Here is a 56,226-nt window from a genome sequence, read left to right on the forward strand (position 1 = left end):
TTCTTTTGCACGCTTGACATTTTGTTTAGTTTTCAAAGAACATTTTCATTTAGTAATTACAATCTTAAATCATCCTTGTCGAAGATGATTATTCGATTGCGGCTTTAGTATTATATCAACATCCTGTTTTGATGTCAATAACTTTTTATGTTGCAAATTTCATGTTGCTTCAAGAGCAACGAAATTTAATATAACACACATATTTTCATGGGTCAATCCGGGATATTTCTCTATTTTATCCTTATCTAACCATATTTCTTTCTTTATATTTTTTTGTTCTTAAATATTTGCTACATTCTCTTTTTGATGCAAACCTTTTAAAGAAATTAAATAAAACTTGATACCTTTCCTCCATACTACTTTTAATTTCAACATTAATTCGTGAATCGCCTAAATCATGTAAGATTTCGTCCATCTCTCTCTTAAGAAGATATTCAAGTTCTTTAATTTCTCTATTGTCTACTAGAAACGCTAACATCATATCACCTCTTTTTAATCTGTTTTTCTTTATATTTATCTGACTACAAAAAAATTATTCATAGTCTTGTCCAACCAAACATACATATTTAATAAGTTAAGTTGATAGGAGGAGTACTATGAGATTTTTTTACGTAGTTAATGGTAAAAAGTTAAAACAATTACTTATAATTGTTATTGCTGCTTTTTTTACAGCAAGTATTTTATATATTGGAACGATTCAACAATCCGTGTTTTCAACAGAAAATGGACCCATGGCAATTTATAAAGGAGAAAGCAATGATGATAGTATCGCCTTAACCTTCGATATAAGTTGGGGAGATGAACGTGCAGAAAAAATATTAGATGTACTAAAAAATGAAGGAATAAAAAATGCCACCTTCTTTGTTTCGGCCTCATGGGCGGAAAGACACCCTCAAATAGTTGAACGGATTATTAAAGACGGGCATGAAATCGGGAGTATGGGATACCATTATCGTAATTACTCGGATTGGGATGATAAAAAAATACGAAGAGATATTTTATTAGCGGATGGGACTTTAAAAAAGCTTGGAATTAAGGATATAAAATATTTGCGCACACCTACTGGCAATTTTAATAAAAAAATATTACAAATTGCTGATACATACGGATACACGATTGTCCATTGGAGCATTGATTCCAAGGATTACACAAATCCAGGTGTAAATTTGATTGTGAAAAATGTCATTCCAAAATTAACTGGTGGAGATATTATTTTATTACACGCTTCTGATTCAGCAACACAAACGGAAAAAGCACTACCCCTAATAATTAAAGGGATTAAAGAAAAAAAACTAAAAAATGTAACAATTACTGAATTAATTTCCAATGCTGATATCAAAAGCGAAGAAGTAAAATAGCTGATCCTAAAAAGGATCAGCTACTTTTTTGTGGTCTACGATCATTTAATTTATGTAGTATAAGTAATTGCCATGTATTACATATTAATAATGGGAAAATCATTAATAAAAGCCATGCTTGATCATCCGCTCGAAGCGCTGGTACCCATTCAATAATCGTGACTGCAACCATAAAAAATAGCGCCGGTATAAACGCACCTTTATTCGTCTCCTTCATTTTCCTATACGCTATAATAACACCATAAATAAGCAAAAGAGCAGCAGGTATAATATATTTAAAAATACCATCTTCCCCATTTGCAAATGATTGATAGCGAAAATATACTAAATCAAATAACACGAATGCAATTAAAACAATTTGAACCGGACTCCACAACGATCGAAACATCCCTAACCCGATACGGTGTACTGTTAAATAAGCAAAAAAACCAGCTTGACTAATTAAACTAAAAATAAAGCCTACTCCAAGAAGCCAAATTCCAACAGATAGAATCTCTACAATATCTACCGCAATAAATAACGGTGCATACTTGTCCCACATAACTGCAAACCCTACAAAAATGTTACTAATTCCACCAATCAATAAAGTTGTTAAAAATAAATAAACCCATTTTCGACTAGTCACAATTTTAGCCTCCACCAAAATATATACATGAGCAAATGCCCCAAAGTTAATTTTTAGAAATGAAAATGTTGCTTTGTACCAAACAAATAAAATAAGGATGTGTGAGCGTCGCTCCGGCCCTTATCCACAAAAAGTCCATTTTAATTGTATCAATCGCTACCTTAAAAAGCTAGCACAATTAGGCGTATATTTTTTTGAATTCCACTCATATTAAAATTAAGGATTTTTTACGAAAGGAGCCTTTATATATCGATGAAAAAGCTATCAACGCTCCTCCTACCTCTAATATTAGTAATAAGTGGATGTGCACCGGCCGAAAATCAAGGAAATGGCCAAGGTGATTATGAAGGAACAAAGAAAATGGTAATAGACATTCTGAAAACAGATGATGGGAAAAAAGCTATTGAAGAAATCATTACCGATGAAAAAACAAAAGCAAAGCTTGTTATGGATGATACAACTGTAAAGGAAACAATAAAAGGCTCTTTAACATCAAAAGAGGCTGAAGATTTTTGGAAAAAAACATTTGAAGATCCTAAATTTGCTGAAACCTTTGCTAAATCTATGCAAAAAGAACATGAAAAATTAATTAAGGATCTTATGAAAGACCCGGATTATCAAAAAATGATGATAGACATTTTAAAGGATCCAGAAATGGAAAAACAATTTACCGATGCACTGAAAAGTCAAAAAATTCGTGAAGAAATGAAAACGGTTATGATTGAAACTGTTGAAAGTCCTCTATTCAAGGCAAAAATGCAAGATCTTTTAATTAAAGGAGCAGAAGAGCTTCAAAAACAAGGTGGCCAACAAGGTGGAGAAAAGAAGGAAGGTGAAGGAGAGGGCGAAGGTGGCGGAGAGGGACAAGATGGTGGTCAATCGTAACTACAAAATCTTACCTTTTATAAGGTATAAAAAAACTGAACCTATCTGATCGAAAGGTTCAGTTTTTCTTTTACTATTTAAGCATGTTTGATTACTTGCTCAGCTATTTCTAAATACTTCTTACCAATTTTATGATCTTCAGCATAAATAGATGGCGCAAAATCTTTTTCATCTATATCAGGTTGACCGAGTTGGATTTGGCCGAGTAATGGCACTTTCAATTCCTCAGCAAGCTTTTGACCTCCACCTTTACCAAAGATATATTCCTTCTCTCCTGTTACCTTGCTCTCAAAATATGACATGTTTTCTACGACACCTAATATTTCATGATCTGTTTTCAATGCCATTGCTCCTGCACGCGCTGCAACAAAAGCAGCTGTTGCATGTGGTGTCGTTACAATAATCTCCTTACAATGAGGGATCATCGAATGGACATCTAATGCTACATCACCAGTCCCTGGTGGTAAGTCTAACAATAAATAATCTAAATCTCCCCAATCTACTTCAGAGAAGAATTGCGTTAACATTTTACCTAGCATTGGACCACGCCAAATGATCGGGGCATTATCCTCTACGAAAAAGCCCATCGAAATAACCTTTACACCAAAGCGATCTACAGGCATAATCTTTTCATTTTTTACTGCAGGTCGTTCGGAAATTCCCATCATATCCGGAACACTAAATCCATATATATCTGCATCAATTAACCCTACTTTTTTACCCAATCGCGCTAAAGCAACTGCTAAGTTTACAGAAACAGTAGATTTCCCCACACCACCTTTACCACTTGCAATTGCGATAAACGTTGTTTTACTTTCAGCCGAAAGCAATGTTGGTTCTTCTGGTTCAGGCTGGTATTTTTCAATTACATCCTTTGGAAGCTCCCCAAAGCGAATCCCAACAGTATTAGCTCCAGCTTCCTTGAGAGCATTTACAATTTGCATTTGCAGTTGCATTTGTTCACTAGTTCCGGTTTTTGCAATTAATACTTTTACGCTTACATGATTTTTATCTTCTTTAATACTAATTTCTGCAATACCGTTTGTTTCCGATAATGTTTTATGTAAAAATGGATCTTGCATTTTCCCTAGTATGTCTTGAACTATTTCTCTTGATATCAAGTAACTCCACCGCCTTAAAGATTTAATTATTTTTAACACTATTATTATAACATAATAATAGTAAAAACAAGAAACTGCACTCAGCTAGGCAGAGATTTTTTTATTTTATTACTCGTCCGAAAAAATATCCTTTAAAGGCTTTTCGCTATATAGTCTTAAAATCCCTTGATATACGCAGGCAGCAATCTTATCCTGATATGATTCAGTCTTAAGAAGTTCCCGTTCTCTCGGATTTGACAAAAAACCTGCCTCTACAAGGACTGATGGCATTTTTGCTTCTTTTATTACATAAACATGGTTAATCGCCTTTGCGTGTCTTACAGTATTTTCAAGATTTTGTTCCATCTCTTTTTGAATAAATTTTGCTAATTGTTTATTTACATCAAAGCGTGGATAGTAAAAGGTTTGAGCACCACTCCACTCGGAAGATGGCAATGAGTTTAAATGAATGGAAACAAGCAAATCACCATCAGAGCTATTAATTAGTTTCACTCGGCGTTTTAAATCTTGTGTTTTCCTGCGACTATAGCCCTTTAAGTCCTTATCCGCTAGGTCAAAATCATCCTCCCTCGTCATGATGACCAGCGCTCCGGCTTCTTGAAGATAATCCCTAAGTAGCACAGAAATATTAAAGGCAATATCCTTTTCAAATGCCCCTTTCGGCCCAGCGCCTGGGTCTGGAGCGCCATGACCGGGATCGATAATAATCACCTTTCCCGATAAAGGTAAGCTCCAAGAATCCCAAGTATTATTACTAGAAAACTGATATTGAAGAAGAAAAAATAATAATATCGACCCGCTAATAAAAATAAAATACTTCATTTTTCTTTTCATAAAATGTCCCTCCGCACCTATCCTACTTCACTATATGGGACAAGAGAGTACATTATGAAAAGAATTTATGGGAAAAGTTTCTATTACCTAACGCATTACCTAATGCATTCGCAGCTTATGTCTCATTTCACCTTTTAGAAAGCCCTCCCTCCACCAATAATATACAAATTGTTCACTAGCTATATACAGTGATTCATTCACTAGATCATTCCCAGAGGTAGCACCCCAATACTGTAAATATTCATATAAACTATCAGTAAGAAATTTCTCATCCTCATAGCAACGGCTACGAACTTCCTCTGCCTTTTCTCCAAAATATCCAAAACGACTCATTCTTGCTCCAAGCAAATAAGCCTCTATGGCAATATCAATACTCCCATCCTCAATTGCTGTTGAAAAGATGGAGTTTGATCGAAAAAATGGTGAAAAGAATACTTTAACCTTTTCTTTTAATTGTTTTATCGAAAGCTCACGTAAAACTTTACGTTCAAAAGTAATCTGTTTCGCTTCTCTTTTCTCCTGTAAATTAATAATCACATTGACCATACGAAAACTTACACCTCTTCCTACTTAATAAGATGAAGCAAATTTACAGACCTTTGTCATGTGGAATCAATCTTTACCTTAGTCTCTTACATGTACAATATTCTCATTCGAACATTCCGCACTGATCCTTCGCCCAATATCAGGAAATTTTAAAAGCGAAAGCAACTAAATCATCTCCCACAAAAAAGAACAAAAGCTATAGGCATCCTGTTTAGCGACGTATAAACTGGAGAGCATCGACTGAGATAAAGGAAACACGACGAGGGACGAGTCGATGTTGACTTATCGCAAAAGAGATGAGCAAAGTTTACTAGTCGCTGGGCGCTGGAGCTGGACGACTACTCTCTGTGCTATAGTATTTATCCACAGGATCAAATTTTATAATTTCCTAGAGAACAAAAAAACCCCAATCCAATTGGATTGAGGTCGTAAGTTTGCATATATAATTAACGCTTTGAGAACTGAGGTGCACGGCGTGCGCCTTTAAGACCGTATTTCTTACGTTCTTTCATACGTGCATCACGAGTTAAGAAGCCTGCACTCTTAAGAACAGCGCGATATTCAGGATCTGCTTCTAATAACGCACGAGCAATTCCGTGACGAATAGCACCGGCTTGACCAGTATAGCCTCCACCGCTTACATTTACTAATACATCATAGTTGCCTGCATTTTCAGTAGCAACTAACGGTTGCTTAGCAACTACACGTAGTGTTTCTAAATTAAAATATTCTTCAATGTCGCGTCCATTCACAACAACACGTCCGTTACCAGGAACTAGACGAACACGTGCAACTGAACTTTTACGACGTCCTGTACCGTAATATTGTACTTGTGCCAAGTTAAATACCTCCTTCTTAATTATCCGCGAAGCTCGTAAACTTCTGGTTTTTGTGCTTGATGTGGATGTTCGCTACCTTTATAAACATTAAGTTTTTTGAACATTTGACGTCCTAAGCTATTTTTTGGAAGCATTCCTTTAATAGCACCTTCAATCATCTGTTCAGGACGTGTTTCAAGCATTTCTTTAGCAGTACGTGTCTTTAATCCGCCTGGATGTTGAGAATGACGGTAATAAATTTTTCCTTCTAATTTGTTACCAGTTAAATGGATTTTTTCAGCATTAATTATAATCACATGATCACCAGTATCTACATGTGGTGTAAATGTTGGCTTATGCTTTCCGCGAAGAATTGAAGCTACTTCACTAGCAAGGCGACCTAAAGTTTGACCTTCAGCGTCTACCACATACCACTTACGTTCAACTTCTGAAGCTTTCGCCATATAAGTTTGACGCATTATATTCCCTCCTAAAATCTCTTAATCGATCTTTCATTTTCATAAGTTTATTTTCACACGATTAGTTTCGGGGCTAAAATCGTGGCGTGATCTCTGAAAATGTACCATATGTTATAATATAACTTTAAAGAACCAATGTCAAGAAAATGTTACACCTGGGGAAGTTGCTTATTCATACCAAACCTTCCATAAGTACAAACCATGTCCAGGTGCGGTTTTCCCAGATAATTTGCGATTTTTACTTTGTAATATTGTTTCAATATCACATGGAGACAATTTCCCTTGACCTAGCTTTAGTAATGTCCCAACTATAATCCGAACCATATTGTACAAGAATCCATCACCGACAAATCGAAATACTATTTCATCGGACTCTTTATATACCTCTATTTCATATATTGTACGAATCTTATCCTCTTTGTCTGTTTTTGTTGAACAAAAAGACGTAAAGTCATGCGTTCCGACTAAATATTTAGTTCCCTCAATTATTTTCTCTAGATCAATTGGAAAAGGATAATGATAGGTATAATTCCTTCTGAAGACATTTGCTTTTTTTTCATTTGATAAGAAGTATCGGTATTCCTTTTTCGCCACGTTATACCTTGCGTGAAAACTTTGTTCTACCTTCTCAACTTCTATAACAACAATATCATCAGGCAGACTAGTATTTAATGCTTGGCTCCACCCATACGTTGATACTTCAAGCTCGCTATCGAAATGAATGACTTGTCCATATGCGTGTACACCGGCATCTGTTCTCCCAGAAGCTTGAATTCGAATAACTTCTCCTTTGTGAATTTTCGCAAGAGCTTGTTCAAATTCACCTTGAACAGTTCTACCATTTGGTTGGATCTGGAATCCAGAAAAATTTGTGCCATCATATGATAATACACATTTTATTCGCTCCATGTTCATCACCTTTATGCACGCAAGATTATTAATAGTACAGTCATAGCTCCAAATAGCAAAAAGGCAACATTATCAGAACCCTTCCATACCAATTCCCTAAGCTTCGTTCGGCCTTCTCCACCTCGATAACCTCTTGCTTCCATTGCTAAAGCTAAATCCTCCGCTCTTCTAAACGCACTAATAAACAATGGGACCAATAACGGAATAATTGCCTTAAATCTGTCTTTCAAGGGACCAGTGGTAAAATCAACACCACGTGCTGATTGTGCCTTAATGATCTTTTCTGTTTCTTCCATCAGAGTAGGTATAAACCGAAGTGAAATTGACATCATCAATGCAAGCTCATGTGCTGGTAATCCAAATTTAGCAAATGGTGAAAGTAAATATTCCATTCCATCTGTAATTTCAATCGGTGTTGTCGTTAAAGTAAGTAAGCTTGTTATCATAATTAAAAAGATAAAACGTAACGATATGAAAATCCCTTGTTTAAGACCTTCCTCATAAATTGTAATCCAACCAAAATTGAATACAATTTCCCCTTCTTTTGTCATTAATAAATGCAAAATCAAAGTAAATAATACAATCCATAAAATAGGCTTTAAGCCTTTATATATAAAAGATATCGGTACCTTTGATAATAGGACACAACCTATTGTAAACAAACCAATAATTGAATATGTGATAGGATTGTTGGCTAGAAAAATAATAATCACAAATAAGAAAATGGTTAAAAGTTTCGCACGAGGATCCATTTTATGAATGAATGAATCTCCTGGAACATATTGACCAATGATTACATTCTTCATTCTTTTTGGTCCCCTTTCTTAAAAAGCTTAACAATTTCATCAGTAACCGCATCAAGTGTAAAAACTGTAGGGAATGGCTTATTAATTTGATCCGAAAGAGTTCTCATAAATTGCACAGATTCAGGTACATCAAGTCCAACTTTTGTTAGCTTTTCGGGTTGTTCAAATATTTCGAGTGGAGAGCCATCCATATAAACTGTGCCTTTATGCATCACAACGATATAGTCGGCGTAGTAAGCAGCATCCTCCATACTATGAGTAACAAGGATCGTCGTAAGCTTTGACTTGACATGCATATTTTTGAACATATCCATAATCTCTTTACGACCTTTTGGGTCTAGCCCCGCAGTTGGTTCGTCTAAAATTAATGCTTCAGGCTCCATTGCTAGTACTCCCGCAATTGCTACTCTCCTCATTTGTCCACCACTTAAATCGAATGGTGACTTACCAAGGACACTTTCGGGAAGACCTACTAATTGTAAGACTTCTCTAGCCCGTTTTTTTGCATCATTCTCAATAACGCCAAAGTTCATCGGCCCAAAGCAAATATCCTTCTCAACTGTTTCTTCAAAAAGCTGATGTTCTGGATATTGAAAAACGATTCCAACCTTTTTTCGTAATGATTTTAAATTTTGCTTTTGATTAGCATTAATTATCGTATCACCAATTGATATCTTTCCGTTGGTTGGCTTTAATAGTCCATTAATATGTTGAATCAATGTTGATTTCCCTGAGCCTGTATGTCCGATCACTGCCAGAAATGTACCTGAAGGGATATTTAAATTTACGTTATATAGTGCTCTTTTTTCAAATGGCGTATTTCGATTATATAAATGTTCTACATCTTGGAATATAATTTGCATAGCTCCATCACCAATTCTTGTTGTTTTAAATGGGATTTTGAAAGATGAACACCTTTCTTATTTAACAATTGTGAAAGCTTTACTGTGAAGGGAAGATCAAGACCTAATGATACGAGCTTATCCCCCAGTTCAAATATGTCCTCTGGTGTTCCTTCCGCAAAAACCTGACCTTGATTCATGACAATAACTCGATCAGCTTGTGTTACCTCTTCTAAATCATGAGTGATCGATAGCACGCTCATTTGACCAACCTTTTGCAAGCTTCGTACTGTTTCTATTACTTCCTTACGGCCTTGAGGATCAAGCATTGACGTTGCCTCATCAAGTATCATTAATGATGGTTCGAGTGCCAAAACACCGGCAATTGCAACGCGTTGCTTTTGACCACCAGATAAATGATGAGGTTCATGGTTCATGAACTCAGACATTCTAACTTTTTCGAGACTTTCTTGAATCCTTTTCATCATGATTTCACGCGGGATTCCATTATTCTCTAAGCCAAAAGCTACATCATCTCTTACAGTGGTTCCAACAAACTGGTTATCTGGATTTTGGAATACCATTCCTACTCTCTTTCGAATATCCCAAATGGATTCCTCTTTTAATTCTTTCCCCTCAACAAAAACAGACCCTTCTTCAGGCATCAAAAGACCATTAATTATTTTGGCTAGCGTCGATTTGCCCGACCCATTATGTCCCACAATAGCTAACCATTCTCCCTTATTAACTTGAAAAGTAACATCGTTTAAAGTCCATTCTCCGTCAGGGGTGTATCGATATTTTAAGTTTTTGACTGTGACCACTTTATTATTGTCCATTTCAGTTATAGCCCCCAGCATCCTACTCTTTTAAATAGCAAAAAAGGGCATAGAATCAGATCTTCTCAAATTAAGATTCTGTCTCGCCCTTTTAGATGAATTATGTTGAATTATGACTACACTAATTCAATGATAACAACCGGAGCACCATCACCACGGCGTTGACCAAGCTTAAGAATACGAGTATACCCGCCTTGACGTTCTTCGTAACGTTTAGCGATGTCATTAAAAAGCTTTTGTACTGCATATTCTCCAGTCTCATCGTTCGCAACTTCATTACGAATAAAAGAAGCTGCCTGACGACGAGCATGTAAGTCACCACGTTTACCTAGTGTAATCATTTTTTCAACAATCGAACGAAGCTCTTTTGCTTTAGCTTCAGTTGTTTCGATACGCTCGTTAATAATTAAATCTGTTGCAAGATCACGAAATAAAGCTTTACGTTGAGATGATGTACGACCTAATTTTGCGTAAGCCATTTGTGTCCCTCCTTTGCCTGCAGTTTAATGTTCTATCAGACCAATGAATAGGGTCTATTCATCTCTACGAAGACCTAGACCTAGCTCTTCAAGCTTCGCCTTAACCTCTTCTAAAGATTTTCTTCCAAGGTTCCGAACCTTCATCATATCTTCTTCAGTCTTATTTGCTAACTCTTGAACGGTATTAATACCTGCACGTTTTAAGCAATTGTAAGAACGAACAGATAGGTCAAGCTCCTCGATTGTCATCTCTAGAACCTTTTCTTTTTGGTCTTCTTCTTTTTCAACCATTATTTCAGCATTTTTTGCTTCATCGGTTAAACCAACAAAGATATTTAAATGCTCTGTTAATATTTTAGCTCCAAGCGAAACAGCCTCTTCAGGTCGTATACTTCCATCTGTCCAAACATCCAGCGTCAGCTTATCATAATTTGTTACTTGACCAACCCTCGTATTTTCAACTTGATACGTAACACGTGACACTGGCGTAAAAATCGAATCTATTGGAATAACTCCAATCGGTTGATCCTCACGCTTGTTTCCTTCAGCTGGTGTATAACCTCGACCACGCTTTGCTGTTAGTCTCATTCGTAAATTTCCGTTTTTCCCTAGTGATGCTATGTGAAGATCTGGATTTAGAACTTCTACATCGCTATCATGCGTAATATCAGCAGCCGTTACTTCTCGCTCACCTTGAACATCAATTTCCAAAGTTTTTTCTTCTTCAGAATAGATTTTCAGTGCTAACTTTTTTAAATTCAAGATTATAGTTGTAACATCCTCTACTACACCTTCAATGGTAGAGAATTCATGTTGAACACCCTCAACTTGGATAGATGTAACAGCAGCACCAGGGAGGGAGGATAATAGTATACGACGTAAGGAGTTTCCTAAACTGGTACCATATCCACGCTCAAGCGGTTCTACAACGAACTTACCAAAGGTAGCATCATCGCTGATTTCAACCGTTTCGATTTTTGGTTTTTCAATTTCTATCATTCAATAAACCCTCCTTCAAAACGTCGAAACCTCGGCTAGGGTAGCCCCCAACCGAAATTCCCCATTAGGCAATTCCCAAATGTGCACAACAATTTGCAAATTGATCTGTTAGAAACATTTTATCTATTTAAAAGCACTTATCATATCCCATTATAGACAGGGATTCAAAATCTATACAGATTAATTATACACGACGACGTTTTGGTGGACGGCAACCATTATGAGGTACTGGCGTAACATCACGAATAGCCGTTACTTCCAATCCAGCTGATTGAAGTGCGCGAATCGCAGCTTCACGACCAGCACCAGGACCCTTAACTGTAACTTCTAACGTTTTCATACCGTGTTCCATAGAAGCCTTTGCAGCAGTTTCAGCAGCCATCTGCGCAGCAAAAGGAGTGGATTTACGTGATCCTTTAAAACCTAATGCGCCAGCACTTGACCAAGAAACAGCGTTACCGTGAGGGTCTGTAATCGTTACGATTGTATTGTTAAATGTTGAACGAATATGCGCTACGCCTGATTCTATATTCTTTTTTACACGGCGTTTACGTGTATTAGTCTTACGAGCCATTTACGAATTACCTCCTTTTCATTATTTCTTTTTATTTGCAACAGTACGACGAGGACCTTTGCGAGTACGAGAGTTGTTTTTAGTATTTTGACCTCGAACTGGTAAACCACGACGATGGCGTAGGCCACGATAAGAACCAATTTCTATCAATCGTTTAATGTTTAGGGATACTTCACGACGAAGGTCACCTTCAACTTTATAGGTATCTATAATTTCACGAATCTTATTTAACTCATCTTCAGTTAAATCGCGAACTCGTGTATCTTCAGAAACGCCTGCTTTCGCAAGAATTTCCTGTGCAGTCGCACGACCGATACCGTAAATATACGTTAATGAGATAACTACACGCTTTTCGCGCGGAATATCTACACCTGCAATACGTGCCATTTAAAGTTGCACCTCCTTATGTTTAGCCTTGTTTTTGTTTATGCTTTGGGTTTTCACAAATAACCATTACTTTACCTTTGCGTCGAATGACTTTACATTTTTCGCAAATTGGTTTTACGGATGGTCTTACTTTCATCTTTTGAACCTCCTTATATTACGGAGTGCTAATTTATTTGTAACGATATGTGATTCGACCTCGAGTTAAATCGTATGGAGATAACTCTACAGTCACTTTATCACCTGGTAAAATTCGAATAAAATGCATCCGGATTTTACCTGAAACATGAGCTAATACATTATGACCGTTTTCAAGCTCTACTTTAAACATTGCGTTTGGTAAAGTTTCAACGATCGTACCTTCTACTTCAATTACATCCTCTTTAGCCATTAGGTTGCTCTCCCTTCTCAAAATCAGTAACTTGCTCATTGACAAACTTTGAAACAGCGAATCGTAGTTTCCCATTTGTCACACGACCAGTTTCACTAATACTGTTCTGAACTTCCGGAGAAACATAATCAAAAAATTCGAGATGATTTATGTTCTTTTTTTTAGGCCGATCAAATTTACGCTTATCACCATCAGCGATAAGTACGAAACGATCATCGAGAATCTCTACTACTACAGCAAATTGACCAGCTTCTCTTCCTTGTAGAATTCTAACCAATTGACCTATTCGCGGACTCGACTCAGGTTCGTTCACCCATATCACCTTCACTTAGGCTTTTGTTAAGATTTCAAATCCAGTTTCAGTAATCGCAATGGTATGCTCGTAGTGAGCGCACTTTTTACCATCTACTGTAACAACAGTCCAGTTATCTGAAAGTGTCTTCACATACCGTGTACCTGCGTTTACCATTGGTTCAACCGCAAGTACCATTCCAGGCTTCAAGCGCGGCCCTTTGTTAGGATGTCCATAATTTGGGATTTGCGGATCTTCATGAAGATCCTGACCAACCCCGTGCCCCACATACTCTCTAACAATGGAGAAACCGTTGGATTCTACATACGTTTGAATCGCATGAGAGATATTTGTTAATCGAACGCCTGCTTTTGCTTCGTCCAAACCCTTAAATAAAGATTCTTCCGTTACTTCAAGCAATTTCTTTGTTTCATTATCAATTTCCCCAACTGGATATGTCCAAGCTGAATCTCCATGGTAGCCATTCAATTTTGCGCCGATATCAATTGAAATGATATCACCTTCGCGAAGAATACGATCACTAGGTATACCATGTACTAACTCCTCATTCACAGATGCACAAATACTACCAGGGAATCCATTGTATCCCTTGAAAGAAGGAATTGCATTATAGAATCGTATGGCCTTTTCAGCTATATTGTCTAATTCCTTTGTCGTTATTCCTGGGCGTATATGCTTCTTTAGCTCTTGATGTGTTAGTGCAACAATTTTACCTGCTTCTCGCATTATTTCAATTTCGCGTTCAGTTTTGCAAATGATCATCCAATTAAGCCCCCAAGGAGTTTATCTATTTCTGCAAAGACAACTTCAATATCTTGATCTCCATTAATACTACGTAAGTAGCCTTTTTCACTATAAAAATCAAGTAATGGCTGTGTTTGCTTCATGTTAACTTCTAGACGATTTTCCACAGTCTCTGCATTATCATCAGCCCGTTGATAAAGCTCGCCACCACACTTGTCGCATTTCCCTTCGACTGAAGGTGGATTAAACACCATGTGATACGTTGCTCCACAATCTTTGCAAATCCGACGTCCTGTGAGGCGTTCCATCAATTTGCTTTGGTCAACCTCTACATAAATGACATAATCGATTTGTCGATCTAAATCTGTTAATAGAACTTCTAAGGCTTCCGCTTGCGGAACTGTTCTTGGAAATCCATCTAATAAAAAGCCTTTGCTACAATCATCTTTCCCAAGGCGCTCACGCACGATCCCGATCGTAACCTCATCAGGTACAAGCGCACCTTGGTCCATATAGGATTTTGCTTTAAGGCCTAATTCTGTGCCTTCTTTAATTGCGGCACGGAACATGTCACCAGTTGAAATATGAGGAATCCCATATTTCTCAACAATTCTTTCCGCTTGTGTACCTTTACCAGCCCCTGGTAATCCCATTAGTACTAACTTCATCTCTCCAGCCCCCCATTACTGTTGAGGTTTAAGGGAATGTTAATAACAATCCCTGCCTCAAAAATCCTATTTCAAAAAACCTTTATAGTGTCTCTTCACTAGCTGGCTTTCGAGTTGTTTCATTGTTTCAAGGGCAACCCCAACAACGATTAACAAACTAGTTCCGCCAATTTGGACAGATTGCGGTAACCCCGCAATGTTTATAAAGAAAACAGGAAGTACAGATATAGCTGCCAGGAATAAGGATCCAACTAGAGTCAATCTATATAAAATGCGAGTTAAATACTCTTGCGTACTTTTCCCTGGTCTGATTCCCGGAATGTATCCACCTTGTTTTTTAAGGTTTTCCGCCATTTTCTCAGGATTAACCTGAACAAATGTATAAAAATATGTGAACGCAATTATTAATGCTACATACACGACCATGCCGATTGGATGGGAGTAATTAAATGTTGTTATAATCCAATTCGTCACTGTATTATCTCCAAAAAATCCAGCAATTGTCGGTGGTGTAATTAAGAACGAGATTGCAAAGATTACCGGAATTACTCCAGCAGCATTAACCTTGATTGGAAGGTGTGTAGATTGACCACCAACTGGACTGCGATTTACCATTCTTTTTGCATATTGAATCGGAATTTTCCGTAGTGCTTGAGAAATGAAAATCGTTCCAACAACAACAGCTAATACAGCTAGTAATAATAAGACAATCGTTACAATTCGTAAGAAGAGCGCCTCACCAGCACCTTCAATTTGTTGGGCGTATATTTGATTAGCTGCATTTGGTATGGCAGCTACGATCCCTGCAAAGATTATGATTGAAATACCATTACCCACTCCGTTAGTTGTAATAAGCTCTCCTAACCATAATAGAAATGCAGTTCCCGCAGTTAATACTAATGCAATTAATAAATATGTTCCAACTCCAGGGTTTTTAATTAAGCCTGGAAATAAATTGTTAAAGCCAATTGACATACCAATAGCTTGGATGAATCCAAGCACTATTGTGCCATAGCGGGTAAACTGAGCTAATTTACGACGTCCAACCTCACCTTGCTTTGACCATTCAGTAAACTTAGGAACAACATCCATTTGTAATAATTGAATGATAATTGATGCCGTAATATAAGGCATAATTCCCATTGCAAAAATCGAGAAGTTTTGTAGTGCACCGCCACCGAAAGTGTTAAGTAAACCAAATACACTTTGATCCGAGATTTTAATAACCTCTGTATCCACATTTGGAACGGGTATAAAACTACCTAACCTAAATATAACTAGCATTAACAAAGTAAAGACAATTTTCCGTCTTATCTCACCCACACGCATAAAATTGGAGATTGTCTCAAACATTAAACCACCTCAGTTTTACCGCCAGCTGCCTCAATAGCTTCTTTTGCTGAAGCTGAGAACTTATGTGCTTTAACAGTAAGTTTCTTTTCTAGCTTACCATTTCCTAGTACTTTCACACCAGCATTCAACTTACTGATTACACCAGTTTCAAGCAATAATTCTGGGGTAACTTCGATCCCGTCTTCAAAGCTGTTTAATCTCTCTAAATTAACAATCGCATAGTCTTTACGGTTAATATTAGTAAAACCACGTTTAGGCAAACGTTGGAATAAAGGCATTTGACCTCCTTCAAAACCTGGACGAACACCACCGCCAGAACGAGCGCCTTGACCTTTATGTCCTCTACCTGAAGTTTTACCGTTACCAGAACCCATTCCACGACCTACGCGATTACGTTCTTTACGAGAACCTTCTGCTGGTTTTAACTCATGTAGTTTCATTCTTGCACCTCCTCTTTTGGAAATTTTCTACCTATACCTCTTTAACGGATACTAAATGCGCTACTTTATTAATCATTCCACGAACTGCTACGTTATCCTCGTGAACTACAGTTTGGTGTATTTTACGTAATCCTAATGTTTGTACAGTAGCTCGTTGGTCTTGCGGACGACCAATAACACTGCGTTTGAGGGTGATTTCAAGTTTTTTAGCCATAGTTTTCCCTCCTTACCCTAACAGTTCTTCTACCGTTTTGCCGCGTAACTTTGCAACTTCGTTTGCACGCTTAAGTCCTTTTAAGCCTTCCACTGTTGCACGTACCATGTTAATTGGATTATTAGATCCTAACGATTTAGAAAGGATATCACCTACACCAGCTAATTCTAATACCGCACGTACTGGGCCACCGGCGATAACTCCTGTACCTTCTGCAGCAGGCTTTAAAAGAACGTTACCAGCTCCGAAATTTCCAATAATTTCATGTGGAATTGTTGTTCCAATGATCGGTACACTAATCAAGTTTTTCTTAGCGTCCTCAATTGCTTTACGGATTGCATCAGGTACTTCTTGTGCTTTTCCAGTACCAAAACCTACATGACCATTTTTATCACCAACAACGACTAGCGCAGCAAAACGGAAGCGACGACCACCTTTAACTACCTTTGCTACACGGTTAACCGTAACTACACGCTCTTCAAGCTCTAATTTATTTGGGTCAACAAGACGCATTAATTTCCCTCCTTTATCATTAGAATTCAAGTCCAGCTTCACGAGCAGACTCTGCTAATGCTTTTATTCTTCCGTGATATAAGTAGCCACCACGATCAAATACTACTTCTTTAATCCCTTTTTCCATTCCACGTTTAGCAACCAATTCACCGATCTTTTGAGCTGCCTCAACGTTGCTAGTTGACTCAAGACCAAAATCTTTTTCAACTGTAGCCGCGCTTGCAATCGTTACTTGATTTACATCATCAATTAACTGCGCATATATATGTTGATTTGAACGGTATACATTTAAACGTGGACGTTCAGCTGTGCCGCTCACCTTTGAACGAACACGTCCATGTCTTTTCTTACGAACAGCATTTTTATCGAGCTTAGTAATCATTCGATTCACTCCTTCCTTCTACTCTAAGAAGCGTTATTTCTTCGCAGTTTTACCTTCCTTGCGACGTACATATTCGCCTTCGTAACGGATACCTTTACCTTTGTATGGTTCAGGTGGACGCACATCACGGATATTAGCTGCAACTGCGCCAACACGTTCTTTATCGATACCTTTTACAATAATTTTTGTATTTGCTGGAACTTCAATCTCGACACCTTTTTCTGGTTCAATTTCAACAGGATGAGAATATCCAACATTTAGAACAAGCTTTGAACCAGATTTAGAAGCACGGTAACCAACACCGATTAATTCAAGTCCTCTTTCATAACCCTTTGTTACACCCTCAACCATGTTAGCAAGAAGACTACGAGTTGTACCGTGTAAAGAACGATGTTCTTTATTATCAGATGGACGAGCAACCGTTAAATTATTGTCTTCCATTTTTATCGTCATATCAGGATGAAAAGCACGAGTTAATTCGCCTTTTGGTCCTTTAACAGTTACTACGTTGTTATTATTAGTAAAAGTAACACCTTGTGGTACTTCTATTATTTTCTTACCTATACGAGACATTGTTACACCTCCACTCTTTCAAAAATCTTACCAAACGTACGCTAGAATTTCTCCGCCAATTTGTTTAGCGCGAGCATCTTTGTCTGTTAGAACACCGCTAGATGTTGAGACAATAGCAATTCCTAGTCCGTTAAGCACTTTAGGTACTTCATTCGCTTTTGCATAAACACGTAATCCAGGCTTACTAATACGTTTCAATCCAGTGATTACACGCTCGTTATTTGCACCGTATTTTAGGAAAATACGGATAATTCCTTGCTTGTTGTCTTCAATATATTCAACGTCACGAATGAATCCTTCGCGCTTTAGGATTTCAGCAACATCTTTTTTAAGTTTTGATGCAGGGATTTCTAATTTTTCGTGACGAACCATATTCGCATTACGGATGCGAGTAAGCATATCTGCAATAGGATCAGTCATAACCATATTATTTACCTCCTTCCCATTTTAGGGGTTTACCAACTTGCTTTTTTAACACCAGGGATTTGACCTGCATACGCTAATTCGCGGAAACAAATACGGCAAAGCTTGAATTTGCGAATTACCGAATGCGGACGACCACAGCGTTCACAACGTGTATATTCACGTACAGCATACTTTTGCTCGCGCTTTTGCTTAGCGATCATTGATTTTTTGGCCACAAATTTCCCTCCTTTTATATTACTTATGGAACGGCATGCCCAATTGAGCTAACAGCTCACGAGCTTCTTCATCTGTATTAGCAGTAGTAACAATAACAATGTCCATACCGCGTACCTTACTTACTTTATCATAGTCAATTTCAGGAAAAATTAATTGTTCTTTCACACCTAATGTATAGTTACCGCGTCCATCAAAAGATTTCTTGGAAACTCCTCTAAAGTCACGAACACGAGGTAATGATACAGACACTAATTTATCTAAAAATTGATACATGCGTTCTCCGCGTAGGGTAACTTTCGCACCGATTGGCATACCTTCACGAAGTCTGAATCCAGCAATTGATTTTTTTGCTCTTGTTACAACTGGCTTCTGACCTGAAATTGCAGCTAACTCTTCAACTGCAGCATCCAATACTTTTGAATTTTGAACTGCATCACCAACACCCATATTAATAACAATCTTTTCGATTTTGGGTGCTTGCATAACTGATGTGTAATTAAATTTGCTCACTAAAGCCGGTACTACTTCTTTTGTATATTTTTCTTTTAGGCGATTCACGTAGAGGGACCTCCTTTCTAAACAATCTATTTATCTAAAGCTTCACCTGATTTTTTTGCAATTCGTACTTTCTTACCGTCAACAACTTTGTAACCTACACGAGTAGGATTGCCAGTCTTAGGGTCGATTGGCATTACATTTGACACATGAATAGGTGCCTCTTGGCTAATGATTCCACCTTGAGGATTCATTTGCGATGGCTTTGAATGTTTTTTGATAACATTAACGCCTTCCACAAGGACGCGATCCTTTTTCGGATATGCTTCAAGGATTACACCTTGTTTGCCCTTGTCTTTACCTGAAATTACTTGTACTTTATCACCTTTTTTTACATGCATCTTATAGACACCTCCTTCAAGGTAAAAAATAAGATCTTAGATTACTTCTGGAGCTAATGAAACAATTTTCATAAAGTTTCTCTCACGTAATTCACGAGCAACTGGTCCAAAGATACGAGTTCCACGTGGACTCTTGTCGTCACGAATAATTACGCATGCATTTTCATCAAAACGAATATAGGAGCCATCAACACGACGAGCGCCGCTCTTAGTACGAACAATTACAGCCTTTACTACGTCACCTTTTTTGACAACGCCACCTGGTGTTGCTTGCTTAACAGTACAAACAATTACATCACCAATATTAGCTGTTTTCTTGCCAGAACCACCAAGAACTTTAATTGTTAACACTTCACGTGCGCCAGAGTTGTCAGCAACTTTTAAGCGAGATTCTTGTTGAATCATCGATTAGTACCTCCTTTCGGAACACAAATAATATCCGAACTTTGTATTAAATAATAACGGCTTCTTCAACAACTTCTACTAAACGGAAACGTTTTGTTGCAGAAAGTGGGCGAGTCTCCATAATCTTTACGATATCGCCAATTTTCGCTTGGTTATTCTCATCGTGAGCCTTATACTTTTTAGAGTATTTTACACGCTTACCGTATAGCGAATGCTTTTTATAAGTTTCAACTACAACTGTGATCGTTTTGTCCATTTTATCAGAAACAACACGGCCTACATATACCTTGCGTTGGTTGCGTTCACTCATTTACGCTAACCTCCTCTCGATTATCGATTGTTAACACCAAGTTCTCTTTCGCGAATAATCGTCTTCATACGAGCGATCGACTTGCGTACCTCACGAATACGAGTAGTGTTTTCTAATTGACCAGTCGCAAGCTGGAAACGAAGGTTAAATAATTCTTCTTTTAAAGTTTTGACTTTTTGTTCAACTTCGGCAGTGGTTAAGTCACGGATTTCATTAGCCTTCATTATTTTCACCACCAATTTCTTCGCGTTTTACAAATTTACATTTAACAGGTAATTTATGAGCAGCAAGGCGTAAAGCTTCGCGCGCTACTTCTTCAGGTACACCTGCAATTTCAAACATTACTTTTCCTGGTTTAACTACCGCTACCCATCCTTCAGGCGCCCCTTTACCAGAACCCATCCGAACTTCTAAAGGTTTTGCTGTAAATGGCTTTGATGGGAAGATTTTGATCCAAACTTTTCCGCCACGTTTCATATGACGTGTCATCGCACGACGAGCAGCCTCAATTTGGCGGTTAGAAATCCAGGAAGCCTCTAGTGCTTGTAAACCAAATTCACCGAAGTGTACTTCAGTACCACCTTTAGCACGACCACGCATTTTTCCTCTGTGTTCTCTGCGGTACTTGACGCGTTTTGGTAATAACATTATTGGTTTCCTCCTTCCTCATCTTTCGCTCTTTTCTTTGTAGGAAGAACTTCACCACGATAGATCCATACTTTGACACCTAACTTACCATAAGTAGTATCCGCTTCTGCAGTACCATAATCAATGTCTGCACGTAAAGTATGAAGTGGCACAGTGCCCTCACTATAATGTTCTGAGCGAGCGATATCCGCTCCGCCTAAACGACCAGAAACCATTGTTCTGATACCTTTTGCACCGGCACGCATAGCACGTTGAATTGCTTGCTTTTGGGCACGACGGAATGAAATACGATTTTCTAATTGACGAGCAATATTTTCTGCAACTAATGTTGCGTCAATATCAGCCTTTTTAATTTCCATAATATTAATGTGAACGCGCTTCTGCGTTAACTCATTTAACGCTTTGCGTAGTGCTTCAACTTCAGTACCACCTTTACCAATAACCATTCCTGGCTTAGCAGTATGGACAGTAATATTCACACGATTAGCAGCACGTTCAATTTCAACTTTTGATACAGCCGCATCTGCTAGACGCTTATTAATGTATTCACGAATCTTAATATCTTCATGTAATAGGTTAGCGTAATCTTTTCCTGCGAACCATCTTGATTCCCAATCACGAATGATGCCAACACGAAGACCGTTAGGATTTACTTTTTGACCCACTACTATCCCTCCTTACTTTTCAGATACCACAACTGTAATGTGGCTAGTACGCTTTTTAATTTCACTAGCGCGTCCTTGTGCGCGTGGACGGAAACGTTTTAACGTTGGACCTTCGTCAACGAACGCTTGTGAAACAACTAAATTGTTTACATCCATTTCATAGTTGTGCTCAGCATTTGCAATTGCTGATTTCAACACTTTTTCAATGACAGGAGAAGCTGCCTTTTGCGTGAGACGAAGAATTGCAATTGCTTCGCCGACTTGCTTTCCTCTTATCAAATCGATTACAATTCGAGCTTTACGAGGAGCAATACGAACAGTTCTCGCAACCGATTTAGCTTGCTTAGTTTCCATTCAAGTACCTCCTCTCTAATTAACGTCTTGTTTTCTTATCGTCATCTGCATGACCTTTATAAGTGCGAGTAGGAGCAAATTCGCCTAATTTATGACCTACCATGTCTTCAGTAATAAATACTGGCACATGCTTTCGTCCATCATAAACAGCGATTGTATGCCCAATAAAGTCTGGGAAAATTGTTGAACGACGAGACCAAGTTTTAACTACTTGCTTCTTGTTTGACTCGTTTAAAACTTCAACTTTTTTCATTAAGTGATCATCGACAAATGGTCCTTTTTTTAAGCTGCGACCCATGAATGAACCTCCCTTCGCGATTGCGCTACGGTTCTACTGAACCGCAGAACAACCCCGTTATTTTTTACGACGACGAACAATAAATTTGTCTGACGCTTTATTTTTCTTCCGAGTTTTAAATCCAAGTGTTGGTTTACCCCATGGTGACATCGGTGATTTACGTCCGATCGGAGCTTTACCTTCACCACCACCATGTGGATGATCGTTCGGGTTCATTACAGATCCACGTACAGTTGGGCGTTTTCCTAACCAACGTGAACGACCTGCTTTACCAACAGTAACTAGTTCATGCTCTAAATTCCCTACTTGACCAACAGTTGCACGGCAAGTTGCTAGGATTTGACGCACTTCACCAGAAGTTAAACGTACTAATACGTATTTACCTTCTTTACCTAACACTTGAGCTTCGGAACCAGCAGAGCGAACCAATTGCCCCCCGCGCCCTGGTTTTAACTCAATATTATGAATAACTGTACCAACCGGAATATTTTGTAATGGTAATGCATTACCTATTTTAATATCCGCATCTGCACCTGAGAAAATCTCTTGGCCTACTTGTAAACCTTTTGGTGCAAGAATATACCGCTTTTCACCATCTGCATAATTAACTAGTGCAATATTAGCAGTACGGTTTGGATCGTATTCGATTGTAGCAACGCGTCCAGGTATTCCATCTTTGTCACGTTTAAAATCGACTACACGATATTGGCGCTTATGACCTCCACCTTGGTGACGAGTTGTAATTTTACCTTGGTTATTGCGACCGCCTTTTTTGTGTAACGGTGCTAATAATGATTTTTCTGGTGTATCAGTTGTGATCTCTGCGAAATCCAAAACTGACATTCCACGACGACCATTTGTCGTTGGATTATACTTTTTAATCGCCATTATGGTTTCCCTCCTTCACAATAGATTAAACTTCAAAAAACTCAAGTTCTTTACTATCGGCTGTTAATTTTACAATTGCTTTTTTACGTTTTGGTGTTGTACCAGCATAACGGCCTACACGCTTGTATCTGCCGTCATAATTTTGTACATTTACCTTTTCAACTTTAACACCAAAAATTTGTTCAATTGCTTGTTTTACTTCTGTTTTGTTAGCTCTTGTATCCACTTCGAAAGTATATTTCTTTTCACCCATTAATTCAGTAGAACGTTCTGTGATTACGGGGCGCTTAATAATATCACGAGGATCTTTCATTATGCAAGCACCTCCCCTGCTTTTTCAGCTGCTTCTTTTGTAATGACCATTTTGTCATGGTTTATTACGTCTAATACATTCACACCATTCACATTAACTACGGTAACACCTGGGATGTTACGAGCAGATAACTCGACATTTTGATCTGTATCAGCTGTTACAATTAGTACCTTTTTATCTAGCGCTAATGAGTTTAAAACCTTTACCATATCCTTTGTTTTTGGCGCATCGATCGCAAGTGCTTCAAGTACAACAACGCTATTATCTAATACTTTAGATGATAAAGCAGATTTGATCGCTAAGCGACGTACCTTTTTCGGAAGCTTGAAAGAATAACTTCTAGGCGTTGGACCAAAGACAATCCCTCCACCTCTCCATTGTGGAGAACGAATTGACCCTTGACGCGCACGACCTGTACCTTTTTGGCGCCATGGCTTTCTACCGCCACCACGAACTTCAGAACGATTTTTTACTTTATGAGTACCTTGACGTTTTGATGCTTGTTGCATAATAACAGCTTCATACAAAACGTTTTCGTTTGGTTCAATTCCAAAAACCGCATCAGAAAGTTCAACTTCACCTACTTGTGAACCTGATTGATTATAAAGTGCTACTTTAGGCATCTAATTTCCTCCTTTCTGAACAATTATTTGTTACCTTTTACCGCACTAAGAATTTTTACGTAGCTTTTCTTAGGTCCAGGAACATTTCCTTTTACTAATAGAAGATTACGCTCGACATCAACTTTAACAATTTCTAAGTTTTGAACTGTAATTTGCTCGCCGCCCATTTGTCCAGGTAGCATTTTACCTTTAAATACACGGTTTGGAGCAACTGGTCCCATTGAACCAGGACGACGGTGATAGCGAGATCCATGAGCCATCGGGCCGCGCGATTGGTTATGACGCTTAATTGCGCCTTGGAATCCTTTTCCTTTTGAAGTGCCCGTAACGTCTACGAGGTCTCCTTCTGCAAACACATTAACTTTGACTTCCTGACCAACTTCAAATTCCTCAGCGTTTACGCCGCGAATTTCACGTACGAAGCGCTTAGGAGTTGTATTAGCTTTTGTTGCATGACCTTGTTCTGGTTTGTTTTGACGAGATTGCTTCTTATCAGCAAAACCTAACTGGATTGCTTCATAGCCGTCAGTTTCAGTTGTTTTCTTTTGTAAAACCACGTTAGGCTCCGCTTGGATTACCGTAACTGGAGTTAACACACCATTTTCAGAGAAAACTTGAGTCATACCAATTTTTCTACCTAAGATTCCTTTGGTCATTAGTCACACCTCCTATTAATATCCCATTTTTATTTTAATAATTAAAGTTTGATTTCAATGTCTACACCTGATGGTAAGTCTAATCGCATTAATGAATCAACAGTTTGTGGTGTTGGATTAATAATATCGATTAAACGCTTATGAGTACGCATCTCAAATTGCTCACGAGAATCTTTATACTTGTGAACAGCACGCAAAATTGTATAGACTGATTTTTCTGTCGGTAACGGAATTGGACCAGATACATTAGCACCAGATCGCTTTGCAGTTTCCACAATTTTTTCAGCTGATTGATCAAGGATTCTGTGATCATAAGCCTTTAAACGTATACGAATTTTTTCTTTTGCCATTACTTTCCCTCCTTTTCGCCCATTTTAAAATAGACATACTCCGTGGAAATTTCCTCACATCCGCCATGGCAAAGGGGCCGGGTGTGTCAGCAACCTTCCACATCATAGCTGTAAATGACCAACATGCACTATTATATAAAAATTTACAACAAAATGCAAGATAGAAAATATATTTTATTTCTTTCGCGCACTTTTAAAATTATACATAGTTGTGCAACTGAATTCAAGGCTATCGTGAATAGATTAATAATTCAAATTAAGTTGCTTAAAATTAAAAAACAGGTAGCAAATGCTACCTGTTTTTATCAATATTTTAGTTCTTGAAATCAATTACTCAATAATAGAAGAAACTGATCCAGCGCCTACTGTCCGGCCACCTTCACGAATTGAGAACTTAGTACCTTCTTCAATCGCAACTGTAGTGATAAGTTCTACTGTCATTTCGATATTATCACCAGGCATTACCATTTCTGTTCCTTCTGGTAACTTGATGATTCCAGTTACGTCAGTAGTACGGAAATAGAATTGTGGACGGTAGTTTGAGAAGAATGGAGTATGACGTCCACCTTCTTCTTTTGATAAAACATAAACTTGTGCTTTAAAAGTTTTGTGTGGTGTAATTGAACCTGGCTTAGCAAGTACTTGACCACGTTGGATTTCCTCACGAGCAACACCGCGAAGAAGTGCACCGATGTTATCGCCAGCTTCAGCATAGTCAAGAAGCTTACGGAACATTTCTACACCAGTTACAGTTGTGCTCTTAGCTTCTTCAGCAAGACCAACGATTTCAACTACGTCACCAACTTTAACTTGGCCACGCTCTACACGACCTGTAGCAACTGTACCACGACCAGTGATTGAGAATACGTCCTCAACCGGCATCATGAATGGCTTTTCAACGTCACGTACTGGGTCTGGAATGTACTCGTCAACTGCATCCATTAATTCGACAATTTTATCTTCCCACTCAGCTTCACCTTGAAGTGCTTTAAGAGCAGAACCTTTAATTACTGGAATATCATCACCTGGGAAGTCGTATTCAGAAAGAAGGTCACGAACTTCCATTTCTACTAATTCTAATAATTCTTCATCGTCTACCATGTCACATTTGTTCATGAATACAACTAGGTAAGGTACACCTACTTGACGAGAAAGTAAGATGTGCTCACGTGTTTGTGGCATTGGACCATCAGCAGCAGAAACTACTAAGATACCGCCGTCCATTTGCGCAGCACCAGTGATCATATTTTTAACATAGTCAGCGTGTCCTGGGCAATCAACGTGTGCATAGTGACGCTTGTCAGTTTCATACTCAACGTGTGATGTTGAGATTGTGATTCCGCGCTCACGTTCTTCTGGTGCACCATCGATTTGATCATAGTTCATTGCTGTACCTTTACCAGAACGCTTGTGTAAAACATTAGTAATTGCAGCAGTTAAAGTAGTTTTACCATGGTCAACGTGTCCAATTGTACCTACATTACAGTGTGGTTTCGAACGGTCAAATTTTTCTTTACCCATCAGAGATTTCCTCCTTAAAATGTATCATTTTATAATTTTTTATATGTAAGGGGCGGGAATCTAAAGACTCCCACGACCCTACTTACAATTAGTTTTTCATTTAAGCAATCTGGTTTAATTACTCACCAGTATTTTTCTTGATGATTTCTTCAGAAATTGACTTTGGAACTTCTTCATAATGATCAAAGTGCATAGAATATACGCCACGACCTTGAGTATTAGAACGAAGTGCAGTAGCATAACCAAACATTTCTGAAAGTGGCACCATTGCTTTAACAACTTGTGCATTACCACGAGCTTCCATACCTTCTACACGTCCACGACGAGAAGTAACGTCACCCATGATGTCACCCATATACTCTTCAGGAACAACAATCTCAACTCTCATCATCGGTTCAAGTAGAACTGGGTTACATTTTGTTTTTGCGTTTTTAAGTGAAAGTGATGCAGCAACTTTAAACGCCATTTCACTTGAGTCAACATCGTGATATGATCCATCAAATAATGTTGCTTTAACATCAATTAACGGATATCCAGCTAGTACACCATTTTGCATTGCATCTTCAAGTCCTGCTTGGATTGCTGGAATATAGTCTCTTGGAACTACACCACCAACGATCCCGTTAACGAACTCGAAGCCTTTGCCTTCTTCATTTGGCTCAAACTTAATCCAAACGTGTCCATATTGTCCACGACCACCTGACTGACGTACGAATTTACCTTCGCACTCAGCTGTTTGACGGAATGTTTCACGATAAGAAACCTGTGGTGCACCCACGTTAGCTTCTACCTTAAATTCACGTCTCATCCGGTCAACGATAATATCAAGGTGGAGTTCACCCATACCTGAGATAATTGTTTGACCTGTTTCAGGATTCGTTTCAGTACGGAACGTTGGATCCTCTTCAGAAAGCTTTTGTAAAGCAATACCCATTTTATCTTGGTCCGCTTTTGACTTTGGCTCAACTGATAAAGAGATAACCGGTTCTGGGAATACCATTGACTCTAAGATTGCCGGGTTTTTTTCATCACATAGAGTATCACCAGTTGTTGTATCTTTCAAGCCTACTGCAGCAGCGATGTCGCCAGCATAAACTACAGGGATTTCTTCACGGTGATTTGCGTGCATTTGTAGGATACGTCCTACCCGCTCGCGTTTCCCTTTTGTTGAATTTAATACGTAAGAACCTGCGTTTAGGATACCTGAATATACGCGGAAAAACGTCAGTTTCCCAACATAAGGATCTGTCATAATTTTGAAAGCTAATGCAGAGAATGGCTCTTCATCACTAGAGTGACGTTCAATCTCTTCCTCACTATCAGGTAAAGTACCTTTAATAGATGGTACATCAGTTGGTGCTGGTAAATATTCTAACACCGCATCCAACATTTTTTGAACACCTTTATTTTTAAATGCAGAACCACACATAACTGGGAAGAATTCTACATTAATTGTACCTTTACGAATTGCTGCCTTAATTTCTTCGTTTGTTAATTCTTCGCCTTCTAGATATTTTTCCATTAAGGCTTCATCTATTTCAGCAACAGCTTCGATTAGCTTGCCACGATATTCTTCAGCTAAATCCTTCATATTTTCAGGAATTTCACCTTCAGTAATATCGGTGCCAAGGTCGTTTCCATATAACGTAGCATTCATTTCAATTAAATCGATAATGCCTTCAAAATTTTCTTCAGCGCCAATCGGTAATTGAATCGGATGCGCGTTTGCACCTAAACGATCATGAATAGTTTTTACAGAATACAAGAAGTCTGCACCCATTTTATCCATTTTATTAACGAATACAACGCGCGGAACTCCGTAAGTAGTAGCCTGACGCCATACAGTTTCTGTTTGTGGCTCAACACCTGATTGAGCATCTAATACTGTTACTGCACCATCTAATACACGCAGTGAACGTTCAACCTCAACAGTGAAATCTACGTGTCCTGGTGTATCGATGATATTTACGCGATGACCTTTCCATTGTGCCGTTGTTGCCGCAGAAGTGATCGTAATTCCACGCTCTTGCTCCTGCTCCATCCAGTCCATTTGTGAAGCTCCTTCGTGAGTTTCACCAATTTTATGGATACGGCCTGTATAGAAAAGGATACGTTCAGTAGTTGTAGTTTTACCAGCATCAATGTGCGCCATGATGCCGATGTTACGAGTCTTTTCTAAGGAGAACTCTCTAGCCATCTGTACTTCTCCTTCCTTTTTAGGAAATTAATTAGAGTGATTGTTTTACCAACGGTAGTGTGCAAATGCTTTATTTGCTTCTGCCATTTTATGTGTGTCTTCGCGCTTTTTAACAGATGAGCCTGTGTTATTAGCTGCGTCCATGATTTCATGAGCTAAACGCTCTTCCATCGTTTTTTCTCCACGAGAACGTGAATATTGAACTAACCAACGTAATCCTAGAGTAGTACGTCGCTCTGGACGAACCTCTACAGGAACTTGATAGTTCGCACCACCTACACGGCGAGCACGCACTTCAAGTACAGGCATAATGTTCTTAAGAGCTTGTTCGAATACTTCCTTTGGATCATTGCCAGTACGTTCTTTTATTAAATCAAACGCATTATATAAAAGAGTTTGGGCTTTCCCTCTCTTACCATCAACCATGATTTGATTGATTAAACGAGTGATTAACTTTGAATTATAAATCGGATCTGGTAATACATCTCTACGAGTAACAGGACCTTTACGTGGCATATGATACCCTCCCTTCGTCATGATTATTTATGATTGTCGATTATTTTTTTGCTGCTTTAGGTCTCTTTGTACCATATTTTGAACGACCTTGCATGCGGTTATTAACACCAGCAGTATCTAAAGCACCACGTACGATATGATAACGTACCCCTGGTAAGTCCTTTACACGTCCGCCACGAATTAATACTACGCTATGTTCTTGAAGGTTATGTCCAATCCCAGGAATATAAGCAGTAACCTCAATTCCGTTTGTTAAGCGTACACGAGCATATTTACGTAATGCTGAGTTCGGCTTTTTCGGAGTCATAGTTCCCACACGTGTACAAACACCACGCTTTTGTGGTGAAGAAAGATCAGTTTGCTCTTTCTTCATGCTGTTATAACCTTTGTTTAACGCAGGAGATTTTGACTTAACAATCTTGCTTCTACGTCCTTTACGAACTAATTGATTCATAGTAGGCATTAGTAATTCCTCCTTTCTCTTTTTTAAGTCCACATATCCAGGTGGTTCATTTTTTAGGCAAAAACAAAGTTTTTGTAGAACGGTTATACCGCTCTACAAAAACATTATACATTTTAGCCTTTTATAGCTACTGTAGCAGCTCCAACCTCAATCCCACATGCTTTCCCAAGCTTTTTCATTGAATCCACTCGGAAAATGGGTATATTGTTTTCTTTCGCTACTAGTAGTATTTTGTTAGTCACACGCCGATCAGCATCATCAGCTATTATGACTTCACTTACTTCCTTTTCTTTTATGGCTTTTAGAGTTTGCTTTGAACCAATCACAATCTCTTTCGCCTGTGACACTTTTTCATAAGACATACTGTTTTACATCCTCCAAAGCATCGGTATTAAAACACCTTTGTCATAATACCACTCCAAAGAATCATTGTCAATAAATTATTTTCAATTATTCTTTAGATACTAAGTCGTTTTGTTCTTCTAACGATGGTTCATTCAAACCATCCTTTACATAATGTACTTTGCGATATCTGTTCATACCTGTACCCGCTGGGACAAGTTTACCAATAATTACATTTTCCTTCAAACCTAGGAGTTCATCGCGCTTTCCTTTAATCGCAGAGTCCGTTAATACCCTAGTTGTTTCTTGGAACGATGCAGCTGATAGGAACGACTCCGTCTCTAGAGACGCTTTTGTAATACCTAACAATACCGGACGTGCAACTGCAGGTTGACCACCGTTAAGTAGTACTTTTTTGTTAGCTTCTTTAAATTGGTGAATATCTAGTAACGATCCTGGTAGGACGTCAGTGTCGCCAGCATCAACAACACGAACTTTACGAAGCATTTGCCTTACCATTACCTCAACGTGTTTATCACCGATTTCTACCCCTTGCATCCGGTATACTTTTTGAACTTCACGCAATAAGTACTCTTGTACTCCATCCACACCTTGAACCTTTAAAAGTTCCTTTGGATCGATCGAACCTTCGGTTAATTCTTGACCAGCAAAAACCTTTTCTCCTTCAGAAACTTTAAGTCTAGCCCCATAAGGCGCTGTATAAGTCCGACTTTCAATTTCTCCTTGGACAACTAGCTCTTGCTTATCCTTAACCTCATTTATTTGGGATACTACGCCATCAATCTCAGAAATGACAGCTTGCCCTTTTGGATTACGGGCTTCAAACAGCTCCTGAATACGCGGTAAACCTTGCGTAATATCATCTCCAGCAACTCCACCTGTATGGAATGTCCGCATTGTTAACTGTGTACCAGGTTCACCAATTGATTGTGCTGCGATTATACCAACCGCTTCGCCAACCTCAACATCTTGACCTGTTGCAAGATTTCGTCCGTAGCAAAGCTTACAAACCCCAGCGCGTGTGTCACATGTAAATGCAGAACGTATCTTAATTTGTTCAATGCCTGCATTGACAATTTCAGTAGCTATATCTTCAGTAATTAATTCATTACGTTTAATAATGATTCCCTTTGTTTCTGGATGCTTAACCGTTTCAAATACTGTCCTTCCAACCATGCGTTCGTAGAGCGTCTCAATAACTTCAGTACCGTCTTTAAGCGCGCTAACAACTAAGCCGCGGTCAGTATGGCAATCATGATCACGAACGATTACATCTTGTGCAACGTCAACAAGTCGTCTTGTTAAATAGCCTGAATCCGCAGTTTTTAGCGCTGTATCAGCTAGTCCTTTACGAGCACCGTGTGTAGAAATAAAGTATTCTAACACTGTTAATCCTTCACGGAAGCTTGATTTAATAGGCAACTCAATAATTCTACCAGCTGGGTTAGCCATGAGTCCTCGCATACCCGCAAGCTGAGTAAAGTTAGATGCGTTTCCACGAGCTCCAGAATCACTCATCATAAAGATTGGATTCGAGATATCGAGATTATCCATTAATTTTGTTTGTATTTCATCCTTTGCTGAGCTCCAAATCGAAATAACTCGTTCATAACGTTCTTCATCAGTAATTAAACCGCGTCTAAACTGTTTCATTACGTTTGAAATTTTCTCTTCGGCTCTAGCAAGAATTTCTTGTTTTTCTGGTAAAACAACAATATCTGAGACCCCTACAGTTATTCCAGCTTTTGTTGAAAATTTAAAGCCAAGATCCTTCATCCGGTCTAGCATTTTTGAAGTTTCAGTAATTTTAAAGCGTTTGAAAACCTCTGCAATAATGCTGCCAAGAATTTTTTTCTTAAACGGAGAAACCGGTTCCCGCTTAGCAATTTCTTCTTTCACATTTATACCTTTTTGTACAAAATACTTCGCTGGGGTTTCGCGCTCTAAATTATCCTTCGTTGGTTCATTAATATATGGGAACGACTCCGGTAATATTTCATTGAAAATTAGTTTACCAACCGTCGTTAAAAGCAACATTCCATTTTGTTCCGGTGTAAATGTTGCATTATTTAGCGAACTAGCCGCAACAGCAATGCGTGAATGCAAATGCACATAGCCGTTTTGATAAGCAATTAACGCCTCACTTGAATCTTTAAAAACCATTCCTTCACCGATTGCTCCAACACGCTCAATAGTTAAGTAATAGTTACCTAGAACCATATCCTGAGATGGAGTAACAACCGGTTTTCCATCCTTCGGATTTAAAATGTTTTGCGCTGCAAGCATTAATAGCCGCGCCTCCGCCTGCGCTTCTGCTGATAACGGTACGTGGACCGCCATTTGGTCACCATCAAAGTCAGCATTATACGCTGTACAAACTAACGGGTGCAAACGAATAGCCCGACCCTCTACTAATGTTGGTTCAAATGCCTGTATTCCAAGACGGTGTAGCGTAGGTGCCCTGTTTAGTAGCACCGGATGCTCTCTGATTACTTCTTCAAGAACATCCCAGACATCCGGACTTACTCGCTCAATTTTGCGTTTCGCACTCTTAATATTATGTGCCAGCCCTCTGCCTACGAGTTCTTTCATTACAAATGGTTTAAACAATTCTAGCGCCATTTCTTTTGGCAAACCACATTGATACATTTTTAGGTTTGGTCCGACAACAATTACAGAACGACCTGAATAATCAACACGCTTTCCTAAAAGATTTTGACGGAAACGTCCTTGTTTACCCTTTAGCATATGTGATAGGGACTTTAGTGGACGGTTACCTGGGCCAGTAACCGGACGACCGCGGCGCCCGTTATCAATTAATGCATCAACCGCCTCTTGAAGCATTCTCTTCTCATTTTGAACAATTATGCTAGGTGCACCAAGATCCAGCAACCGTTTTAAGCGGTTGTTACGGTTAATAACACGACGGTATAGGTCATTTAAATCCGATGTTGCAAATCTTCCACCATCTAGTTGTACCATCGGTCTTAGTTCAGGTGGAATAACTGGTAATACATCAAGTATCATCCAAGCTGGATCATTACCTGAATTGCGGAAAGCTTCTAATACCTCAAGGCGTTTGATCGCTCTAGTTCGGCGTTGACCTTGGGCAGTTCGTAACTCTTCCTTTAAGACCTCGACTTCTTTATCCAGATCAATGTCATATAATAATTTCCGAATTGCTTCTGCGCCCATTTGGGCTTGGAATGATTGGCCATATTTTTCGCGATATGTCCGATATTCTTTTTCTGAAAGCAACTGTTTCTTTTCCAATGTTGTATCCCCAGGGTCAGTAACAACATATGAAGCAAAGTAAATAACTTCTTCAAGCGCACGAGGCGACATATCTAATGCCAAACCCATCCGGCTTGGAATTCCTTTAAAATACCAAATATGGGAAACAGGCGCAGCAAGTTCGATATGACCCATACGATCACGGCGGACTTTCGCACGTGTTACTTCAACACCACAACGGTCACAAACAACACCTTTATAACGAACTCTTTTATATTTTCCGCAATGGCACTCCCAATCCTTTGTAGGGCCAAAGATTCGTTCACAGAATAAGCCATCCTTCTCAGGCTTTAAAGTACGATAGTTAATCGTCTCTGGTTTCTTCACTTCACCATAAGACCATGAACGAATTTTATCAGGCGAAGCTAAACCAATTTTCATATACTCAAAGTTATTTACATCCAGCAAAGGGCCTACCTCCCTTATAAAGTAAAACTTCTATCAGTTGAGGGAACAGCCTCAACTGATAGTAAGGTTGAACGTTTAAAATCTTTATTCGACAGTTGTTACATCTCTTTCTTCTACTGGTTGAACTTCATTACTTTCTATTAACGAAGTTTCACGTTGTTCATCTTCATCATCATCAAAGTCTCTTAATTCAATCTCTTCTTCATCGCTGGATAGCATTTTAACATCCATACCTAAGCTTTGAAGCTCTTTAATTAATACTTTGAATGATTCAGGTACACCAGGCTCAGGAACATTTTCCCCTTTAACAATCGCTTCGTAAGTTTTAACACGACCAACAACATCGTCAGACTTAACTGTTAAAATTTCTTGTAAAGTATATGCAGCACCATAAGCCTCTAACGCCCAAACCTCCATCTCGCCGAAACGCTGACCACCAAATTGAGCTTTCCCGCCAAGCGGTTGTTGCGTTACTAGAGAGTACGGGCCTGTTGAACGGGCATGTAGTTTATCATCAACCATATGAGCAAGCTTAATCATATACATAATTCCTACTGATACTCGATTATCAAAAGGTTCTCCAGTGCGACCGTCGTAAAGGATTGTTTTGGCATCTCGTGCCATACCTGCTTCCTCTAGTGTTGCCCATACATCTTCGTCAGTAGCACCATCAAATACTGGTGAAGCTACGTGTATCCCGAGTTTTCGCGCTGCCATACCAAGGTGCATTTCAAGCACCTGACCAATATTCATCCTTGATGGAACACCAAGTGGATTTAACATGATATCTACCGGAGTACCATCTGGCAAAAACGGCATATCCTCTTCAGGTAATATTTTTGAAATTACCCCTTTATTTCCGTGACGTCCTGCCATTTTATCCCCTTCATGAATTTTACGCTTCTGAACGATAAAAACACGAACTAGTTGGTTTACACCAGGTGGCAATTCATCACCATCTTCACGATTGAAGACTCTAACGTCTAGAATGATTCCGCCGCCGCCATGTGGTACCCTTAGTGAAGTATCACGAACTTCCCGAGCTTTTTCACCAAAAATAGCGTGTAGTAACCTTTCTTCAGCTGTTAATTCTGTTACCCCTTTTGGTGTTACCTTACCAACTAATAAATCTCCATCTTTAACCTCAGCACCGATGCGAATAATTCCTCTTTCATCTAGGTTGCGCAGGGCATCTTCACCAACGTTTGGAATATCTCTAGTGATTTCTTCTGGTCCTAACTTTGTATCACGTGCTTCAGACTCATATTCTTCAATATGAATAGAAGTATAGACGTCATCTTTAACAAGGCGCTCACTCATAATGATTGCATCCTCGTAGTTATAGCCTTCCCATGTCATAAATGCAACTAATACATTACGACCAAGGGCTAATTCCCCTTTGTCCATAGAAGGACCATCTGCAAGAATTTCACCCTTCTTTACCTCATTACCTACAACAACGATAGGACGTTGATTATAACAAGTACCTTGGTTTGAGCGTTTAAACTTTAACAATTCATATTTATCAAGATTGCCTTTTACCTGTTGGCCATCTACCTCTGAATAACGTCGAACGTGAATATATCCTGCTTCAACATGTTCAACAATACCATCATGCTTACAAATAACAGCTGCCCCAGAGTCTTTACCATCGACATACTCCATTCCCGTTCCTACAATCGGAGCTTCAGGATTTAACAATGGTACCGCTTGCCGCTGCATGTTCGCACCCATTAGCGCACGGTTAGAGTCATCATTCTCAAGGAATGGAATACACGCAGTCGCTGCTGATACTACTTGTTTCGGAGACACATCCATGTAATCAACACGATCTTTTTTTACAATCGTGTTTTCGCCACGAAAACGAGCAACTACCTCATCGTCAGCAAAAGAGCCGTCCTCAGTAAGTCTCGCATTTGCTTGCGCCACAACATAATTGTCTTCTTCATCAGCTGTTAAATAATCAATTTGCATTGTAACCTTACCGGTATCTGGGTCGATTCGACGATAAGGGGTTTCAATGAACCCAAACCGATTTACTTTTGCGTATGATGATAACGAATTGATCAAACCGATATTTGGTCCTTCAGGTGTCTCAATTGGACACATGCGTCCATAGTGTGAATAGTGAACATCACGAACTTCAAAGCCTGCCCGCTCACGAGTCAAGCCACCAGGACCAAGTGCAGACAAACGACGTTTATGCGTTAACTCAGCAAGAGGATTCGTTTGATCCATAAATTGTGAAAGCTGCGAACTTCCGAAAAATTCTTTTATCGCCGCAATTACAGGGCGAATATTAATTAAAGCTTGAGGAGTAATATTATTCGCATCTTGGATTGACATCCGCTCGCGTACAACACGCTCCATCCGTGACAAACCAATTCTAAATTGATTTTGTAGAAGCTCTCCAACAGAACGCAATCGGCGATTTCCTAAATGGTCAATGTCATCCGTATCTCCAACCTGATGCAACAGATTAAAGAAATAACTAATAGACGCAATAATATCTGCAGGTGTTATGTTTTTCACACTTACATCTATGTTCGAGTTTCCGATAACTTTAATAATCTTCTCTCCGTCTTGATCATTTGGAGCAAAAATATTAATAGATTGAACAGTTATATCTTCATCGATTACGCCACCATTTGGTCTTACCACTTTAAAACCAATATTGTTTTCTAAATAAGGTAGAATTCTATCAAGTGTACGGCGATCTAACATCGCTCCCTTTTCTACTAAAACTTCACCAGTTTCAGGATCAGCTAAAGTTTCTGCTATGCGTTGGTTAAAGAGACGATTCTTGATATGTAGTTTCTTGTTAATCTTGTAACGACCAACATTTGCCAAATCATAGCGTTTTGGATCAAAGAAACGGGACACTAATAGGCTTTTAGCGTTTTCTACTGTAGGTGGTTCACCTGGGCGTAAACGTTCATATATTTCTATTAAAGCCTTTTCTGTTGTCTCTGTATTATCTTTGTCTAGCGTATTTCTTAAAAACTCATTTTCACCTAGTAATTCTATAATTTCTTGATCTGAGCCGAAGCCAAGGGCGCGCAAAAGAACAGTTACTGGTAGTTTTCGCGTACGATCAATACGAACATAAACTACATCCTTAGCATCTGTTTCATACTCGAGCCAAGCCCCTCTGTTCGGGATAACTGTTGCGGTAAAGCCCTTTTTACCATTTTTATCAATCTTTCCACTATAATAGACACTTGGTGAACGAACAAGCTGTGAAACAATAACACGTTCAGCACCATTGATGACAAACGTCCCTGTTTCAGTCATTAGCGGAAAGTCTCCCATAAACACATCTTGTTCTTTAACTTCACCTGTCTCCTTATTGATTAAGCGCACCTTTACTCGCAACGGTGCCGAGTATGTCACATCTCGTTGTTTTGATTCACCTACAGAGTATTTAGGTTCACCTAAGCTGTAATCAATAAATTCAAGCGATAGATTTCCAGTGAAATCTTCAATTGGAGAAATGTCTTGGAACATTTCTCGTAGTCCCTCATCAAGAAACCATTGGTAAGATGAGAGCTGAATTTCAATAAGATTTGGTAATTCTAGCACTTCACTAATTCGCGCGTAGCTCCTACGCTGGCGGTGGCGTCCATACTGAATTAGTTGACCTATCAACTGATTCACCCCTCAAAATAAAACATTTTATTTAGAAAAGCACAAACCTTGATTAAAAGGTTTTGCGCGTATTACCAACATTTTTTTCAAACAAAAAAAGCTTCCCTACAAAAGCACTCACATAAATTACGATTTTAATATCTTTTCCAATATGTACACTTTTATACAATAACAAAAAAAGTTCCCTTTTCTGGAAGTGTACATTCATCGGCATTTTACAATCTTATCATAACCAAAATTAACCGTCAACATTTTTTTGATTTTATGATATAATATCCCTTTTTTTTCGCAACAACTTCAACCACGTTAAAAATTGATTGCAGCTTTTCTATAGCCGAGGGTGCTCCCTGCTTCTTTTGAATAACAATCCATAACTCACCACCCGAAGTTAAGTACTCATAGGAGCGTTCGAAAATCTCATACACATTTTTCTTCCCTGTACGAATCGGTGGATTCGTTAGGATTGCCGCAAAAGATCTTTCTTTTATATCATTAAATAGATCGCTTTTATAAATCTTGACATTTAGAACGCTATTTTGAATACGGTTCTTCTCAGCTAAGTCCAGAGCTCTTTCATTAATATCAACCATCGTAATGTAGCGATCCGGATATTCCTTACCAAGCGTTAGACCGATAGGCCCATACCCACAGCCAACATCCAACAACCCACCGCTAACTTCAGGAATTACAAAAGCTTCAATTAGCAATCTCGACCCAAAATCTATTTCTTTTTTCGAGAAAACTCCTAAATCTGAGGTAAACAAAAGAGAATGGCCTTTGAGGATTGTCTCAAAGGTGAAAGGCTTGCTTTGGACGGAAGGATTACTTGAATAGTAATGTTCTGTCATAACGAAAAATTCAACCCCTTCATGTAAGCTTTATTGGGTTAAACAAACTGAGGAATATATAGCAAAAAAGCCCGCTTCGATTAAGCGAGCTTTTTCTACAATACATAATTACTTAACTTCAACGCCAGCTCCAACTTCTTCAAGTTTAGCTTTAATATCTTCAGCTTCTTCTTTAGATACGCCTTCTTTAAGAGGCTTTGGAGTATTGTCAACTAATTCTTTAGCTTCTTTCAAGCCAAGACCAGTGATTTCACGAACTACCTTGATAACTTTAATTTTTTGGTCGCCAGCGCTAGCTAATACAACATCAAATTCAGTTTTCTCTTCAGCAGCACCGCCGCCAGCAACAGCTCCACCCATAACAACTGGAGCAGCAGCTGTTACGCCAAACTCTTCCTCGATAGCTTTTACTAAGTCATTTAATTCTAAAACAGTCATATTTTTAACCGCTTCAATGATTTGTTCTTTAGTCATTTGAATTTTCCTCCTTAATTTTCAGTTCAATGTTTTATTCTAACAACAGATCTTAAGCACCTTGTTCTTCTTTTTGATCCGCAACAGCTTTTGTTGCAAGAGCAAGATTACGAATAGGAGCTTGTAATACGCTAAGCAACATAGAAAGTAAGCCTTCGCGTGAAGGAAGGTCAGCTAACGCTTTAACTTCCGCAACAGATGCAATATTCCCTTCGATTATACCCGCTTTAATTTCTAAAGCTTCGTGCTTTTTCGCGAATTCATTAAGAATTTTCGCAGGAGCAACTACATCTTCAACACCAAAAGCAACAGCAGTTGGACCAACTAAAAGCTCATTAAGTGCTGAATAGTTCGTTTCATCAGCAGCCCGACGCATCATTGTGTTTTTGTAAACCTTGAAATCGACACCAGCTTCACGTAATTGCTTACGTAATTCAGTCACTTCAGCAACACTAAGCCCTCGATAGTCAACAAACACTGTAGATTTGCTATCGCGAAGCTTGCCAGCGATTTCTTGAACAAGTTGTTTCTTTTGTTCAATGACAGCGCTCATCTTAACACCTCCTGTATTTTTCTATACCGTACCGTGTTTATAATTTGGATACAAAAACCCCCATGCATAGACATGGGGGTCCTATATATCCGTTCCTTGCAAAACGCAACAGATTTATAACACACACCTCGGTAGGATATTAAGCAATTTGTCCAACGACTGTATGCACCTACTGTCTACGGTATAATTGTTTATTTTTTTACAACGCTTTTTATTATATATACCTAAGCATTATTTGTCAACTTATTTGCCAGCTAATACTGGAGAAACGTCAACCTTAATACCAGGGCCCATTGTAGAAGCAATTGAAACATTCTTCATATATGTTCCTTTTGCGGCAGCAGGCTTAGCTTTTTGAATTGTTTCAACAATTGTTTCAAGGTTGCCTACTAACTTTTCAGTATCAAATGATACTTTTCCAATTGGAACATGAATATTTCCAGCTTTATCAACACGATATTCAACTTTACCAGCTTTAATATCGTTAATAGCCTTTGCTACATCAAATGTAACTGTACCTGTTTTAGGATTTGGCATTAAACCTTTTGGTCCTAATACACGACCAAGCTTACCTACTTCACCCATCATATCAGGTGTAGCTACTACGACATCAAATTCGAACCAGCCTTGTTGAATTTTGTTAATATATTCAGCATCGCCTACATAGTCTGCACCTGCAGCTTCCGCCTCTTTAATTTTTTCACCTTTAGCAAAAACTAATACGCGTTGAGTTTTACCAGTACCATGTGGTAATACAACAGCACCGCGAATTTGTTGATCAGCTTTCTTAGGATCTACACCTAAACGAAAAGCAATTTCTACACTCTCATCAAACTTTGCAGTAGCCGTTTTCTTTACTAATTCAACAGCTTCTTGAACTGGATACGCTTTAGAGCGATCAACAAGCTTTGCTAATTCTTGATATCTTTTACCTTTTTTAGCCATACATAAATCCTCCTCATCTGTGGTTTTAACGGTTTTACCTCCCACGAATAAAGGTTGCGAAAAGGAGATATTCCTTACCACTCGCAACCCGCGCCAATCACATTAGCAACTCACGGGATTAATCTTCAATCGTAATACCCATGCTTCGTGCTGTACCCTCAACCATACGCATCGCAGATTCTACGTTAGCAGCGTTAAGGTCAGGCATTTTTTGTTCGGCGATTTCACGTACTTTATCACGTTTAACCGTTGCAACTTTTTTCTTGTTTGGCTCACCAGAACCAGACTGAATACCAGCCGCTACTTTTAGAAGAACAGCAGCAGGTGGAGTTTTCGTAATAAACGTAAATGAACGATCCTCGAATACTGTAATTTCAACAGGGATAATTAATCCTGCTTGTTCTGCTGTACGAGCATTGAACTCCTTACAGAATCCCATGATGTTTACACCCGCTTGACCTAGTGCAGGACCAACTGGTGGCGCTGGATTTGCTTTACCAGCAGGAATTTGTAATTTTACAATTTTAATTACTTTTTTAGCCACGAGACACACCTCCTTAAAGTCCGTGATGTGGTTATAAGGCTTGTAGGCCCTCCCACTCATACTCCTATATATATCAATAGCCTCGTTTCGAGACTCATAGGAAACACGAGAATTTTATCATTAATCATTGTTAAATGCAAGGGAAAAATTATTCCCTTTAGCCTACTGTATAACTTCTATAATGATCTATAAGCGTGCGATTTGAGAGAAATCAAGCTCCACCGGAGTTTCTCTTCCAAACATATTTACATGAACCTTTACTTTGTGCTTGTCCATTTCAATTTCCTCTACTGTACCTGTAAAGTTAGTGAAAGGCCCTTCGATAACACGGACTGTCTCTTTAAGTTCAAAATCGACCTCAGTTGGTACTCGATCCATTCCCATTCTCTTTAAGATAACCTCAACCTCATCCGGTTGTAGTGGAATTGGTTTAGATCCTGAACCTGTGGAGCCTACAAATCCTGTTACACCAGGTGTATTTCGAACAACATACCATGAATCATCAGTCATAATAATTTCTACAAGTACGTATCCAGGAAATACTTTCTTCTTCACAACTTTCTTTTTACCATTTTTAATCTCGTTTTCTTCCTCTTCAGGAACAACAATTCGAAAGATTTTATCCTGCATACCCATAGACTCAACACGTTTTTCTAAATTTGCTTTTACTTTGTTTTCATACCCTGAATATGTATGAACAACATACCAATTTTTCTCCATTAGCTAGGACTAAGTAGTCCATTCCCTCCCTGTTCGATTAATTAGGTGGCGAAACACAGATATTCCTTTGATCTTTCACGATTGAAAGACTAGTTGCTTGTTATTACGAAAATTTTTCAAACAAACACGAAAAACCCGCAAGCGGGTTATATTTCCTGTATTTCCTTGATTATACAGTATTATACCATAATTACAAAACGTCATCCAATAATTAACCGAATTAGTTTAGAAATTCCTAAATCAATCACACTGAAAAATACTGCAAAAAACGTAACAGTAACAATTACTGTAATTGTATAACGTGTTAGTTCCTTTTTTTTCGGCCAGCTCACTTTCTTCATTTCGCGAGCAACATCTTGCAGGAACCTAATCATAGATTTCATGTAGCTACCTCCAACTCCATAAGTCAGTCATTGTAAAACTTTATCATAGTAGCAATTTATATGTCAATGACACTTGCAAATATTAATAAATTCATCACATTAAGGAAATTATCATTATGATAAGGTAATTTCCCTTAGTTCTAAATATCGTTCCAGCTTTCGCTTAACGCGTTGAAGGGCATTATCAATAGATTTAACATGACGATTTAAATCCTCCGAGATCTCTTGATAAGAACGTCCGTCTAAATATAAGCTCAAAACCTTTTGCTCTAGATCACTTAATATTTCTGCCATTTTCACTTCAATATCATCGAATTCTTCTTGATTAATTATTAACTCTTCCGGATCAAGTGCCTTTGTTCCCGTAATCACATCCAGTAAGGTCCGATCAGATTCCTCATCATAAATAGGCTTGTCCAATGAAACATAGGAATTCAACGGGATGTGCTTTTGTCTTGTTGCTGTTTTTATTGCTGTTATAATCTGCCTTGTTATACATAACTCAGCAAACGCCTTAAAGGATGATAGCTTGTCCTCTTTATAATCACGTATCGCTTTATAAAGGCCAATCATTCCTTCTTGAACGATATCCTCACGATCAGCGCCGATCAAAAAATAAGACCTTGCTTTTGCACGGACAAAATTTTTGTACTTATTGATTAAGTACTCTAATGCTTCACTTGACCCTGCGTGGACTAGTTCTACTATTTCTTCATCCTCTAGACGTTCTAGTTCATTGGTGGTATTTTCCTCGAGGTGTAAGCTCACTCTTTGATCCCTCCGTCCACATCGCGCTAAATATAGAAATATTATACAGTAGAAAAATTAAGGGCGTCAACTACTCAAGACTGCCCACGACGCCATTTTTCGAAAATTTCAAAAATTTCTCTCTTTATTTCAATCCGATTCGGCGCTTTTGCTTCGTTTGTTTTTTTAACCGAGCGATTTATTTTTTTTTCAATAGAATTCATTTCGTCTAGTAGCTCACGTGCAGATTTCCGCAGTGCACCTTGACCAAAAATGACCCATTGCTCTGTAAAATCTGAAGTGGCTACATGAACTTGCGTTTTTAAATTATTTAATTGACTAGCCATCTTTTCTATCCGTTCATCGGCAGTCTCATTTTCTTTAGTAAAAATCACCTCAACATTAAGGTTCGTAATTTTTTTTTCAATTCCCGGCACAAGATGTGCATCAAAAACAATAATCACCCTGTATCCAGTAAACGCTTTATACTCCGCCATTTTTTCAATTAGCCTATCTCGAGCACTAGCAAAATCTTGTTTCTTTAATTCCCGAAGTTCAGGCCAAGCGCCAATAATGTTATAGCCATCGACTAACAAAACATCCATACCCGACTACTCTCCAACAGGATTCCGTTTTCGATAAACCTCATACATTAATAAACCTGCTGCTACAGAGGCATTTAATGATGTAACGTTCCCTATCATTGGCAATTTCACTAAAAAATCGCACTTTTCTCGAATAAGTCTCCCCATACCTTTTCCTTCACTTCCAATTACGATAGCAAGCGGCATTGTTCCATCCATTTGTCTAAAATCCTGTTTACCCTTTGCATCTGTTCCAATAATCCATAAACCTCTATCTTTTAATTCCTCTATCGTTCTGGCTAAGTTGGTTACTCGCACTACCGGAACATGTTCAATTGCTCCTGTCGATGATTTGGCAACTGCAGCCGTAAGGCCAACTGCCCGCCTTTTAGGAATAATTACGCCATGAACACCGGATGCATCTGCAGTTCGAAGAATTGACCCTAAATTATGAGGATCCTCGATTTCATCTAAAAGCAGAAAGAACGGATCCTCATTTTTTGAAGCTGATGCTTGAAATAAGTCATCAATTTCAGCATATTTATAAGCAGCTACGGATGCGGCTACACCTTGATGATTACCTGAAACCATCTGGTCTATTTTTTGTTTGGGGACATTTTGTACTATCACACCAGCATCCTTTGCAAGCTGGATTACTTGCTGCATTTGCCCCTTATTTGAACCTTCCGCAATCCAAATTTTATTGATGTCACGTCCAGCTCTTAATGCTTCAAGTACGGGATTTTTCCCGATTATCCACTCACTCATTACGTTCATACCCTCCTTTTATCGTCTCGTATCCAAATTCCATTATCTCCTGCAAGCGCTCGTTATTACCCGACAAATAGTGGTAACCTATCAAAGCTTCAAATGCCGTGCTATAACGATACGTCTGCACGTCTGTATTTTTGGGAATCGTGCCTGACTTAGCATTTCTCCCTCTTCTAACAACTGCCAATTCCTCTTCTGTCAGAACCATTTTTTCAAGCATTCGGTGTATCATTACAGATTGCGCTTTCGCTGACACATACTTTGTTGATTCGCGATGGAGTTGATTCGGTCTTACATTTCCGTTTGCTAATAAGTTAAAACGAATATAGCTTTCAAAAACCGCATCACCCATATAGGCTAATGCAAGTGAATTCAACTGCTTGACATCAATACTATGATTTAAATTATCCACTAATCTACACCCTTTTCCAACGCGTTCCTTGAGGTGTATCCTCTAGGATAATATTCATTTCTTTTAGCTGATCCCTTATTTGATCAGATACCGCAAAATCACGATTTTTTCTTGCGTTATTCCTCTTTTCTATCAATTGTTCAATTTCACTATCTAATAGTTCTGCCGCTTTTTTAAGCTTAATTCCTAAAACATCCGTTATACCGTTGAATTGATTTAAAAATGCCTGAATGACAACTGTTGACGTATTTTCTTCACGTAAATAAATATTCGCTTGTTTGGCTAGCTCAAATAATATCGAAATTGCATTAGCTGTATTCATGTCATCATCCATTGCCTGAATAAAGTCAGAGGATAATTGCTCGATTTTACTTAGCCACTCCTCATTATTGTCTGTTAAGTTTGAACTTGCTTTGAGACGATGATCAAGATTTTCATAAGCAGTCCGTATGCGTTCTAAACCGCTTTTTGCACTTTCTAAAAGCTCCTGACTGAAGTTAATCGGATTGCGATAATGAACAGAAAGCATAAAGAACCTTAGTACTTGCGGGTCGACCTCTTTTAAAATGTCGTGGACAAGCACAAAGTTTCCTAATGATTTGGACATTTTCTCATTATCAATCTGAATATAACCATTATGAAGCCAATAATTCGCAAATGGTTTGTTCGTTAATGCCTCCGTCTGCGCAATCTCATTTTCGTGATGCGGGAATGTTAAATCTTGACCGCCAGCATGTATATCAATGGTTTCACCTAGATATTTTTTCGCCATTGCCGAGCACTCAATGTGCCAGCCTGGCCTTCCTTTGCCCCATGGACTATCCCAATGGATTTCCCCTTCTTTCGCAGCTTTCCAAAGGGCGAAATCAAGCGGATCCTCCTTCTTATCTCCAATTTCAATTCTTGCTCCAAGCCGTAGCTCATCAATCGGTTGATGAGAAAGTTTCCCATAATCCTCAAACTTTTTCGTTCTAAAATAAACATCCCCAGCTGATTCATAAGCATACCCATTCTCAATTAGCGAGCCAATAAACTCAATAATGATGTCCATATTCTCCATGACCCGTGGATGTTCGTCAGCTTTCATAACACCTAGGGCACCAACATCTTCAAAAAACGCTTTAATAAATCGATTAGCAATTGTTGGAACATCTTCCCCCAATTCATTAGCAGCTTTTATTAGCTTGTCATCAACATCTGTAAAGTTCGAAACAAACCTCACATCGTAGCCACGGTATTGTAAATAACGGCGAACAGTGTCAAACACAATTGCTGGTCTTGCGTTTCCGATATGAATGTAGTTATACACTGTAGGACCACAAACATACATTTTAACTTTGCCTTCTTCGATCGGAATAAATTCTTCCTTTGTTCTAGTCAGTGTATTATAAAACTTTATTGTCACCCTTATTCACTCCTTATTTTCATTTTCTCAATGTCTTCTTTCAGTTCGTTTATTTGCTTTTCCATCTCAATAAATTTATCAGCAATCGGGTCTGGTAAATCATTGTGGTTTAAATCATGCACTCTAATTCCATCCTTTACCTTTACTCTTCCCGGAATACCGACAACAGTAGAATTTGGAGGAACATCATGAAGTACAACTGAACCCGCACCGATTTTGGAATTTTCCTCAATAGTAATTGACCCCAAAACCTTGGCACCGGTTGCGACAAGAACATTATCTTTAAGGGTTGGATGCCTTTTACCTTTTTCCTTACCCGTACCGCCAAGTGTTACTCCTTGATAAATCGTCACATCATTTCCAATTTCGCACGTTTCACCAATAACAATCCCCATCCCATGGTCGATAAAAAAACGCCTGCCAATTTTTGCACCAGGATGAATTTCAATACCTGTGAAAAATCGGCTTAGCTGTGAAATCACTCTTGCTAAAAAAAAGAATTTCCTTTTATACAAGGCATGTGCAAGACGATGCGACCATATTGCATGCAATCCTGAATATGTTAATATCACCTCTAAATAGCTTCGCGCTGCCGGGTCTTGTTCAAAAACAACCTCAATATCCTCACGCATTCTTTTAAACATACAGCTTCTACCCTTTCCGTTAATAAATAAAAAACGTCTCTATGCTTTATGCACAGAGACGCTTTAGGCGCGGTTCCACTCTGTTTGGGTAATAGAACGAGAAAATAACTTCTTCAACCCTCAACCCCAACTTAACTCCGATAACGGTAGAGTCCCGCTTTTAATTACTAGATAATCTCGTTCACTAAAAGACTCAGAGGTGCATGTTCAAAACCGCCTACTTAAATCACTTTCAGCCCATGGTGATTCTCTCTTTCAAGTAAAACTAGTCTTTACTTCTCCTCATCGACGCTTTTAATAATTTATAATTACTATATTATCATTTTATTATGATGTGAATCGATTAGCTATAGTTAACAAAATAAAAATCTTACAAAAGTGAGTCAAGCCGTGACAGGATTCGATCCTTCCCTAACAAACTAATTGCTTGGGGTAGGTCTGGTCCGTGCACTTGACCTGTTGTAGCGACACGGATTGGCATAAAAAGGTTTTTCCCCTTTTGACCAGTATTCTTTTGCACAGACTTCATTGCAGCTTTAATTTCTTCAGCTGAAAACGTTTGTAACTGCTCTAGTTCTTCTTTAAAACTCTTTAAAACCTCAGATACTTGTTCACCACGTAACACTTCTTTTGCCTCTTCATCAAATTCGATACTTTCTTTGAAGAACATCTCTGTAAGCTCAACGATTTCTGCTCCATAGCTCATTTTTTCCTGATGAAGCGCAATTAGTTGTTTTGCCCATTCTCGCTCTTCACCCGTTAAATCGCTTGGAAGGCGCCCCGCTTTTATAAGATGGGGCAACGAAATATTCACGAGTCTATCCAGATCAATTGCTTTCATATATTGATTGTTCATCCATGCAAGCTTGTTTTGATCAAAAACGGCCGGCGCTTTTGATAAGCGGCTAGGATCAAATAATTTTATAAAATCTTCTTTTTCAAAGATTTCTTGTTCTCCGCCAGGTGACCATCCTAATAGTGCAATAAAATTAAACAGTGCTTCTGGCAAATAACCTAATTGCTCATATTGCTCAATAAATTGAATGATTGTTTCATCACGTTTACTTAATTTTTTACGATTCTCATTACAAATCAATGTCATATGCCCAAAAACAGGTGGTTCCCAACCAAAAGCTTCATAAATCATTAATTGTTTAGGCGTGTTGGAAATATGATCATCCCCCCGCAAAACATGACTTATTTCCATTAAATGATCATCAATAGCAACAGCATAGTTATAAGTTGGGATGCCGTCTTTTTTTACAATAACAAAGTCGCCAATTCCATTTGATTCGAATGATACTTCATCTTTGACGATATCATTAAATGTATATACTTTATCTGCTGGAACTTTAAAACGAATGCTTGCTAGACGTCCTTCCTCATCAAGTGCTTTCTGGTCTTCAAGTGATAGCCCGCAGCACCTCCTAGAATAAACTGGAGTTTCACCTCTATTCATTTGCTCTTCCCGTTCCTGCTCAAGCTCTTCCTCAGTACAGTAGCATTTATAGGCAAGGCCTCTCTCTAACAACTCCTCGGTATGTTTATTATAAATATCTAAACGCTCCGTTTGCCGATAGGGTCCGTACTCGCCAACCTTATCAATACTTTCATCCCAATCAATTCCGAGCCAGTTTAAATACTTTAGCTGACTTTGTTCTCCGCCCTCAACGTTTCTTTTCACATCTGTATCTTCAATTCGAATGATAAACTTTCCGTTTTGGTTTCTCGCAAATAAATAATTAAATAATGCTGTTCGAGCATTTCCGATATGTAAATGTCCAGTGGGACTTGGTGCATAACGAACTCTAATTTCCTTTGACATAAATCGAACACCTTCCGTTAGTGTATTCAAAATTTCCTCTTAATATTACCACTAAAACTACGATAATGGTCAAGCTTTTACAAGAAGGATTACAGCTTGTGCAGCGATTCCTTCCTCACGACCTGTAAATCCTAGCTTTTCCGTTGTGGTTGCCTTTACATTTATTAGTGATATATCTGCTTCTAAAAGATTTGCAATTCTTTCTCTCATTTTTTCTATATATGGAGCCATCTTTGGTTTTTGGGCAATAATTGTACAATCTAAATTACCGAGTTTATAACCTTCTTTTTTAATTAACTGCCATACATGCTCCATTAGCTTTGCAGAATCAGCATCTTTATACTTTGGATCGGTGTCAGGAAAGTGTTTGCCGATATCCCCCAATGCTAATGCTCCTAGAGCTGCGTCACTAATTGTATGAAGAAGTACATCTGCATCAGAGTGACCTAATAATCCTTTATCATAGGGTATCGTAATCCCACCAATAATGAGTGGCCTTCCCTCAACTAGTTGATGAACATCAAAACCTTGTCCTATTCTAAACATTCTCATGCCCCTTTTTATTTTTTGCTAAAATCACTTCACCATAAAGTAAATCCTCAGGTGTTGTAAGTTTTATATTTTCATAATCACCAACAACAATTTGAACCTTTTCACCTAATAACTCAACTAGGCTGGCATCATCAGTTCCGAGTATATGGTTATTATTCGCTTCCTCATGTGCCTTCAAAATTAAAGAAAGACGAAAAGCTTGTGGGGTTTGTACCGACCACAAGCTTGAGCGCTCCATTGTTTTTTCAACAACATTTTCATTCACTAGTTTGATCGTATCTTTAACCGGAACAGCAACAATAGCACTGTTATAAATTGTAGCCTTTTTCACTAATTCCCGAATAATTGTATGGTTTATAAATGGACGAGCACCATCATGAACAAGAACAATTCCATCTTCTATATTTAGTGCCTTTAAGCCATTGTACACACTATGCTGGCGCTCACTACCACCTATTACAACATCTAGGACCTTCTTAATATTATAAGTTTGAATAAGTTCGTTAAATTGTTCAATTTCATTTTGGTTGACAACTAGTACAATGCCCTTACAGTAGCTATCAGTATCAAATACTTTAAGCGTATGCACAATCACTGGCATACCTTGTAATTTTATAAACTGTTTGTTTTGACCAGCATTCATCCGCTTACCTTGTCCTGCTGCAGGGATTACGACATAATAGTCCTTCATGCTTTTCACCTTATATAAGATATGTTCATGTAAAAAATGAACACGTATTTACAATGCTTTTTCTAATAATTTGGGCTTCGCAAAAATCATTCGACCCGCTGAGGTTTGTAATACACTAGTTACGAGAACGTCAATACGTTTGCCGATATAATCTCGGCCTTCTTCTACAACGATCATCGTTCCGTCATCAAGATATGCGATCCCCTGATTATGCTCTTTTCCGTCCTTTATTACTTGAACACTTAACTCTTCACCAGGCAATACAACTGGTTTCACGGCATTTGCTAAATCGTTAATATTTAATACAGAAACATTTTGAAGCTCACAAACTTTATTTAAATTAAAATCATTTGTAACAACGACTCCTGAGGTTAGTTTCGCTAGTTTAACGAGCTTACTATCAACCTCTTGGATCTCCTCAAAATCACCTTCGTAAATTTCAACATTGATTGCCAGTTCTTTTCTAATTTTATTTAGAATATCTAAACCTCTTCGACCTCTGTTTCGTTTTAAAACATCAGAAGAATCGGCGATATGCTGTAACTCCTCTAATACAAACTGAGGTATGACAATCGTGCCTTCTAAAAAGCCTGTTTGACAAATATCCGCGATTCTACCGTCAATGATTACGCTCGTATCTAGTATTTTAAGCTTCTTTGGTATATATTCCTCTGCTATTGGTTCAATCTCACTAGTCTGCTTCTTTTTATCCTTTGAACCTAAACGTGCAGGTATCGAAAATAGATTGATTAGTTCTTCGCGTTTTTTAAACCCAACCTGAAAACCAAGATACCCAAGGAACAACGTTACGAAAATTGGAATGATTGTACTTAAGACTTGAAAATTAATACTTTTTAAAGGAATCATCACTAAAAAAGCAACAATTAAACCGACGATCAATCCTAAACTACCAAATAATATCTCAGTAATCGGCGCTTTTACCAGCGCTTCTTCGATTTTCCGTATTAAACCAACAATATAATCAACTAACCAAAATGTTGTAAAAAATAATATAAGTGCTCCATAAATTGCGCAAGCGTAAGAAGATGCAAACCAACCTATGTCACCGATATTCATGATTTCAAGTAATAATGGAAAATATAAATATCCTAGCGTTCCTCCTACGATCACAAAAAATAATTGAACTATTCGTTTAACCATTCCTTCACCTCCTTGTATCATTATTAACTAAATTTGTATTTTAAAAACATCGTTATTTGCTAAAATACGGATTACAACTTCTATTTTATCGTGAAATGGTAGTAAATATCAATTTTGACCCAATTCTGTGATAAAATTATCAAATTTTACAGTTTTAATGTATAATCTAAAGCCTCCCGTACTGTTGAAACACTTATTACTTCAATATCATTTGGAATAGTCCAACCACCAAGATTTTTCTCTGGAATAATGACTCTTTTAAATCCTAACTTGGCGGCTTCCTGAACGCGTTGTTCTACCCTTGAGACTCTTCTGATCTCCCCTGTTAATCCAACTTCACCAAATACAACATCTGTTGGGCTCGATGGTTGATCTCGAAAGCTAGAAGCAATACTAATTGCAACACCTAAATCGATTGCTGGTTCATCTAGCTTAATACCCCCGGCAACCTTTAAATAAGCATCATAACTCCCTAATAGCATACCAACCCTTTTTTCTAAAACAGCCATAATTAAAGAAACGCGATTATGGTCGATTCCCGTAGCCATTCGCCTTGGATTCCCAAAATTTGTAGGTGATATTAGCGCTTGTATTTCAACTAATACCGGTCTCGTTCCTTCCATCGAGGCTACAACTATTGAACCGGCAGCTCCTTCAGATCGCTCCTCTAAAAATATTTCCGACGGATTTAATACTTCTTGTAATCCATCCTCTTTCATTTCAAAAATTCCCATCTCATTCGTCGAACCAAATCTGTTTTTTACTGCTCGCAAGATTCGATACGTATGATGTCTTTCTCCTTCAAAGTACAACACGGTATCAACCATATGCTCTAAAATCCTCGGCCCCGCAATTGAGCCTTCCTTCGTTACATGGCCAACTAAAAAAATGGCTATCCCTTTTGTTTTTGCAATTCTCATAAAATGGGACGTGCATTCCCTAACTTGAGACACACTACCGGGTGCTGATTGGATTTCAGGATGATAAACAGTTTGAATAGAGTCAATTACAACAAAAGAAGGCGCTGTTTCATCAATCGCCTTTTCAATATAGGCTAAATCTGTTTCTGGCAATACAAACAGATTGTCAGTTATTATACGTAATCTGTCTGCTCGAAGTTTCGTTTGTTGCGCAGATTCTTCACCAGAAATATACAAAACCTTATGGTCAAGGGTTGCCAGCTGGGATGAAATCTGTAGAAGCAGGGTTGATTTCCCAATCCCTGGATCACCACCGATTAATACTAAAGAGCCAGGAACAATTCCACCACCTAAAACACGGTTCATTTCCTGATATTTCGTATAAATTCTTGGTTCACTAATTGATTGAATTGAGGTAATCATCTGCGGTTTATTAGAACCGACATTTGTTGAGGATGATGTGATAAAAGATTGCCTTCTTGAGGGTTTTGATACTTCAATTTCTTCTACCATCGTATTCCATCCATGACAACCCGGACATTTCCCCATCCACTTAGGTGTTTCATAGCCACAGACCTGACAACAAAATTTCGTTTTTTTCTTACTCATTACAGTATATTCCCCTCATTATAAGTTTCCGTTAAGTATTACCCTTAATCATACCATAATCCGTACGATAAGAATAGAAAAGGAAGGCGCTGAGTCCGCCCTCCTTGTTTTTCCTTACCTTGTTTTTACAGTATATTCATTGTCCTCAACATCAAGAATTACTCTTTGACCTTTTGCAATGGTACCTTTTAGTAACTCTTCTGATAAACGGTCCTCAGCGTGTTTTTGTAACGCTCTTCGTAAAGGTCTAGCACCATATTCAGGATCAAAGCCTTCATCCGCAATTTTTTGCTTCGCAGTCTCTGACAATTCAAATTCAATTCCTTGTTCCCTTAACCGTTTTGTTAATTCATTAGCCATTAAAGATACTATTTCACCAATATGTTGCTTTTCAAGTGAATGGAATACGATTATTTCATCAATCCGATTAAGGAATTCTGGGCGAAACGCCTTTTTCAATGAATCCATTACCTTCGATTTCATATCTTTATATTCCTGACCTTCTTGGACATTGAAACCGACATATTTATTGCGTTTTAATTCACTCGCACCTACGTTTGATGTCATTATCACAATCGTATTTCGGAAATCAACCGTACGACCCTTCGAATCTGTTAAACGACCATCCTCTAATACTTGAAGAAGAATATTAAACACTTCTGGATGTGCCTTTTCAATTTCATCTAGGAGGATGACGGAATACGGTTTGCGACGAACCTTTTCTGTCAATTGTCCTCCTTCATCATACCCAACATAACCCGGTGGTGAACCCACTAAACGAGAGGTTGCGTGTTTTTCCATATATTCAGACATATCTATTCTAATCAGGGCATCCTCATCACCAAACATAGCTTCCGCAAGCGCACGAGCTAATTCCGTTTTCCCAACTCCTGTTGGTCCTAAGAAAATAAACGATCCGATTGGGCGTTTTGGATCCTTCAAACCTGCACGCGCACGACGTATTGCTTTTGCTACAGCTATTACTGCCTCTTCCTGTCCAATTACCCTGTTATGAAGAACACTTTCCATATTAAGGAGACGGTCTGTTTCAGCTTGTGCTAATTTCGAAACCGGAATTCCAGTCCAAGCTGATACAACGAGCGCTATATCCTCCGTTGTAACTTCAGAGTCCTCCTGTCCTTGTTTTTCCTTCCATTCTTTTTTTGTCTTCTCTAAATCTTCACGAAGACGCTGCTCAGTATCTCGTAAAGAAGCGGCCTTTTCAAATTCTTGACTCTGTACAGCTGCATCTTTTTCTTTTTTTATTTCTTCGAGCTTTTGTTCAAGCTCTTTTAAATTAGGCGGCGCTGTATATGAACGAAGACGAACCTTTGCTGCAGCTTCATCAATTAAGTCGATAGCCTTATCAGGAAGGAACCGATCTGATATATAGCGATCTGATAATTTTACCGCTTCTTCAATCGCTTCATCTGTAATTGTCACACGATGGTGCGCCTCATAACGATCTCGCAATCCTCTTAAAATTAAGATTGCCTCTTCCTTAGTTGGCTCGCCAACTTGAATGGGTTGGAAACGACGTTCAAGAGCTGCGTCCTTCTCAATATATTTACGGTATTCATCAAGGGTTGTTGCTCCAATACATTGGAGCTCACCACGTGCCAATGATGGTTTCAAAATATTGGATGCATCTATTGCTCCCTCGGCACCTCCAGCACCAATCAACGTGTGCAATTCATCTATAAATAAAATGATGTTTCCTGCTTGACGAATTTCATCCATGACCTTTTTTAAACGATCCTCGAATTCACCTCGATACTTTGTACCGGCAACTACAGTACCCATATCTAAAGTCATTACTCTCTTGTTACGAAGAATTTCTGGAACTTCATTTTGCACGATTTGTTGTGCAAGTCCTTCCGCGATTGCTGTTTTTCCTACCCCAGGTTCACCAATTAACACTGGGTTGTTTTTTGTACGGCGACTTAACACCTCAATAACCCGTTGAATTTCTTTCCCTCTACCGATGACAGGATCTAAAGATCCTTCACGTGCAATTTGTGTTAGATCACGAGCAAGACTATCTAGTGTAGGTGTATTTGCGTTGGCCGCAACGCCACCTTGATGATGGCCAGATGATGAAGCTTCATTACTGCCTAGGAGCTGTAATACCTGTTGGCGAGCTTTATTTAGACTAACACCTAAATTATTTAATACTCGTGCGGCTACCCCTTCACCTTCACGGATAAGCCCTAAGAGAATATGTTCCGTGCCAACATAGGAATGCCCTAATTTTCTAGCTTCATCCATTGATAATTCTATAACCTTTTTTGCTCTTGGTGTATAATGAATGGTTTGCGATACTTCTTTTCCTCTGCCAATGAGCGCTTCAACCTCTTCTTGTATCTTTTCCGGGCCAAGATTTAATGCTAGTAATGCTTTTGCAGCAATTCCTTCTCCTTCACGGATTAATCCTAACAGTACATGCTCAGTGCCAATATTACTATGACCTAACCGGACTGCTTCTTCTTGTGCAAGGGCAAGAACCTTTTGGGCCCGTTCGGTAAATCTTCCAAACATCATATTTATCACTCTCCCGCATTATTTTTTTCTAGCTTCAAACGTTCTCTAATAAGCATCGCTCTTCTGATATCTCTTTCATCAGGAGTTAATCTTTTCCCTGCGAATTGCTGTAAAAAGCCTGGTTGAGTCAGTATCATTAATTCATTTAAAATTGATCTTGGAATATTTGTTATATAGCCTAAATCTATCCCTAACCTTAAATCGGATAAACATTGCGCTGCTTCCTTTGATTGAATGATTCGGCTATTTGCCAGAACACCGTAAGAACGCCATACCTTATCCTCAAGCTGAATATTTGATGACTTTAACAGCATTTCTCTTGCTGCTCTTTCCTGTGTAATAACTTGAGCAACAACACTCCCCAAATCTAATACAATATCCTGTTCTGACTTTCCAAGAGTGATTTGATTTGAGATTTGAAATATATTCCCTTGCGCTTCGCTGCCCTCACCATAAATACCTCGAACAACTAGGCCTAGCTGATTAATCGCAGGAATAATTCGATTTATTTGGTTTGTTAATACTAATGCCGGTAAATGCATCATGACAGATGCTCGTAATCCTGTCCCTACATTGGTTGGGCAGCTTGTTAAATACCCTCTTTTTTCATCGTAGGCGTAATCAACGTTCTCCTCAATCCAATCATCAAGCTTATTTGCTAATTGCAAAGCCTTTGACAACTGCAATCCTGGGACTAAACATTGAATTCTAACATGATCCTCTTCATTAATCATTATACTAATTTCTTCATTTTCAGATAAAATAACCGCTCCGTGTTCGGAAGCCTCTAAATTAGGACTAATTAAATGCTTTTCAACTAATACTCGCCTTTCAATAGACTCCATTTCATCCATTTTAATAATTTCTAAATTCCCTATATCTTGATCATTATGCTTTGAAACGGTTTCGTTTAAGGTATTAATCACATTTTGGAAATCCTCACTTGATGCTAATGTAGGGAAAACAATATCTTTAAGATTTCTAGCCAAACGTATTCTACTACTTAAGACTATATCGCTATCAGGACCTTCTTCATTCATCCATGGACTTATCGCTTGATTAATAAAACGTTGTAGAGACATAGATTATTGTTCCCCCTCTCTATGCTCACTTAAAGTTTGTTCTAACGATCTAATTTCATCTCTAATTTTTGCAGCATTTTCAAATTCTTCATTTACTATACATTTTTGCAATTGCTCTTTTAATTCTGAAATTTCTTTCGTAATATGAAGGTTTCCACCTATTCGTTTTGGGATTTTTCCAGTATGTGCTGTATTCCCACTATGAACTCTTCTTAGAATAGGGTCAATTTTATTACTAAAAGTTTCATAACAATTTGAGCATCCGAAT

Annotated in this window: 72 protein-coding genes and 2 other annotated features (1 of these 74 only partly in view); of the genes, 2 read left to right on the forward strand and 70 right to left on the reverse strand. The window is 38.5% G+C overall.

Annotated elements, in window-relative coordinates; genetic code table 11:
• Positions 1-241: 241 nt before the first annotated feature.
• On the reverse strand, positions 242-478 hold the full coding sequence (locus D612_RS0107320) for a hypothetical protein (protein ID WP_017754823.1): 237 nt from the start codon (positions 476-478) through the stop codon (positions 242-244).
• 118 nt (positions 479-596) lie between these two features.
• Here D612_RS0107320 and pdaB point away from each other — a divergent pair, with 118 nt between their 5' ends.
• The gene (gene pdaB / locus D612_RS0107325; protein ID WP_017754824.1) at positions 597-1,358 is read left to right on the forward strand and encodes a polysaccharide deacetylase family sporulation protein PdaB; all 762 of its coding nucleotides are present in this window, start codon (positions 597-599) and stop codon (positions 1,356-1,358) included.
• A 16-nt stretch (positions 1,359-1,374) separates the two neighbouring features.
• Here the strand turns inward: pdaB and D612_RS0107330 are convergent, their stop codons facing one another.
• Entirely contained in the window at positions 1,375-1,983 is a 609-nt protein-coding gene (locus tag D612_RS0107330; RefSeq protein WP_017754825.1) for a KinB-signaling pathway activation protein, read from the reverse strand.
• A gap of 252 nt (positions 1,984-2,235) precedes the next feature.
• On the opposite strand from D612_RS0107330, the gene gerD reads away from it, so the two are divergent.
• Positions 2,236-2,868: a spore germination lipoprotein GerD gene (gene gerD / locus D612_RS0107335; RefSeq protein ID WP_017754826.1), complete on the forward strand. Its 633-nt coding sequence runs from the start codon at positions 2,236-2,238 to the stop codon at positions 2,866-2,868.
• A gap of 77 nt (positions 2,869-2,945) precedes the next feature.
• On the opposite strand, the gene D612_RS0107340 is transcribed toward gerD, so the two are convergent.
• From D612_RS0107340 to D612_RS0107680, 68 genes are all read right to left on the reverse strand, one after another.
• Positions 2,946-3,950, reverse strand: a complete 1,005-nt coding sequence (locus D612_RS0107340) for an Mrp/NBP35 family ATP-binding protein (RefSeq protein WP_154649462.1) — start codon at positions 3,948-3,950, stop codon at positions 2,946-2,948.
• Between the two features lie 147 nt (positions 3,951-4,097).
• A complete protein-coding gene (gene cwlD, locus D612_RS0107345) occupies positions 4,098-4,823 on the reverse strand; it encodes an N-acetylmuramoyl-L-alanine amidase CwlD (RefSeq protein ID WP_017754828.1) in 726 nt (241 codons plus the stop codon).
• Between the two features lie 99 nt (positions 4,824-4,922).
• A complete protein-coding gene (locus D612_RS0107350) occupies positions 4,923-5,369 on the reverse strand; it encodes a DUF2521 family protein (RefSeq protein ID WP_017754829.1) in 447 nt (148 codons plus the stop codon).
• Between the two features lie 446 nt (positions 5,370-5,815).
• Positions 5,816-6,208 carry a 30S ribosomal protein S9 gene (gene rpsI, locus D612_RS0107355; protein WP_017754830.1) on the reverse strand — a complete coding sequence of 131 codons (393 nt, stop codon included), beginning with the start codon at positions 6,206-6,208 and terminating at the stop codon, positions 5,816-5,818.
• Between the two features lie 20 nt (positions 6,209-6,228).
• Positions 6,229-6,666, reverse strand: a complete 438-nt coding sequence (gene rplM / locus D612_RS0107360) for a 50S ribosomal protein L13 (RefSeq protein WP_017754831.1) — start codon at positions 6,664-6,666, stop codon at positions 6,229-6,231.
• Between the two features lie 168 nt (positions 6,667-6,834).
• Positions 6,835-7,575 carry a tRNA pseudouridine(38-40) synthase TruA gene (gene truA, locus D612_RS0107365; RefSeq protein WP_017754832.1) on the reverse strand — a complete coding sequence of 247 codons (741 nt, stop codon included), beginning with the start codon at positions 7,573-7,575 and terminating at the stop codon, positions 6,835-6,837.
• Between the two features lie 11 nt (positions 7,576-7,586).
• The gene (locus tag D612_RS0107370) at positions 7,587-8,381 is read right to left on the reverse strand and encodes an energy-coupling factor transporter transmembrane component T family protein (protein WP_017754833.1); all 795 of its coding nucleotides are present in this window, start codon (positions 8,379-8,381) and stop codon (positions 7,587-7,589) included.
• The gene (locus D612_RS0107375; protein ID WP_017754834.1) at positions 8,378-9,244 is read right to left on the reverse strand and encodes an energy-coupling factor ABC transporter ATP-binding protein; all 867 of its coding nucleotides are present in this window, start codon (positions 9,242-9,244) and stop codon (positions 8,378-8,380) included. Before D612_RS0107375 ends, D612_RS0107370 begins: the two co-directional genes overlap by 4 nt.
• Positions 9,220-10,062: an energy-coupling factor ABC transporter ATP-binding protein gene (locus tag D612_RS0107380; protein ID WP_017754835.1), complete on the reverse strand. Its 843-nt coding sequence runs from the start codon at positions 10,060-10,062 to the stop codon at positions 9,220-9,222. The genes D612_RS0107375 and D612_RS0107380 overlap by 25 nt, the downstream gene beginning before the upstream one ends.
• Positions 10,063-10,178: 116 nt before the next feature.
• On the reverse strand, positions 10,179-10,541 hold the full coding sequence (gene rplQ, locus D612_RS0107385) for a 50S ribosomal protein L17 (protein ID WP_017754836.1): 363 nt from the start codon (positions 10,539-10,541) through the stop codon (positions 10,179-10,181).
• A 54-nt stretch (positions 10,542-10,595) separates the two neighbouring features.
• Positions 10,596-11,540 (reverse strand): DNA-directed RNA polymerase subunit alpha, encoded by a 945-nt coding sequence (locus D612_RS0107390; RefSeq protein WP_017754837.1) that lies wholly within the window; start codon positions 11,538-11,540, stop codon positions 10,596-10,598.
• A gap of 184 nt (positions 11,541-11,724) precedes the next feature.
• Complete coding sequence (rpsK, locus tag D612_RS0107395; protein WP_017754838.1) at positions 11,725-12,114, reverse strand: 30S ribosomal protein S11; 390 nt, start codon at positions 12,112-12,114, stop codon at positions 11,725-11,727.
• Positions 12,115-12,135: 21 nt separating this feature from the next.
• Positions 12,136-12,501, reverse strand: a complete 366-nt coding sequence (gene rpsM / locus D612_RS0107400) for a 30S ribosomal protein S13 (protein WP_017754839.1) — start codon at positions 12,499-12,501, stop codon at positions 12,136-12,138.
• A 22-nt stretch (positions 12,502-12,523) separates the two neighbouring features.
• Complete coding sequence (rpmJ, locus tag D612_RS0107405) at positions 12,524-12,637, reverse strand: 50S ribosomal protein L36 (RefSeq protein WP_003156543.1); 114 nt, start codon at positions 12,635-12,637, stop codon at positions 12,524-12,526.
• Between the two features lie 33 nt (positions 12,638-12,670).
• Positions 12,671-12,889 carry a translation initiation factor IF-1 gene (gene infA / locus D612_RS0107410; RefSeq protein ID WP_017754840.1) on the reverse strand — a complete coding sequence of 73 codons (219 nt, stop codon included), beginning with the start codon at positions 12,887-12,889 and terminating at the stop codon, positions 12,671-12,673.
• A complete protein-coding gene (locus D612_RS0107415) occupies positions 12,882-13,202 on the reverse strand; it encodes a KOW domain-containing RNA-binding protein (RefSeq protein ID WP_017754841.1) in 321 nt (106 codons plus the stop codon). Before D612_RS0107415 ends, infA begins: the two co-directional genes overlap by 8 nt.
• Positions 13,203-13,217: 15 nt before the next feature.
• Positions 13,218-13,964, reverse strand: coding sequence for a type I methionyl aminopeptidase (gene map, locus D612_RS0107420; RefSeq protein WP_017754842.1), 747 nt, complete (start codon positions 13,962-13,964; stop codon positions 13,218-13,220).
• On the reverse strand, positions 13,961-14,614 hold the full coding sequence (locus D612_RS0107425) for an adenylate kinase (protein ID WP_017754843.1): 654 nt from the start codon (positions 14,612-14,614) through the stop codon (positions 13,961-13,963). The genes map and D612_RS0107425 overlap by 4 nt, the downstream gene beginning before the upstream one ends.
• A gap of 66 nt (positions 14,615-14,680) precedes the next feature.
• Positions 14,681-15,967, reverse strand: coding sequence for a preprotein translocase subunit SecY (gene secY, locus D612_RS0107430; protein WP_017754844.1), 1,287 nt, complete (start codon positions 15,965-15,967; stop codon positions 14,681-14,683).
• Positions 15,967-16,407 (reverse strand): 50S ribosomal protein L15, encoded by a 441-nt coding sequence (gene rplO / locus D612_RS0107435; protein ID WP_017754845.1) that lies wholly within the window; start codon positions 16,405-16,407, stop codon positions 15,967-15,969. Before rplO ends, secY begins: the two co-directional genes overlap by 1 nt.
• 31 nt (positions 16,408-16,438) lie before the next feature.
• On the reverse strand, positions 16,439-16,621 hold the full coding sequence (gene rpmD, locus D612_RS0107440; RefSeq protein WP_017754846.1) for a 50S ribosomal protein L30: 183 nt from the start codon (positions 16,619-16,621) through the stop codon (positions 16,439-16,441).
• Between the two features lie 12 nt (positions 16,622-16,633).
• Positions 16,634-17,134: a 30S ribosomal protein S5 gene (gene rpsE / locus D612_RS0107445; protein WP_017754847.1), complete on the reverse strand. Its 501-nt coding sequence runs from the start codon at positions 17,132-17,134 to the stop codon at positions 16,634-16,636.
• 19 nt (positions 17,135-17,153) lie between these two features.
• Positions 17,154-17,516, reverse strand: coding sequence for a 50S ribosomal protein L18 (gene rplR / locus D612_RS0107450; RefSeq protein WP_017754848.1), 363 nt, complete (start codon positions 17,514-17,516; stop codon positions 17,154-17,156).
• A gap of 33 nt (positions 17,517-17,549) precedes the next feature.
• A complete protein-coding gene (gene rplF, locus D612_RS0107455; protein WP_017754849.1) occupies positions 17,550-18,089 on the reverse strand; it encodes a 50S ribosomal protein L6 in 540 nt (179 codons plus the stop codon).
• Positions 18,090-18,116: 27 nt separating this feature from the next.
• Complete coding sequence (gene rpsH, locus D612_RS0107460; protein WP_017754850.1) at positions 18,117-18,515, reverse strand: 30S ribosomal protein S8; 399 nt, start codon at positions 18,513-18,515, stop codon at positions 18,117-18,119.
• Positions 18,516-18,544: 29 nt separating this feature from the next.
• Positions 18,545-18,730 carry a type Z 30S ribosomal protein S14 gene (locus D612_RS0107465; protein ID WP_017754851.1) on the reverse strand — a complete coding sequence of 62 codons (186 nt, stop codon included), beginning with the start codon at positions 18,728-18,730 and terminating at the stop codon, positions 18,545-18,547.
• A 19-nt stretch (positions 18,731-18,749) separates the two neighbouring features.
• Positions 18,750-19,289: a 50S ribosomal protein L5 gene (gene rplE, locus D612_RS0107470; protein WP_017754852.1), complete on the reverse strand. Its 540-nt coding sequence runs from the start codon at positions 19,287-19,289 to the stop codon at positions 18,750-18,752.
• A gap of 26 nt (positions 19,290-19,315) precedes the next feature.
• Positions 19,316-19,627, reverse strand: a complete 312-nt coding sequence (rplX, locus tag D612_RS0107475; protein WP_017754853.1) for a 50S ribosomal protein L24 — start codon at positions 19,625-19,627, stop codon at positions 19,316-19,318.
• A gap of 36 nt (positions 19,628-19,663) precedes the next feature.
• Positions 19,664-20,032, reverse strand: coding sequence for a 50S ribosomal protein L14 (rplN, locus tag D612_RS0107480; RefSeq protein WP_017754854.1), 369 nt, complete (start codon positions 20,030-20,032; stop codon positions 19,664-19,666).
• Positions 20,033-20,078: 46 nt separating this feature from the next.
• Entirely contained in the window at positions 20,079-20,342 is a 264-nt protein-coding gene (rpsQ, locus tag D612_RS0107485; RefSeq protein WP_003331720.1) for a 30S ribosomal protein S17, read from the reverse strand.
• Between the two features lie 20 nt (positions 20,343-20,362).
• Positions 20,363-20,566: a 50S ribosomal protein L29 gene (gene rpmC, locus D612_RS0107490; protein ID WP_017754855.1), complete on the reverse strand. Its 204-nt coding sequence runs from the start codon at positions 20,564-20,566 to the stop codon at positions 20,363-20,365.
• Positions 20,556-20,990, reverse strand: a complete 435-nt coding sequence (gene rplP / locus D612_RS0107495) for a 50S ribosomal protein L16 (protein ID WP_017754856.1) — start codon at positions 20,988-20,990, stop codon at positions 20,556-20,558. Before rplP ends, rpmC begins: the two co-directional genes overlap by 11 nt.
• Positions 20,990-21,655 carry a 30S ribosomal protein S3 gene (gene rpsC, locus D612_RS0107500; protein ID WP_017754857.1) on the reverse strand — a complete coding sequence of 222 codons (666 nt, stop codon included), beginning with the start codon at positions 21,653-21,655 and terminating at the stop codon, positions 20,990-20,992. Before rpsC ends, rplP begins: the two co-directional genes overlap by 1 nt.
• A 12-nt stretch (positions 21,656-21,667) precedes the next feature.
• The gene (rplV, locus tag D612_RS0107505; protein ID WP_017754858.1) at positions 21,668-22,009 is read right to left on the reverse strand and encodes a 50S ribosomal protein L22; all 342 of its coding nucleotides are present in this window, start codon (positions 22,007-22,009) and stop codon (positions 21,668-21,670) included.
• Between the two features lie 19 nt (positions 22,010-22,028).
• Positions 22,029-22,307 carry a 30S ribosomal protein S19 gene (rpsS, locus tag D612_RS0107510; RefSeq protein WP_017754859.1) on the reverse strand — a complete coding sequence of 93 codons (279 nt, stop codon included), beginning with the start codon at positions 22,305-22,307 and terminating at the stop codon, positions 22,029-22,031.
• Positions 22,308-22,364: 57 nt separating this feature from the next.
• Positions 22,365-23,195, reverse strand: coding sequence for a 50S ribosomal protein L2 (gene rplB / locus D612_RS0107515; protein WP_017754860.1), 831 nt, complete (start codon positions 23,193-23,195; stop codon positions 22,365-22,367).
• 25 nt (positions 23,196-23,220) lie between these two features.
• Positions 23,221-23,508, reverse strand: a complete 288-nt coding sequence (gene rplW / locus D612_RS0107520; RefSeq protein WP_017754861.1) for a 50S ribosomal protein L23 — start codon at positions 23,506-23,508, stop codon at positions 23,221-23,223.
• Positions 23,508-24,131, reverse strand: a complete 624-nt coding sequence (rplD, locus tag D612_RS0107525) for a 50S ribosomal protein L4 (RefSeq protein ID WP_017754862.1) — start codon at positions 24,129-24,131, stop codon at positions 23,508-23,510. Before rplD ends, rplW begins: the two co-directional genes overlap by 1 nt.
• 23 nt (positions 24,132-24,154) lie before the next feature.
• A complete protein-coding gene (gene rplC, locus D612_RS0107530; RefSeq protein WP_017754863.1) occupies positions 24,155-24,787 on the reverse strand; it encodes a 50S ribosomal protein L3 in 633 nt (210 codons plus the stop codon).
• Positions 24,788-24,828: 41 nt separating this feature from the next.
• Positions 24,829-25,137, reverse strand: a complete 309-nt coding sequence (rpsJ, locus tag D612_RS0107535; protein ID WP_017754864.1) for a 30S ribosomal protein S10 — start codon at positions 25,135-25,137, stop codon at positions 24,829-24,831.
• Positions 25,138-25,467: 330 nt separating this feature from the next.
• Positions 25,468-26,658, reverse strand: coding sequence for an elongation factor Tu (tuf, locus tag D612_RS0107540; RefSeq protein WP_017754865.1), 1,191 nt, complete (start codon positions 26,656-26,658; stop codon positions 25,468-25,470).
• Between the two features lie 118 nt (positions 26,659-26,776).
• Positions 26,777-28,855 (reverse strand): elongation factor G, encoded by a 2,079-nt coding sequence (gene fusA / locus D612_RS0107545; protein WP_017754866.1) that lies wholly within the window; start codon positions 28,853-28,855, stop codon positions 26,777-26,779.
• 45 nt (positions 28,856-28,900) lie between these two features.
• Positions 28,901-29,371, reverse strand: a complete 471-nt coding sequence (rpsG, locus tag D612_RS0107550) for a 30S ribosomal protein S7 (protein WP_017754867.1) — start codon at positions 29,369-29,371, stop codon at positions 28,901-28,903.
• 40 nt (positions 29,372-29,411) lie between these two features.
• A complete protein-coding gene (rpsL, locus tag D612_RS0107555) occupies positions 29,412-29,834 on the reverse strand; it encodes a 30S ribosomal protein S12 (protein ID WP_017754868.1) in 423 nt (140 codons plus the stop codon).
• 113 nt (positions 29,835-29,947) lie between these two features.
• Positions 29,948-30,196 carry a 50S ribosomal protein L7ae-like protein gene (locus tag D612_RS0107560; RefSeq protein WP_017754869.1) on the reverse strand — a complete coding sequence of 83 codons (249 nt, stop codon included), beginning with the start codon at positions 30,194-30,196 and terminating at the stop codon, positions 29,948-29,950.
• A gap of 88 nt (positions 30,197-30,284) precedes the next feature.
• Positions 30,285-33,899: a DNA-directed RNA polymerase subunit beta' gene (rpoC, locus tag D612_RS0107565; protein WP_017754870.1), complete on the reverse strand. Its 3,615-nt coding sequence runs from the start codon at positions 33,897-33,899 to the stop codon at positions 30,285-30,287.
• An 84-nt stretch (positions 33,900-33,983) separates the two neighbouring features.
• Positions 33,984-37,547, reverse strand: coding sequence for a DNA-directed RNA polymerase subunit beta (gene rpoB / locus D612_RS0107570; protein ID WP_017754871.1), 3,564 nt, complete (start codon positions 37,545-37,547; stop codon positions 33,984-33,986).
• A 245-nt stretch (positions 37,548-37,792) separates the two neighbouring features.
• Positions 37,793-38,395, reverse strand: coding sequence for a class I SAM-dependent methyltransferase (locus D612_RS0107580; RefSeq protein WP_017754873.1), 603 nt, complete (start codon positions 38,393-38,395; stop codon positions 37,793-37,795).
• Positions 38,396-38,503: 108 nt separating this feature from the next.
• On the reverse strand, positions 38,504-38,869 hold the full coding sequence (gene rplL / locus D612_RS0107585; protein ID WP_017754874.1) for a 50S ribosomal protein L7/L12: 366 nt from the start codon (positions 38,867-38,869) through the stop codon (positions 38,504-38,506).
• Positions 38,870-38,921: 52 nt separating this feature from the next.
• Entirely contained in the window at positions 38,922-39,422 is a 501-nt protein-coding gene (rplJ, locus tag D612_RS0107590) for a 50S ribosomal protein L10 (RefSeq protein ID WP_017754875.1), read from the reverse strand.
• 42 nt (positions 39,423-39,464) lie between these two features.
• Positions 39,465-39,622 (reverse strand) — a sequence feature (ribosomal protein L10 leader region).
• A 43-nt stretch (positions 39,623-39,665) separates the two neighbouring features.
• Positions 39,666-40,367, reverse strand: a complete 702-nt coding sequence (gene rplA, locus D612_RS0107595; protein ID WP_017754876.1) for a 50S ribosomal protein L1 — start codon at positions 40,365-40,367, stop codon at positions 39,666-39,668.
• Positions 40,368-40,485: 118 nt separating this feature from the next.
• On the reverse strand, positions 40,486-40,911 hold the full coding sequence (rplK, locus tag D612_RS0107600) for a 50S ribosomal protein L11 (protein ID WP_154649461.1): 426 nt from the start codon (positions 40,909-40,911) through the stop codon (positions 40,486-40,488).
• Positions 40,912-41,097: 186 nt separating this feature from the next.
• On the reverse strand, positions 41,098-41,631 hold the full coding sequence (nusG, locus tag D612_RS0107605; protein ID WP_017754878.1) for a transcription termination/antitermination protein NusG: 534 nt from the start codon (positions 41,629-41,631) through the stop codon (positions 41,098-41,100).
• A 200-nt stretch (positions 41,632-41,831) separates the two neighbouring features.
• Positions 41,832-42,014 carry a preprotein translocase subunit SecE gene (secE, locus tag D612_RS0107610; protein WP_017754879.1) on the reverse strand — a complete coding sequence of 61 codons (183 nt, stop codon included), beginning with the start codon at positions 42,012-42,014 and terminating at the stop codon, positions 41,832-41,834.
• Positions 42,015-42,128: 114 nt separating this feature from the next.
• Positions 42,129-42,782, reverse strand: coding sequence for an RNA polymerase sporulation sigma factor SigH (gene sigH, locus D612_RS0107615; RefSeq protein WP_017754880.1), 654 nt, complete (start codon positions 42,780-42,782; stop codon positions 42,129-42,131).
• 74 nt (positions 42,783-42,856) lie between these two features.
• Positions 42,857-43,366, reverse strand: a complete 510-nt coding sequence (locus tag D612_RS0107620) for an NYN domain-containing protein (protein ID WP_017754881.1) — start codon at positions 43,364-43,366, stop codon at positions 42,857-42,859.
• A gap of 6 nt (positions 43,367-43,372) precedes the next feature.
• Positions 43,373-44,113 (reverse strand): 23S rRNA (guanosine(2251)-2'-O)-methyltransferase RlmB, encoded by a 741-nt coding sequence (gene rlmB, locus D612_RS0107625; protein WP_017754882.1) that lies wholly within the window; start codon positions 44,111-44,113, stop codon positions 43,373-43,375.
• Positions 44,106-44,468 carry a Mini-ribonuclease 3 gene (locus D612_RS0107630; RefSeq protein ID WP_154649463.1) on the reverse strand — a complete coding sequence of 121 codons (363 nt, stop codon included), beginning with the start codon at positions 44,466-44,468 and terminating at the stop codon, positions 44,106-44,108. The genes rlmB and D612_RS0107630 overlap by 8 nt, the downstream gene beginning before the upstream one ends.
• A 64-nt stretch (positions 44,469-44,532) precedes the next feature.
• Positions 44,533-45,933: a cysteine--tRNA ligase gene (gene cysS / locus D612_RS0107635; RefSeq protein WP_017754884.1), complete on the reverse strand. Its 1,401-nt coding sequence runs from the start codon at positions 45,931-45,933 to the stop codon at positions 44,533-44,535.
• A 2-nt stretch (positions 45,934-45,935) separates the two neighbouring features.
• Positions 45,936-46,577: a serine O-acetyltransferase gene (cysE, locus tag D612_RS0107640; protein WP_017754885.1), complete on the reverse strand. Its 642-nt coding sequence runs from the start codon at positions 46,575-46,577 to the stop codon at positions 45,936-45,938.
• Between the two features lie 51 nt (positions 46,578-46,628).
• Positions 46,629-46,875: a binding site (T-box leader), on the reverse strand.
• A 72-nt stretch (positions 46,876-46,947) separates the two neighbouring features.
• Positions 46,948-48,402 carry a glutamate--tRNA ligase gene (gene gltX, locus D612_RS0107645; RefSeq protein WP_017754886.1) on the reverse strand — a complete coding sequence of 485 codons (1,455 nt, stop codon included), beginning with the start codon at positions 48,400-48,402 and terminating at the stop codon, positions 46,948-46,950.
• A 69-nt stretch (positions 48,403-48,471) separates the two neighbouring features.
• Positions 48,472-48,948, reverse strand: coding sequence for a 2-C-methyl-D-erythritol 2,4-cyclodiphosphate synthase (gene ispF, locus D612_RS0107650; RefSeq protein WP_017754887.1), 477 nt, complete (start codon positions 48,946-48,948; stop codon positions 48,472-48,474).
• A complete protein-coding gene (ispD, locus tag D612_RS0107655) occupies positions 48,941-49,645 on the reverse strand; it encodes a 2-C-methyl-D-erythritol 4-phosphate cytidylyltransferase (protein ID WP_017754888.1) in 705 nt (234 codons plus the stop codon). Before ispD ends, ispF begins: the two co-directional genes overlap by 8 nt.
• A 48-nt stretch (positions 49,646-49,693) precedes the next feature.
• Positions 49,694-50,806: a PIN/TRAM domain-containing protein gene (locus D612_RS0107660; protein WP_017754889.1), complete on the reverse strand. Its 1,113-nt coding sequence runs from the start codon at positions 50,804-50,806 to the stop codon at positions 49,694-49,696.
• A 146-nt stretch (positions 50,807-50,952) separates the two neighbouring features.
• Positions 50,953-52,335 (reverse strand): DNA repair protein RadA, encoded by a 1,383-nt coding sequence (gene radA, locus D612_RS0107665; protein WP_017754890.1) that lies wholly within the window; start codon positions 52,333-52,335, stop codon positions 50,953-50,955.
• Between the two features lie 114 nt (positions 52,336-52,449).
• Entirely contained in the window at positions 52,450-54,876 is a 2,427-nt protein-coding gene (gene clpC / locus D612_RS0107670) for an ATP-dependent protease ATP-binding subunit ClpC (RefSeq protein WP_017754891.1), read from the reverse strand.
• 5 nt (positions 54,877-54,881) lie between these two features.
• Entirely contained in the window at positions 54,882-55,958 is a 1,077-nt protein-coding gene (locus tag D612_RS0107675; protein WP_017754892.1) for a protein arginine kinase, read from the reverse strand.
• 3 nt (positions 55,959-55,961) lie between these two features.
• Positions 55,962-56,226, reverse strand: the end of a protein-coding gene (locus tag D612_RS0107680; RefSeq protein ID WP_017754893.1) for a UvrB/UvrC motif-containing protein. The gene runs 287 nt beyond the window's last position; only the last 265 of its 552 coding nucleotides appear in the window; its start codon lies beyond the right edge, outside the window; the stop codon is at positions 55,962-55,964.

The sequence above is a fragment of the Calidifontibacillus oryziterrae genome, from assembly GCF_000331575.1.
Taxonomy (GTDB): Bacteria; Bacillota; Bacilli; order Bacillales; family Bacillaceae_J; genus Calidifontibacillus_A; species Calidifontibacillus_A oryziterrae.

Bases quoted from the DNA above. Each gene is read 5' to 3' on its own strand.
- D612_RS0107320 (WP_017754823.1), bottom strand. From the start codon at position 478: ATGTTAGCGTTTCTAGTAGACAATAGAGAAATTAAAGAACTTGAATAT.
- pdaB (WP_017754824.1), top strand. From the start codon at position 597: ATGAGATTTTTTTACGTAGTTAATGGTAAAAAGTTAAAACAATTACTT.
- gerD (WP_017754826.1), top strand. From the start codon at position 2,236: ATGAAAAAGCTATCAACGCTCCTCCTACCTCTAATATTAGTAATAAGT.
- D612_RS0107340 (WP_154649462.1), bottom strand. From the start codon at position 3,950: ATGCAAGATCCATTTTTACATAAAACATTATCGGAAACAAACGGTATT.
- cwlD (WP_017754828.1), bottom strand. From the start codon at position 4,823: ATGAAAAGAAAAATGAAGTATTTTATTTTTATTAGCGGGTCGATATTA.
- D612_RS0107350 (WP_017754829.1), bottom strand. From the start codon at position 5,369: ATGGTCAATGTGATTATTAATTTACAGGAGAAAAGAGAAGCGAAACAG.
- rplM (WP_017754831.1), bottom strand. From the start codon at position 6,666: ATGCGTCAAACTTATATGGCGAAAGCTTCAGAAGTTGAACGTAAGTGG.
- truA (WP_017754832.1), bottom strand. From the start codon at position 7,575: ATGGAGCGAATAAAATGTGTATTATCATATGATGGCACAAATTTTTCT.
- D612_RS0107370 (WP_017754833.1), bottom strand. From the start codon at position 8,381: ATGAAGAATGTAATCATTGGTCAATATGTTCCAGGAGATTCATTCATT.
- D612_RS0107375 (WP_017754834.1), bottom strand. From the start codon at position 9,244: ATGCAAATTATATTCCAAGATGTAGAACATTTATATAATCGAAATACG.
- D612_RS0107380 (WP_017754835.1), bottom strand. From the start codon at position 10,062: ATGGACAATAATAAAGTGGTCACAGTCAAAAACTTAAAATATCGATAC.
- rplQ (WP_017754836.1), bottom strand. From the start codon at position 10,541: ATGGCTTACGCAAAATTAGGTCGTACATCATCTCAACGTAAAGCTTTA.
- D612_RS0107390 (WP_017754837.1), bottom strand. From the start codon at position 11,540: ATGATAGAAATTGAAAAACCAAAAATCGAAACGGTTGAAATCAGCGAT.
- rpsK (WP_017754838.1), bottom strand. From the start codon at position 12,114: ATGGCTCGTAAGACTAATACACGTAAACGCCGTGTAAAAAAGAATATA.
- rpsM (WP_017754839.1), bottom strand. From the start codon at position 12,501: ATGGCACGTATTGCAGGTGTAGATATTCCGCGCGAAAAGCGTGTAGTT.
- rpmJ (WP_003156543.1), bottom strand. From the start codon at position 12,637: ATGAAAGTAAGACCATCCGTAAAACCAATTTGCGAAAAATGTAAAGTC.
- infA (WP_017754840.1), bottom strand. From the start codon at position 12,889: ATGGCTAAAGAGGATGTAATTGAAGTAGAAGGTACGATCGTTGAAACT.
- map (WP_017754842.1), bottom strand. From the start codon at position 13,964: ATGATCATTTGCAAAACTGAACGCGAAATTGAAATAATGCGAGAAGCA.
- D612_RS0107425 (WP_017754843.1), bottom strand. From the start codon at position 14,614: ATGAAGTTAGTACTAATGGGATTACCAGGGGCTGGTAAAGGTACACAA.
- secY (WP_017754844.1), bottom strand. From the start codon at position 15,967: ATGTTTGAGACAATCTCCAATTTTATGCGTGTGGGTGAGATAAGACGG.
- rplO (WP_017754845.1), bottom strand. From the start codon at position 16,407: ATGAAACTACATGAGTTAAAACCAGCAGAAGGTTCTCGTAAAGAACGT.
- rpmD (WP_017754846.1), bottom strand. From the start codon at position 16,621: ATGGCTAAAAAACTTGAAATCACCCTCAAACGCAGTGTTATTGGTCGT.
- rpsE (WP_017754847.1), bottom strand. From the start codon at position 17,134: ATGCGTCTTGTTGACCCAAATAAATTAGAGCTTGAAGAGCGTGTAGTT.
- rplR (WP_017754848.1), bottom strand. From the start codon at position 17,516: ATGATTACTAAGCTCGATAAAAATGCTGTTCGTAAGAAAAGACATGGA.
- rplF (WP_017754849.1), bottom strand. From the start codon at position 18,089: ATGTCTCGTATAGGTAAGAAAATAATAGAAGTACCACAAGGTGTTACT.
- rpsH (WP_017754850.1), bottom strand. From the start codon at position 18,515: ATGGTTATGACTGATCCTATTGCAGATATGCTTACTCGCATCCGTAAT.
- rplX (WP_017754853.1), bottom strand. From the start codon at position 19,627: ATGCATGTAAAAAAAGGTGATAAAGTACAAGTAATTTCAGGTAAAGAC.
- rplN (WP_017754854.1), bottom strand. From the start codon at position 20,032: ATGATTCAACAAGAATCTCGCTTAAAAGTTGCTGACAACTCTGGCGCA.
- rpsQ (WP_003331720.1), bottom strand. From the start codon at position 20,342: ATGAGTGAACGCAACCAACGCAAGGTATATGTAGGCCGTGTTGTTTCT.
- rpmC (WP_017754855.1), bottom strand. From the start codon at position 20,566: ATGAAGGCTAATGAAATCCGTGACTTAACCACTGCCGAAGTTGAACAA.
- rplP (WP_017754856.1), bottom strand. From the start codon at position 20,990: ATGTTATTACCAAAACGCGTCAAGTACCGCAGAGAACACAGAGGAAAA.
- rplV (WP_017754858.1), bottom strand. From the start codon at position 22,009: ATGGAAACTAAGCAAGCTAAATCGGTTGCGAGAACTGTTCGTATTGCT.
- rpsS (WP_017754859.1), bottom strand. From the start codon at position 22,307: ATGGGTCGCAGCTTAAAAAAAGGACCATTTGTCGATGATCACTTAATG.
- rplB (WP_017754860.1), bottom strand. From the start codon at position 23,195: ATGGCGATTAAAAAGTATAATCCAACGACAAATGGTCGTCGTGGAATG.
- rplW (WP_017754861.1), bottom strand. From the start codon at position 23,508: ATGAAAGATCCTCGTGATATTATTAAGCGCCCCGTAATCACAGAACGT.
- rplD (WP_017754862.1), bottom strand. From the start codon at position 24,131: ATGCCTAAAGTAGCACTTTATAATCAATCAGGTTCACAAGTAGGTGAA.
- rplC (WP_017754863.1), bottom strand. From the start codon at position 24,787: ATGACCAAAGGAATCTTAGGTAGAAAAATTGGTATGACTCAAGTTTTC.
- rpsJ (WP_017754864.1), bottom strand. From the start codon at position 25,137: ATGGCAAAAGAAAAAATTCGTATACGTTTAAAGGCTTATGATCACAGA.
- tuf (WP_017754865.1), bottom strand. From the start codon at position 26,658: ATGGGTAAAGAAAAATTTGACCGTTCGAAACCACACTGTAATGTAGGT.
- fusA (WP_017754866.1), bottom strand. From the start codon at position 28,855: ATGGCTAGAGAGTTCTCCTTAGAAAAGACTCGTAACATCGGCATCATG.
- rpsG (WP_017754867.1), bottom strand. From the start codon at position 29,371: ATGCCACGTAAAGGTCCTGTTACTCGTAGAGATGTATTACCAGATCCG.
- rpsL (WP_017754868.1), bottom strand. From the start codon at position 29,834: ATGCCTACTATGAATCAATTAGTTCGTAAAGGACGTAGAAGCAAGATT.
- D612_RS0107560 (WP_017754869.1), bottom strand. From the start codon at position 30,196: ATGTCTTATGAAAAAGTGTCACAGGCGAAAGAGATTGTGATTGGTTCA.
- D612_RS0107580 (WP_017754873.1), bottom strand. From the start codon at position 38,395: ATGACAGAACATTACTATTCAAGTAATCCTTCCGTCCAAAGCAAGCCT.
- rplL (WP_017754874.1), bottom strand. From the start codon at position 38,869: ATGACTAAAGAACAAATCATTGAAGCGGTTAAAAATATGACTGTTTTA.
- rplJ (WP_017754875.1), bottom strand. From the start codon at position 39,422: ATGAGCGCTGTCATTGAACAAAAGAAACAACTTGTTCAAGAAATCGCT.
- rplA (WP_017754876.1), bottom strand. From the start codon at position 40,367: ATGGCTAAAAAAGGTAAAAGATATCAAGAATTAGCAAAGCTTGTTGAT.
- nusG (WP_017754878.1), bottom strand. From the start codon at position 41,631: ATGGAGAAAAATTGGTATGTTGTTCATACATATTCAGGGTATGAAAAC.
- secE (WP_017754879.1), bottom strand. From the start codon at position 42,014: ATGAAATCTATGATTAGGTTCCTGCAAGATGTTGCTCGCGAAATGAAG.
- D612_RS0107620 (WP_017754881.1), bottom strand. From the start codon at position 43,366: ATGGATGTTTTGTTAGTCGATGGCTATAACATTATTGGCGCTTGGCCT.
- rlmB (WP_017754882.1), bottom strand. From the start codon at position 44,113: ATGAGTGAGTGGATAATCGGGAAAAATCCCGTACTTGAAGCATTAAGA.
- D612_RS0107630 (WP_154649463.1), bottom strand. From the start codon at position 44,468: ATGGGTGATGCGGTTTTTGAAAGCTATATTCGTTTTAACTTATTAGCA.
- cysE (WP_017754885.1), bottom strand. From the start codon at position 46,577: ATGTTTAAAAGAATGCGTGAGGATATTGAGGTTGTTTTTGAACAAGAC.
- gltX (WP_017754886.1), bottom strand. From the start codon at position 48,402: ATGTCAAAGGAAATTAGAGTTCGTTATGCACCAAGTCCCACTGGACAT.
- ispF (WP_017754887.1), bottom strand. From the start codon at position 48,948: ATGTTTAGAATAGGACAAGGTTTTGATGTTCATCAACTAGTTGAGGGA.
- ispD (WP_017754888.1), bottom strand. From the start codon at position 49,645: ATGAAGGACTATTATGTCGTAATCCCTGCAGCAGGACAAGGTAAGCGG.
- D612_RS0107660 (WP_017754889.1), bottom strand. From the start codon at position 50,806: ATGGTTAAACGAATAGTTCAATTATTTTTTGTGATCGTAGGAGGAACG.
- radA (WP_017754890.1), bottom strand. From the start codon at position 52,335: ATGAGTAAGAAAAAAACGAAATTTTGTTGTCAGGTCTGTGGCTATGAA.
- clpC (WP_017754891.1), bottom strand. From the start codon at position 54,876: ATGATGTTTGGAAGATTTACCGAACGGGCCCAAAAGGTTCTTGCCCTT.
- D612_RS0107675 (WP_017754892.1), bottom strand. From the start codon at position 55,958: ATGTCTCTACAACGTTTTATTAATCAAGCGATAAGTCCATGGATGAAT.